The 57671-nt window shown below is 59.4% G+C and carries 49 protein-coding genes (1 of these 49 running past the window's edge); 28 read left to right on the top strand and 21 right to left on the bottom strand.

The window, feature by feature from the left end:
• Nucleotides 1-441, bottom strand: the 5' portion of a protein-coding gene (locus HNQ99_RS06170) for a DUF3617 domain-containing protein (RefSeq protein ID WP_184474774.1). The gene continues 126 nt to the left of window position 1, outside the view; the window shows 441 of its 567 coding nt (coding positions 1-441); it begins with the start codon at nt 439-441; its stop codon lies beyond the left edge, outside the window.
• A 68-nt stretch (nt 442-509) separates the two neighbouring features.
• Between HNQ99_RS06170 and uvrB the strand changes: the two genes are divergently transcribed.
• The 3 genes from uvrB (at nt 510) to HNQ99_RS06155 (ending at nt 4232) form a co-directional block, all read left to right on the top strand.
• Nucleotides 510-2693 (top strand): excinuclease ABC subunit UvrB, encoded by a 2184-nt coding sequence (gene uvrB, locus HNQ99_RS06165; protein ID WP_184474773.1) that lies wholly within the window; start codon nt 510-512, stop codon nt 2691-2693.
• 120 nt (nt 2694-2813) lie between these two features.
• The gene (locus HNQ99_RS06160) at nt 2814-3617 is read left to right on the top strand and encodes a hypothetical protein (protein WP_221232601.1); all 804 of its coding nucleotides are present in this window, start codon (nt 2814-2816) and stop codon (nt 3615-3617) included.
• A gap of 192 nt (nt 3618-3809) precedes the next feature.
• Nucleotides 3810-4232, top strand: coding sequence for a hypothetical protein (locus HNQ99_RS06155; RefSeq protein WP_184474772.1), 423 nt, complete (start codon nt 3810-3812; stop codon nt 4230-4232).
• Between the two features lie 456 nt (nt 4233-4688).
• On the opposite strand, the gene HNQ99_RS06150 is transcribed toward HNQ99_RS06155, so the two are convergent.
• Both HNQ99_RS06150 and HNQ99_RS06145 read right to left on the bottom strand, forming a co-directional pair.
• The gene (locus HNQ99_RS06150) at nt 4689-5519 is read right to left on the bottom strand and encodes a tetratricopeptide repeat protein (protein ID WP_184474771.1); all 831 of its coding nucleotides are present in this window, start codon (nt 5517-5519) and stop codon (nt 4689-4691) included.
• On the bottom strand, nt 5516-6268 hold the full coding sequence (locus HNQ99_RS06145; protein WP_184474770.1) for an alpha/beta fold hydrolase: 753 nt from the start codon (nt 6266-6268) through the stop codon (nt 5516-5518). Before HNQ99_RS06145 ends, HNQ99_RS06150 begins: the two co-directional genes overlap by 4 nt.
• 214 nt (nt 6269-6482) lie before the next feature.
• Between HNQ99_RS06145 and thrS the strand changes: the two genes are divergently transcribed.
• Together thrS and infC are read left to right on the top strand one after the other, a co-directional pair.
• Nucleotides 6483-8489: a threonine--tRNA ligase gene (gene thrS, locus HNQ99_RS06140; protein WP_184474769.1), complete on the top strand. Its 2007-nt coding sequence runs from the start codon at nt 6483-6485 to the stop codon at nt 8487-8489.
• A 138-nt stretch (nt 8490-8627) separates the two neighbouring features.
• Nucleotides 8628-9164, top strand: coding sequence for a translation initiation factor IF-3 (infC, locus tag HNQ99_RS06135; protein WP_184474768.1), 537 nt, complete (start codon nt 8628-8630; stop codon nt 9162-9164).
• A gap of 87 nt (nt 9165-9251) precedes the next feature.
• Here the strand turns inward: infC and msrA are convergent, their stop codons facing one another.
• The 4 genes from msrA to HNQ99_RS06115 all read right to left on the bottom strand — a co-directional run bounded on the left by msrA (nt 9252) and on the right by HNQ99_RS06115 (nt 12682).
• Nucleotides 9252-9860 carry a peptide-methionine (S)-S-oxide reductase MsrA gene (gene msrA, locus HNQ99_RS06130; RefSeq protein WP_184474957.1) on the bottom strand — a complete coding sequence of 203 codons (609 nt, stop codon included), beginning with the start codon at nt 9858-9860 and terminating at the stop codon, nt 9252-9254.
• A 77-nt stretch (nt 9861-9937) separates the two neighbouring features.
• Complete coding sequence (locus tag HNQ99_RS06125; protein ID WP_184474984.1) at nt 9938-10084, bottom strand: hypothetical protein; 147 nt, start codon at nt 10082-10084, stop codon at nt 9938-9940.
• 111 nt (nt 10085-10195) lie between these two features.
• Nucleotides 10196-12250 (bottom strand): TonB-dependent receptor, encoded by a 2055-nt coding sequence (locus tag HNQ99_RS06120; RefSeq protein ID WP_184474767.1) that lies wholly within the window; start codon nt 12248-12250, stop codon nt 10196-10198.
• A gap of 129 nt (nt 12251-12379) precedes the next feature.
• Nucleotides 12380-12682, bottom strand: coding sequence for a hypothetical protein (locus HNQ99_RS06115; RefSeq protein WP_246414643.1), 303 nt, complete (start codon nt 12680-12682; stop codon nt 12380-12382).
• Nucleotides 12683-13014: 332 nt separating this feature from the next.
• Here HNQ99_RS06115 and HNQ99_RS06110 point away from each other — a divergent pair, with 332 nt between their 5' ends.
• Nucleotides 13015-13482, top strand: coding sequence for an RcnB family protein (locus HNQ99_RS06110; RefSeq protein ID WP_184474765.1), 468 nt, complete (start codon nt 13015-13017; stop codon nt 13480-13482).
• A 131-nt stretch (nt 13483-13613) separates the two neighbouring features.
• Nucleotides 13614-15431 carry a DUF885 domain-containing protein gene (locus HNQ99_RS06105; protein WP_184474764.1) on the top strand — a complete coding sequence of 606 codons (1818 nt, stop codon included), beginning with the start codon at nt 13614-13616 and terminating at the stop codon, nt 15429-15431.
• Nucleotides 15432-15589: 158 nt separating this feature from the next.
• Here the strand turns inward: HNQ99_RS06105 and HNQ99_RS06100 are convergent, their stop codons facing one another.
• Complete coding sequence (locus tag HNQ99_RS06100) at nt 15590-17164, bottom strand: lysine--tRNA ligase (RefSeq protein ID WP_184474763.1); 1575 nt, start codon at nt 17162-17164, stop codon at nt 15590-15592.
• 158 nt (nt 17165-17322) lie between these two features.
• Between HNQ99_RS06100 and HNQ99_RS06095 the strand changes: the two genes are divergently transcribed.
• Together HNQ99_RS06095 and HNQ99_RS06090 are read left to right on the top strand one after the other, a co-directional pair.
• Nucleotides 17323-20076: an ATP-dependent DNA helicase gene (locus HNQ99_RS06095; RefSeq protein WP_184474762.1), complete on the top strand. Its 2754-nt coding sequence runs from the start codon at nt 17323-17325 to the stop codon at nt 20074-20076.
• A complete protein-coding gene (locus HNQ99_RS06090; protein ID WP_184474761.1) occupies nt 20076-20618 on the top strand; it encodes a SixA phosphatase family protein in 543 nt (180 codons plus the stop codon). The genes HNQ99_RS06095 and HNQ99_RS06090 overlap by 1 nt, the downstream gene beginning before the upstream one ends.
• Nucleotides 20619-20667: 49 nt before the next feature.
• Here the strand turns inward: HNQ99_RS06090 and HNQ99_RS06085 are convergent, their stop codons facing one another.
• From HNQ99_RS06085 to rpmF, 5 genes are all read right to left on the bottom strand, one after another.
• Nucleotides 20668-21051 (bottom strand): MerR family transcriptional regulator, encoded by a 384-nt coding sequence (locus HNQ99_RS06085; protein WP_184474956.1) that lies wholly within the window; start codon nt 21049-21051, stop codon nt 20668-20670.
• A 55-nt stretch (nt 21052-21106) separates the two neighbouring features.
• The gene (locus tag HNQ99_RS06080; protein ID WP_322790326.1) at nt 21107-21418 is read right to left on the bottom strand and encodes an integration host factor subunit alpha; all 312 of its coding nucleotides are present in this window, start codon (nt 21416-21418) and stop codon (nt 21107-21109) included.
• Nucleotides 21419-21560: 142 nt separating this feature from the next.
• Nucleotides 21561-22520, bottom strand: coding sequence for a beta-ketoacyl-ACP synthase III (locus tag HNQ99_RS06075; RefSeq protein WP_184474759.1), 960 nt, complete (start codon nt 22518-22520; stop codon nt 21561-21563).
• The gene (gene plsX, locus HNQ99_RS06070; protein ID WP_221232607.1) at nt 22517-23533 is read right to left on the bottom strand and encodes a phosphate acyltransferase PlsX; all 1017 of its coding nucleotides are present in this window, start codon (nt 23531-23533) and stop codon (nt 22517-22519) included. The genes HNQ99_RS06075 and plsX overlap by 4 nt, the downstream gene beginning before the upstream one ends.
• Nucleotides 23534-23599: 66 nt before the next feature.
• Entirely contained in the window at nt 23600-23779 is a 180-nt protein-coding gene (gene rpmF, locus HNQ99_RS06065; protein WP_184474757.1) for a 50S ribosomal protein L32, read from the bottom strand.
• Between the two features lie 222 nt (nt 23780-24001).
• Here rpmF and HNQ99_RS06060 point away from each other — a divergent pair, with 222 nt between their 5' ends.
• Nucleotides 24002-24430: an MAPEG family protein gene (locus HNQ99_RS06060; protein WP_184474756.1), complete on the top strand. Its 429-nt coding sequence runs from the start codon at nt 24002-24004 to the stop codon at nt 24428-24430.
• Nucleotides 24431-24443: 13 nt separating this feature from the next.
• Here the strand turns inward: HNQ99_RS06060 and HNQ99_RS06055 are convergent, their stop codons facing one another.
• The gene (locus HNQ99_RS06055) at nt 24444-25106 is read right to left on the bottom strand and encodes an MBL fold metallo-hydrolase (protein ID WP_184474755.1); all 663 of its coding nucleotides are present in this window, start codon (nt 25104-25106) and stop codon (nt 24444-24446) included.
• A 36-nt stretch (nt 25107-25142) separates the two neighbouring features.
• On the bottom strand, nt 25143-25817 hold the full coding sequence (locus tag HNQ99_RS06050; RefSeq protein ID WP_246414640.1) for a S24 family peptidase: 675 nt from the start codon (nt 25815-25817) through the stop codon (nt 25143-25145).
• A gap of 82 nt (nt 25818-25899) precedes the next feature.
• Here HNQ99_RS06050 and HNQ99_RS06045 point away from each other — a divergent pair, with 82 nt between their 5' ends.
• Both HNQ99_RS06045 and HNQ99_RS06040 read left to right on the top strand, forming a co-directional pair.
• Nucleotides 25900-26085 carry a hypothetical protein gene (locus tag HNQ99_RS06045; RefSeq protein ID WP_184474753.1) on the top strand — a complete coding sequence of 62 codons (186 nt, stop codon included), beginning with the start codon at nt 25900-25902 and terminating at the stop codon, nt 26083-26085.
• Nucleotides 26085-26408 carry a hypothetical protein gene (locus HNQ99_RS06040; protein ID WP_184474752.1) on the top strand — a complete coding sequence of 108 codons (324 nt, stop codon included), beginning with the start codon at nt 26085-26087 and terminating at the stop codon, nt 26406-26408. Before HNQ99_RS06045 ends, HNQ99_RS06040 begins: the two co-directional genes overlap by 1 nt.
• A gap of 6 nt (nt 26409-26414) precedes the next feature.
• On the opposite strand, the gene HNQ99_RS06035 is transcribed toward HNQ99_RS06040, so the two are convergent.
• Together HNQ99_RS06035 and HNQ99_RS06030 are read right to left on the bottom strand one after the other, a co-directional pair.
• Nucleotides 26415-27293: a hypothetical protein gene (locus HNQ99_RS06035; protein ID WP_184474751.1), complete on the bottom strand. Its 879-nt coding sequence runs from the start codon at nt 27291-27293 to the stop codon at nt 26415-26417.
• Between the two features lie 16 nt (nt 27294-27309).
• A complete protein-coding gene (locus HNQ99_RS06030) occupies nt 27310-28530 on the bottom strand; it encodes a TIGR04063 family PEP-CTERM/XrtA system glycosyltransferase (RefSeq protein ID WP_184474750.1) in 1221 nt (406 codons plus the stop codon).
• A 93-nt stretch (nt 28531-28623) separates the two neighbouring features.
• Between HNQ99_RS06030 and HNQ99_RS16770 the strand changes: the two genes are divergently transcribed.
• Together HNQ99_RS16770 and HNQ99_RS06025 are read left to right on the top strand one after the other, a co-directional pair.
• A complete protein-coding gene (locus HNQ99_RS16770) occupies nt 28624-28749 on the top strand; it encodes a hypothetical protein (RefSeq protein ID WP_281376773.1) in 126 nt (41 codons plus the stop codon).
• Complete coding sequence (locus HNQ99_RS06025) at nt 28742-30106, top strand: putative O-glycosylation ligase, exosortase A system-associated (protein WP_184474749.1); 1365 nt, start codon at nt 28742-28744, stop codon at nt 30104-30106. Before HNQ99_RS16770 ends, HNQ99_RS06025 begins: the two co-directional genes overlap by 8 nt.
• A gap of 30 nt (nt 30107-30136) precedes the next feature.
• Here the strand turns inward: HNQ99_RS06025 and HNQ99_RS06020 are convergent, their stop codons facing one another.
• Nucleotides 30137-31939 carry an ABC transporter transmembrane domain-containing protein gene (locus HNQ99_RS06020; protein WP_184474748.1) on the bottom strand — a complete coding sequence of 601 codons (1803 nt, stop codon included), beginning with the start codon at nt 31937-31939 and terminating at the stop codon, nt 30137-30139.
• 142 nt (nt 31940-32081) lie between these two features.
• On the opposite strand from HNQ99_RS06020, the gene HNQ99_RS06015 reads away from it, so the two are divergent.
• Nucleotides 32082-33299, top strand: a complete 1218-nt coding sequence (locus HNQ99_RS06015) for a polyhydroxyalkanoate depolymerase (RefSeq protein WP_184474747.1) — start codon at nt 32082-32084, stop codon at nt 33297-33299.
• Nucleotides 33300-33365: 66 nt separating this feature from the next.
• Here the strand turns inward: HNQ99_RS06015 and sppA are convergent, their stop codons facing one another.
• A complete protein-coding gene (sppA, locus tag HNQ99_RS06010) occupies nt 33366-35246 on the bottom strand; it encodes a signal peptide peptidase SppA (RefSeq protein ID WP_184474746.1) in 1881 nt (626 codons plus the stop codon).
• Between the two features lie 281 nt (nt 35247-35527).
• Here sppA and groES point away from each other — a divergent pair, with 281 nt between their 5' ends.
• The 12 genes from groES (at nt 35528) to recF (ending at nt 49663) form a co-directional block, all read left to right on the top strand.
• Nucleotides 35528-35815 (top strand): co-chaperone GroES, encoded by a 288-nt coding sequence (gene groES / locus HNQ99_RS06005; protein ID WP_184474745.1) that lies wholly within the window; start codon nt 35528-35530, stop codon nt 35813-35815.
• 80 nt (nt 35816-35895) lie between these two features.
• Nucleotides 35896-37542, top strand: coding sequence for a chaperonin GroEL (gene groL, locus HNQ99_RS06000; RefSeq protein WP_184474744.1), 1647 nt, complete (start codon nt 35896-35898; stop codon nt 37540-37542).
• Nucleotides 37543-37783: 241 nt separating this feature from the next.
• Nucleotides 37784-38365 carry an ANTAR domain-containing response regulator gene (locus tag HNQ99_RS05995; protein ID WP_184474743.1) on the top strand — a complete coding sequence of 194 codons (582 nt, stop codon included), beginning with the start codon at nt 37784-37786 and terminating at the stop codon, nt 38363-38365.
• Nucleotides 38362-39582, top strand: coding sequence for an ABC transporter substrate-binding protein (locus HNQ99_RS05990; RefSeq protein ID WP_184474742.1), 1221 nt, complete (start codon nt 38362-38364; stop codon nt 39580-39582). The genes HNQ99_RS05995 and HNQ99_RS05990 overlap by 4 nt, the downstream gene beginning before the upstream one ends.
• A 235-nt stretch (nt 39583-39817) precedes the next feature.
• Nucleotides 39818-41107: a CmpA/NrtA family ABC transporter substrate-binding protein gene (locus HNQ99_RS05985; protein ID WP_184474741.1), complete on the top strand. Its 1290-nt coding sequence runs from the start codon at nt 39818-39820 to the stop codon at nt 41105-41107.
• A gap of 89 nt (nt 41108-41196) precedes the next feature.
• Nucleotides 41197-42156, top strand: coding sequence for a nitrate ABC transporter permease (gene ntrB / locus HNQ99_RS05980; protein ID WP_221232600.1), 960 nt, complete (start codon nt 41197-41199; stop codon nt 42154-42156).
• Between the two features lie 27 nt (nt 42157-42183).
• Nucleotides 42184-42987, top strand: coding sequence for an ABC transporter ATP-binding protein (locus HNQ99_RS05975; RefSeq protein ID WP_184474740.1), 804 nt, complete (start codon nt 42184-42186; stop codon nt 42985-42987).
• Between the two features lie 155 nt (nt 42988-43142).
• A complete protein-coding gene (locus HNQ99_RS05970) occupies nt 43143-44411 on the top strand; it encodes an alginate export family protein (RefSeq protein WP_184474739.1) in 1269 nt (422 codons plus the stop codon).
• Nucleotides 44412-44767: 356 nt separating this feature from the next.
• Nucleotides 44768-45106, top strand: a complete 339-nt coding sequence (gene nirD, locus HNQ99_RS05965) for a nitrite reductase small subunit NirD (protein ID WP_184474738.1) — start codon at nt 44768-44770, stop codon at nt 45104-45106.
• A 10-nt stretch (nt 45107-45116) separates the two neighbouring features.
• Complete coding sequence (locus HNQ99_RS05960) at nt 45117-47729, top strand: nitrate reductase (RefSeq protein WP_184474737.1); 2613 nt, start codon at nt 45117-45119, stop codon at nt 47727-47729.
• The gene (gene cobA, locus HNQ99_RS05955; RefSeq protein ID WP_184474736.1) at nt 47722-48507 is read left to right on the top strand and encodes a uroporphyrinogen-III C-methyltransferase; all 786 of its coding nucleotides are present in this window, start codon (nt 47722-47724) and stop codon (nt 48505-48507) included. The genes HNQ99_RS05960 and cobA overlap by 8 nt, the downstream gene beginning before the upstream one ends.
• 88 nt (nt 48508-48595) lie before the next feature.
• Nucleotides 48596-49663 carry a DNA replication/repair protein RecF gene (gene recF, locus HNQ99_RS05950; RefSeq protein WP_184474735.1) on the top strand — a complete coding sequence of 356 codons (1068 nt, stop codon included), beginning with the start codon at nt 48596-48598 and terminating at the stop codon, nt 49661-49663.
• Nucleotides 49664-49670: 7 nt separating this feature from the next.
• Here the strand turns inward: recF and HNQ99_RS05945 are convergent, their stop codons facing one another.
• Nucleotides 49671-52436 carry a [protein-PII] uridylyltransferase gene (locus tag HNQ99_RS05945; protein WP_184474734.1) on the bottom strand — a complete coding sequence of 922 codons (2766 nt, stop codon included), beginning with the start codon at nt 52434-52436 and terminating at the stop codon, nt 49671-49673.
• Between the two features lie 40 nt (nt 52437-52476).
• On the bottom strand, nt 52477-55116 hold the full coding sequence (gene mutS / locus HNQ99_RS05940) for a DNA mismatch repair protein MutS (protein WP_246414615.1): 2640 nt from the start codon (nt 55114-55116) through the stop codon (nt 52477-52479).
• 136 nt (nt 55117-55252) lie between these two features.
• Between mutS and HNQ99_RS05935 the strand changes: the two genes are divergently transcribed.
• The gene (locus HNQ99_RS05935; RefSeq protein ID WP_184474733.1) at nt 55253-57517 is read left to right on the top strand and encodes an NADP-dependent malic enzyme; all 2265 of its coding nucleotides are present in this window, start codon (nt 55253-55255) and stop codon (nt 57515-57517) included.
• The last annotated feature ends 154 nt before the right edge of the window (nt 57518-57671 follow it).

The following is a 57671-nucleotide window of genomic DNA, read 5'->3' as shown; positions in this document are numbered from 1 at the left end:
CATCTCATAGCTGTCCGCGCCATATTTGCCTGTCATGTTCATCTTTAGCTCACCGGGCTGGTTTTTGCCCTTGCATGTCATCGCCGCCTTGATGAGGCCTCCCGTCATATCGAAGCTGGAATAAGAGCAGTTGGCGTTTTTCTGCGCCGCCAGGAAGTCTGCGTTCGGCTTTTCGGCCTGTTCGCGTGAGATGCAGCTTTTTACCGTCGTCTTGGTGCCGATCATGTTGTTCATCATGCCTGTCGGAGCGCCCTCAGGCAGGCCTTCCATCTTCACGTCAAGGATTTGGACCGTCGTTTCCCACTGGCCGGGCGTCAACTTCACTGCCTGCACCTTCTTGGCGACATCATCCGCCGACATGGGCGTGCCATTATCCTGGCCCTTTCCGCAGGCGGACAGAAGTAGAACCCCGCTTGCGGCGGTCACGATCAAGGCTTTCATGGATAGGATCCTCCCGGAGATGGTGGCTGTTATTGCGCCCTTGTTCCGGACTACCATATCAACTGCCTATGACGATTCAAATCAGAACCACGCTGGACGAACCGGAAACCGGAAGCGCCTTCGTTCCGCATCGCCCGCTCCGCCCCGAAAAGAGCGAAGGGGGCAGGCGGTTCAAGCTGGTGTCCGAATACGAGCCGTCGGGCGATCAGCCGACCGCCATTGCCGAGTTGGTGGAAACCGCCAATGCCGGGGAAAAGGACCAGGTGCTGTTGGGCGTTACCGGATCGGGTAAGACCTTCACCATGGCAAAGGTCATCGAAGCGACGCAGCGGCCCGCGCTGGTGCTCGCACCCAACAAGATATTGGCGGCACAGCTTTATGGGGAGTTCAAAAGCTTCTTCCCCGAAAATGCGGTCGAATATTTCGTCAGCTACTATGATTATTATCAACCCGAAGCCTATGTGCCGCGATCCGACACCTATATTGAAAAGGAGTCGAGCGTGAACGAGGCCATCGACCGGATGCGCCATTCGGCCACCAGGTCGCTGCTGGAGCGGGACGATGTGCTGATCGTCGCCTCGGTCAGCTGCATCTATGGCATCGGTTCGGTCGAAACCTATTCGGCCATGACCTTTTCCATGAAAAAGGGCGAGGTGTCCGACCAGCGGGAGATTATCCGCAAGCTCGTCGCGCTTCAGTATAAACGCAATGAGGCGTCGTTCGTGCGCGGTGCATTCCGGGTACGCGGCGACAGTTTGGAAATCTTTCCCTCGCACTATGAGGATACCGCCTGGCGTATCGCGTTTTTCGGGGACGAGATCGAAGAGATTGTCGAGTTCGATCCGCTGACGGGCAAGAAGGTCGCGAGCCTCGATTATGTGAAGGTTTTCCCCAACAGCCACCATGTCACACCGGGACCAACGCTAAAGCAGGCGATGGAGGCGATCCGGCACGAACTGGCGGAGCGCTTGAAGGAATTGACCGCTGAGGCGAAGCTGCTGGAGGCGCAGCGGTTGGAGCAGCGTACCAACTTCGACCTGGAGATGATCGCTGCCACCGGTAGCTGCGCGGGCATCGAAAATTACAGCCGGTTCCTGACTGGACGTCTTCCCGGCGAGCCGCCGCCAACGCTCTTCGAATATCTGCCGGAAAACGCCCTTTTGTTCGTCGATGAAAGCCATCAGACGGTGCCGCAGATTGGGGCAATGGCGCGGGGCGATCATCGCCGCAAGGTGACGTTGGCCGAATATGGTTTCCGCTTGCCCAGTTGCATCGACAACCGGCCGCTGCGTTTCAACGAATGGGACGCGATGCGGCCCCAAACGATCAGCGTGTCTGCGACGCCCGGTTCCTGGGAGATGAACCAGACCGGCGGCGTGTTCAGTGAGCAGGTGATCCGGCCTACCGGACTTATCGATCCGCCCGTCGAGATCAAGCCAATCGAGGATCAGGTGGATGACCTCATCTACGAGGCGAAGGAAACCGCCAAAAAGGGCTATCGCACGCTGGTCACTACGCTCACCAAGCGCATGGCTGAGGATTTGACTGAGTTCATGCACGAAGCGGGGATCAAGGTCCGCTACATGCATAGCGATGTCGAAACTCTGGAGCGCATCGAGTTGATCCGCGACTTGCGGCTCGGCGTCTATGACGTGCTGGTCGGCATCAACTTGTTGCGCGAAGGTCTGGATATTCCCGAATGCGGACTGGTGGCGATATTGGACGCGGACAAGGAAGGCTTCCTTCGCTCCGAAACCTCGCTCATTCAGACCATCGGCCGCGCGGCGCGCAATATTGACGGACGCGTCATCCTTTATGCGGATCGCATGACCGGCAGTATGGAACGCGCCCTGAACGAGACCAGCCGCCGCCGCGAAAAGCAACTCGCCTATAATGCGGAGCACGGCATCACACCGGCGACGATCCGCAAGCATATCGGCGACATCATCGCCCATGTGGCCAGTAAGGATCAGGTCACTGTCGACACCGGCGTCGACGACCGCCCGCACCTCGTCGGCCATAACCTGCGCGCCTATATCGAGGACCTGGAAAAACAGATGCGCGCCGCCGCCGCTGACCTGGAATTCGAGGAGGCTGGGCGTTTGCGTGACGAAATCCGAAAGCTGGAGGCGGAGGAACTGGGGCTACCTGTGGAGGATCGGGTGGCTTCGCCCAAGGGGCGGGCGAGCGAGGGCAAGCCGGGCACGCGCAAATTGCGCTACGGGAAGGTGCAACGGAAATTTGGGCGATGATGTTGGGCTGATGGGGACAGTTGGGGGGCTGGGCAAGCTGGGTCTCCGCTTTCGCAGGGATGAGGGTGGACGGAAGCGCGGTTAGGAACGTCTTGCCTTGGGCCGTTGCCAGCGCGATAAATGGCAAATGAGCCATCACCCATTCTTCCCATGATGACCGCCGCACAAATGGAGGCGCTGCTCATCGCTGAGGCGGGGGAGGGGGAGCACGGGCAGGCGGGCTTGCGGCGGATGATCCTGCCTGCGCCGGTGGCCCTTGCGGGTACTGGACTGGACAATGTGGAGGCCGGCCTGCTCGCCAAGATGGACGAGCGCACGGTGTTCATGATGGGCGACAATCCCGCTCTGCCTAAAATGCCGGGCCAGCCGAAACTGCTCGATTTCTTCAAATATCGCTTTGGCGGGCTCACCGGCCGGCATTTGACGACGTCGGCCAAGCGGGCGCTTGATGACGGGCTGGACGAACCCGTGGTCATGGCCTGCCTGCTGCATGACATCTCCAATGGCTGCCTCATTCGTGCCGATCATGGCTATTGGAGTGCGCAGATGATCGCGCCTTATGTGAGTGAAGACATCGCGTGGGCGGTGCAATATCACCAATGCCTGCGCTATTTTGCCGATGAAAGCGTCGGTTATGACTATCCGGAAAGTTATTTCCGTTTCTTTGGCCGTGACTATGTCCCGCCGGATTATCTGCGCCGCGACGCCGAATATGCCCGGGCGCACCGCTGGTACATGAAGGCCCGGCAAGTGACGCTCTACGACATATATTTCTTCGAAGAAGAAGGAGAGGAGATCGATCCGGAACTGTTCAAGGACATCATCGGGCGGCACTTTCGCGAGCCGGAGGAGGGCCTGGGCTTTGACGGATCGCCCGTGGCGCATATGTGGCGGACAATGATCTGGCCCAATAACTTCCTTTGACCAAGGGCAGCTCAGCCGCCGCCTTTGCGGCCTCGCCCGATTTGCGGTTGAGCGCCAGTAACTTGCCGGGCATAAGCATGCGCTATGCACCTTTCTTTTCCCACGTTGATCCTTCTGTTGGCCCTCGCGGGCTGTGTTCCGGCGTCCGCTCCTCCGTCACCATCGCCGGTTCCCGTGCGCTCGGCAACTTCAGTGCCGCAAACGCCGCTGCCCGCAAGCGCCGATTGGCGCGATTGGCCGATGACGCCCGGCAATTGGAGCTATACGCAGGGCGCGCAGGGCCCCGTCGCTGCCTTCGGTCAGCCCGGCGTCGCGCCTGATTTTGCCATTCGCTGCAACCGGGCCAATCGACGCATCACGCTTTCACGCGCGGGCGATGCTGGCGCGGCGAGCCAGATGAAGGTGAGGACGAGTTTTGGAGAGGCTATTTGGCCGGCCTACACTTCGGCCGGCGCTCCACCTTATGCGTCGGCGGAGATCGACGCCATGGATCCTGCGCTCGATCGCATGTCGTTCAGCCGGGGGCGATTCATTGTCGAAGTTAGCGGGCGCCCCTATCTCGCCATGCCACCTTGGGCCGAATTCGCCCGCGTGGTAGAGGATTGCCGAGGCTGAGCCGCATTCCGGCGTTTCTTCAAACGGCTGTTTCTGTGGGAAACCCGCGTCGGGATTACGGCGCGAGCGCATAATTATGATTCGAAAATAAATTTTTTCAAGCCTTGATCGGCGACTCGGATTGATTCACAAATATGCTTGTCACCAGATCGAAAGAGCCGGTGACACCAGGTTCAACAACGCGAAAGGAGGTGATCCGATGTCTCATGGTTCAGCAAGGGGGTCGGTCAAGTCCATTCGGGGAACTCGCTGCTAAGCAAGGTTCTGCCTCGCTATCAAGCGCGGTAACATAGTTCTCCGGTGCGGCACTTCCGGCCGCTGACCATGTTGAAGGGCCGCTGGCGTAAAACGCTGGCGGCCCCTCTCATTTTTGCGCCGCTCATCATTTCTGTCGGCGACCCCTATGGCTTTGCCAGGCTGGTGCTGGCTCCCAATCGCTTCAAACTCCCAATCGCTTCAAACTCCCAATCGCTTCAAACTCTCTGCCGCCGCCTTTCCAGCCGGGCTGTTGGGAGCCAGCCTGACGGCTCGTTCCCAAGCAAGCCTGGATACGTCCTCAGCTCCCGAAAGCATTGCGATATTGCCTTCTTCAAGGGCTACCGATGCATCATCCTTGGCAAGCGCCACCGCACGCGCAATATGGGCCTGCGCCAAAGAAAGATTGTCCACCCGCCGGGCCAGCGTGGCGGACAGCAGCCAGGCAAGCGGGTCCTTTGGCACTTGGTCAAGCGCCTTGTCCATGTCCGGACGCGCCTCTGAAAGCTGATCTAGCGCCACATGGGCGCGGGCGCGGTCAAGATAGACCTCCCCCTTTTCGAACCCATCGGGCAACCCACGCGCAAGAGCGGCGTCGAAAAGATTTAGTGCCTTGGCAGGGTCTCCTCCCGCCAACGCTGCATTACCCGCCTGCGCCCAGAGCTGCGCGCTCGCCGGATCGCCCGCGATATCCGCTTCGTCGGCGGCCTGTTGGAACGCCACCAGGGCCGGAGCCCACCGTTCCTGCTGCGCATAAGCAAAGCCCAGGCACTGTCGCGCCAGATAGCCTCCGCTGGCCATGCGCCAGGCTTCCGCCTGTTTCACCCCGGCCTCGGGATTGTCCAGCGCGGCGTCCATGCAGAGTTCAAATTTCTGCTGCATACCGCTTGGCCGCACAAAGTCAGAGCGCATGACCTTTTCGTCCACTCCAAGCTTTGGAGCGGCTTTCCTGGTTTCCAGTCGCTTTCGATCCATAACGATTTCAGCTTCTGGACTGGCCTGAAGGAGTATCAACAAGAAGGGAAGGATCATATCGGCTCCGGCAGGGTCGCAACGGCATCAATAAGGCGCGCCAAGTCTTGATCGCGCGACAGCCGATGGTCGCCATCTTTTATCAGCAAAATCTGCACATCGGCTGAACGTATCTGCTGCGCCAGCGTCAACGCATTGCGCCAGGGCACAGCATCGTCGCGCTGCCCATGAAGCAACCGCACCGGGCAATCGATGGCAATCGAGCCATGAAGAAGGCGGCTTGCCTCCCCCGATTGCCAGAAAGCCTTTGTCGTCACATAGGGCTGATCGGCATATTCGGAGGGTTCCTCGATCTTGCCATCGCGCAAGATGGAGAGCTTTTGCTCCTGAGTGAAACCCCAATCGGTGAAGTCGGGCGCGGCAGCGATGCCAATGAGTGCCGTCAGCCGCTCCGGCCGGGCCAAAGCCACGAGCAGAGCGAGCCAGCCGCCCATGGACGAACCCACAATGACAAACGGACCTTCCACCAGCTTGTCGAGCAGGATCAGGACATCATCGCGCCAAATGGGAAGGGTTCCATCGATAAAATGGCCCTCGCTGGACCCGCAGCCCGAATAATCGAGCCGCAGCATAGCCCTGCCGTTCGCTTCGGCCCAGGCATCAAGCGCAAGCGCCTTGCCGCCCTCCATGTCGGACATATAGCCGGGCAGGAAAACGATTGTCGGCCCCGTTCCCTTCCGATGCCTATAGGCAAGGCGAACCCCCTCGGAGCGGGCAAGATAGGATGGCGCGGCAGGCATATCGGGCATGCCCGCCTACATAATGGGTTCAGATGAGAAAGCCATCGTCCTTCACCACATCGGGGTCTTGTCGGCACAATGTCTTAAGCACTTTCCCTTGGGAGCCCCATCCACGCATAGGGGTTTAAGAAGGCCAATTCTCAACCATGCCTTGACTTGGAGGGCACAGGCGGACAAGGCATCCTCGGTTCAATTCCAAGCGCGAAAGTTCCAGTTCAAAGCCATGACGCAGATGCTGAAGATCCGCCTTCCCGATGGTAGTGTGCGCGAAGTTGCGCCCGGCACTACCCCGGCGGATATTGCCGCGTCCATCGGTCCGGGACTGGCTAAGGCGGCGCTCGCCGCCAAGATCGATGGCGAGCTGCGCGACATAAACAGGCCTTTGGATTCGGATGCCGACCTTGCGCTAGTGACGGTCAAGGATGAGACGGACGCGCTGGAACTGGTGAGGCACGATTTCGCGCATGTGCTTGCGGAGGCGGTGCAGAAGCTGTTTCCGGGTACGCAAATCACCTTTGGGCCTGCGACCGATGACGGCTTCTACTATGACTTTGCACCCAGGGACCGTCCCTTCACCGAAGAGGACTTGCCCGCCATTGAGGAGGAGATGCGGCGCATCATCGCCGCTGATAAGGCCCTGCGTCGTGAGGTGTGGACGCGCGAGGATCTGATCGCCCGCTGGAAGGCGGAAGGCGAAAGTTTCAAGGCGGAATGGGCCGCGGAGCTTCCTGAGGGCGAGGAGATCACGGTTTACTGGTCCGGCGGCGATTGGCTGGACATGTGCAGGGGCCCGCATCTGGCCTCGACTGGCAAGCTCGATCCGCAAGCATTCAAGCTCACGCGGGTTTCGGGCGCTTATTGGCGCGGCGACCAGAAGAATGCGATGTTGTCACGCATCTACGGCACCGGGTGGCTCAACAAGAAGCAGCTCGAAGCGCATTTGATGCGCCTTGAGGAAGCCGCCAAGCGAGACCATCGCAAGCTAGGGCAGGAGATGGACTTGTTCCACCTCCAACAGGAAGCGCATGGGTCCGTCTTTTGGCATCCCAAAGGCTATATGATCTGGCGCGAACTGGAAGCCTATATGCGCCGGGCGATTGACGGCGCGGGCTATCGCGAGGTCAAGACGCCCCAGATCATGGACGCGCGCCAGTGGGAACAGTCCGGCCATTGGGGCAAGTATCGCGAAAATATGTTCGTCATTCCGGATGAGGTGCCAAACACCGAAGACGAAGGGCCGGTGATTACAGGCGAAGCGGACTGGATGGCGCTGAAGCCGATGAATTGCCCGGCGCACGTCCTGATCTTCAAACAGGGCATCAAGAGCTATCGCGACTTGCCGCTGCGTATATACGAAAATGGCTGTTGCCACCGGAATGAGCCGCATGGGGCGCTGCACGGCCTGATGCGCGTGCGCCAGTTCACCCAGGATGATGCGCACATCTTTTGCCGTGAAGACCAGATCGTGGACGAGGTCCGCAAGTTCTGCGCCTTGGCCGACCGGATTTACAAGCAGTTGGGTTTCGAAAGCTATGCCATCAAGCTCGCGTTGCGTCCCGACAAGCGCTTCGGCTCCGACGGGATGTGGGACCAGGCGGAGGCCGAACTGCGCGACGCCGTGGCTGCGGCAGGGCTTGCAAATCAGGCCTATGGCTGGGAGGAACTGCCCGGAGAGGGGGCCTTTTATGCGCCAAAGCTGGAATGGCATTTGACCGATGCCATCGGGCGGACGTGGCAGGTCGGAACGATTCAGTCCGACCGCGTGCTGCCGGAAAGGCTGGATGCCAGCTATGTGGGCGAGGATGGGGGGAAGCACCGACCCGTGATGCTCCATCGCGCGATCTTTGGTTCCTATGAACGCTTCATCGGAATTCTGATCGAACATTTTGCCGGCCGCTTACCTCTTTGGCTGGCCCCAGTCCAGGCGGTCGTTGCGACGATTGTGTCCGATGCCGACGCTTACGCGCTGGAGGTTGTGGAAAAACTTAAGGCTGCCGGCATTCGCGTCGAAGCCGACCTGCGCAATGAGAAAATCAACTATAAGGTCCGCGAACATTCCCTGGCGAAGGTTCCTAACCTGCTTGTCGTGGGCAAACGTGAGGCCGAAGAAGGCAAAGTGGCGCTTCGCACATTGGGGGCAGAAGGCGGTCAGTCGGTCCTGACCTTGGAAGAAGCAATCGCGCGACTTGCACAAGAGGCATTGCCACCCGATATGAAGGCCGCCGGCTGATGTAAAGAGTTGCAGAGAGGCAACGGACCGGGCATTTCCGCCATCGCGGTGACGCCTCCCCCTTTCGCCTTGGTCGCAAACACTGTAAATTTCGCTGAATCGCAATTTTCGATAGGAGATACTGCTATACGTCCCCCGATGATCCGCCGCCCTTTAGCGGCCCAGCCTCCCAAAAACGGCCCGCGTTACAATGAGTTCATCGCCTCACCCAAGGTGCGGGTGATCGACGAGAATGGCGAAAATCTGGGCGTAATGTTTACGCAGGAAGCGATGGAGCAGGCTGCCGGGGTAGGGCTGGATCTCGTCGAGGTTTCTCCTAACGCTGATCCGCCCGTCGCTAAGTTCCTCGACGTCGGCAAATTCAAGTACGAGGCCCAGAAAAAGGCCAACCTCGCTCGCAAGAGCCAGAGGACGCAGGAGATCAAGGAGATCAAGATGCGTCCGAACATCGATGATCACGACTATGACACCAAGATGAAGAAGGTCCACAGCTTCATCGGCGAAGGCGATAAGGTCAAGATCACCCTGCGTTTTCGTGGCCGCGAACTGTCACACCAACAGCTTGGTATGGCGTTGCTCCAGCGGGTGGCGGAAGATACGGCAGAGGATGCCAAGGTAGAGGCCTATCCTCGCATGGAAGGCCGGCAGATGCTGATGGTGCTGTCGCCGAAATAGCGTGCCGGTTTGGCCGGTGTTGTTGCCCTTGCTGGCAGTCGAGGTGCTCGGGACGAACGGAAGCGATTCCGGTTTGCGCAAGCTGCTTTAACCGGCAGCCTTTTCCCTATAGTGCTGCGGGAACAGCTTCTTGAACGCGGCCAGCTTCGGCTGGTCCCACCTCAAGATATAAGGATGGCGCGGGTTCTTCTGCATGAAATCCTGGTGGTACTTCTCCGCAGCCACGAAACCGCGATAAGGTTCGATGGCGGTGACGATGTCACCCTTCCAAAGGCCTGACTGTGCCAATTGTCCAAGATAAGCTCGCGCAGCCTTTGCCTGTTCGGGCGTTAGTGGAAACAGGGCGCTGCGATATTGGGTACCGTGGTCGGGGCCTTGATAGTTCAGTGTCGTCGGATCGGCCACAACCGAAAAGAATATTCTTAGCAGGTCGCCATAGCGGACGATCCGTGGATCATAGGTCACGCGGACTGCTTCGGCAAAGCCCGTGCGTCCGGTGCTGACGGCATCATAGTTGGCTGACTGTCCTTTGCCGCCGCTATAGCCAGAAACGGCGCTTGTGACGCCCTTTACATGGGAGAAGACGCCCTCCACGCCCCAGAAGCATCCGCCCGCGAAAATGACTGTTTCCTGCTTGCGCGAAGACGCTGGGTTCATTTGCGGTGGCGGCGCCAATACGGCCTTTTCAGCCGCCATCGCCAAATCACGTCCCGCCCAGACGCCGCCGGTCAGCAGTGCGCCTGATGCCACCGCCAGACCAAGCGCTGCCAGTTTCACGAGTCCAGCCTTGCCGCCGCCTCCGGCCCATTACGGAACTGCTGCGCCGGTTCATCGCCGCCGAAGGTGAACACCAGCACCGCACCGAGAGCAAACCCACCCAGAAAATTGCGGAACAGTTCGGATTTCAAAAAAGCGGCCATGGCGCACATCCAGTCGTCGTCGGTCTTGAGTGGAAGCCCATATGGGCGATCTCCTTCAATAGACAATAGCGCATGAAGCGCTGCTGAATGGTGATGGGCATCACAGGAATGTCAAAAAGTGAACCTTGTGCTCAGCCGTAAATCGCGTCCGGCTAGCGGAGCATAGTCTTTAAGGAAGCTGGCATGCCGCCTCGCCTCGACATCGAAAATATTGTTTGCGGAAAGGACGATAGTGGTTCCATTGCCCGCCATCGGCTTGAACGACAACGAGGCATTGACCAACGTGTAGTCGTCGGTTGGCGTCTCATTAACCGCAATGCGTTTCTGGTCAAAGACGTGCTCAACTTCCAGGCGGCCCTGCAAGCGTTCGCCTTGCGCTTCGAGGCCCGCCAGCATCCGCAGCGGCGGAATGCGGGGAGCAGGGCCCGCATTTTCAACATGGGCGCGCACATAATCGGCAAGGCCGTCCAAATTCACCGCATAACCGCCGAGTTGCGCCAGCTTCACCGATCCCTCCGCTTCAAAGCCATAATAACGCGCCTTGCCCTGGCGATATTGATAGACAGGCAAACCGTCTTCGATCGCGCCGGTGCGCTCGTCATAGATATAATTATCGAACCAGCTATGATAGGCTGAGGCGCTGAAGCTGTATCCATCGCCTGAGCCGTGCAGCGTGGCCTCCAGCCCCCAGCTCTTTTCTTCCTTCAGGTCCGTGTTCCCAATTTCGAAGGATTGGGTCCCGGCATGCGGGCCGTTGGCAAAAAGCTCCTCTGCCGACGGAGCGCGCTGACTGTGTGAGCCGTTAACGCCCAACCGCCAACCTTCAGCGACGGCATAGCTTGCGCCAATTGAACCGGAGATGGAGTCGAAGGTCCGCCGCAGGGCCGAATTGCCGATGTCGGCGTCGGCCGCTGCGCTGACATCGCTATGCTCATAACGAGCGCCAGCCTCTGCCCGCAGCTTGCCGAGGTCCAGCGATTGCAGAGTGAAAAAGCCGAATTGGCGGGTTTCGTTCTTGGGCAGGAACTTTTCCTCCCCATCCACATCGAAATTGCGCATCAACATCTGGCCGCCAAAAGCGCCTTCCCAGCCGCCGCGCTTCGCCTGGAGCAGTTCCAGCCGCGCCTCCAATCCCTGACTGAAGAAGGTGGTCCCGACCTCGCCCGTTTCTTCGATCTCCTCGTGCTGATAGTCCGCAAATCCCGCCCTAAAACGAATTTTGTCGAGAAAACCGCCTTCGGCATTCACCTCGGCGCGAACATCGGCGCGTGTCTGCTTCATGTTCAAACGCACCTTTTCGGCTTCCGTGGAGGGATCAAGGGCATATCGGACCGGAACGCCATAAAGGCTGTCGAAATGACTGACGGAGAAGCCCAGATTGCCACCGTCGGTGATAAGCGCCAGTCCGCCCGCCACATTCCAGGTCTCGCTGGCGCTGTTGGGCAGCTTGCCTTTGAGGTCCGCAAGCGCTGCGATCGCCGGGTCATCGCTGGAGGCGGCTTCTGCGCGCAGTGCGCCTGAAAGGATATGGGATCCCGTGTCTAGATCGTCAGTTTTGCTATAGCTCCCGTCCATGTGGAACACGATCTTGTCCGATAGAGGAGCGTCGGCCGCCGCGGAGATGGAGCGTTCGTTCGCTGCCGTGCCATAGGTCGCCAGACCTTCAATATGCACGGGTTCGTCAGGCACCTGGCGGGGAATGCGGCGGTCGACGACGTTGACGACGCCCCCAATGGCGGCCGACCCGAAGAGCAAGGCCGAAGGGCCGCGTAAAACCTCTATCCTTTCAGCAGTAAGCGGGTTGATGACGACGGCATGATCGACCGAGGTGTTGGACACATCGAAGCTGCCTATGCCATCGGTCAGCGCCCGAACTCGCTCGCCCTGCAGGCCGCGAAGGATGGGGCGCGAGGCATTGGGACCGAAGGATGTGGCTGAAACGCCGGGCTGCTTGGCCAGCGTGTCACCAATGGTGGGCTTTAGATCGCGGACCAGCGCGGTGCCGGTCAGAACAGACGTTCCCGATAGAATGTCCTGCTGACTTCTCTGGAAAACCCCCGTGACGACAATGTCCTGTGACTTTACCTTATGATAGGTGTCTTGCGCGATAACGGGGGTCGAAATCAAGAAGAGGGAAGTTCCGGCTAAAAGCGAGTGGTGCAGCATTGGCGATGAACCTCAAGTTCGATGAGTGCATCGCTCCTTAGTAGGTATGTTACAACATATCAACAATGATGCAGCCATGATCGTTGAGTTTCTGCTTTTACCAATGACCTGCTTCAAAACGGCAGCGGATCAGGCGGCAAATCCTGGCAGCGCTCCGATGGGTATCCACAGGAGCGGTAGGAATAGCGCCACACCCCACAGCTTCAATTGATCGCGGCGAAACCTGTCGGCTCGCCCGTCGCCGGAAAGCCCCTCGGGCAATATTTCCCAGCGACGCTCCATGTTGCGCGCCGCAGGCACGATCGCGGCGATCAGCAGCGCAATGCCCAAATGATAAAGAAGAGAGGTTGCACCATTCGCAACGACTGCAGAAATGACGAGAATTTGAAGGCCTGCGAACAGCACCAAGGCCGCAGCCAGGTTGTTGCTCATCTTGCGGTGCCAATGCACGGACAAGTTCCCCGGCGACGCCGGTTCTGAAAAATATGCTGCCATTTGCGACCCCATCCTGTTTTGGGGAAGATTTCCATGAGTCCGGCAGCCGATCAAGTGCAAAATGTCGTCAAAAGGCTTTGTGACATCATTTTATGTCGCGGCTTATGCGGCGGGCCAGCGTTCGCGGGGGCCTGATACAATTTGTTACACAGCCTTTCTGAATTCTGACGAAGCCATTCCCCGGCTGTTCAGGATGAAAAGCCGATAACCGCCTTGTCAGCGGGTCGCCTTATCCCTCCAGGCCCCTGAACGGAATGAGGAGTAAGATAATGCGTAAAGTCATATTCGTTGCACTGATGGCCGCGACGGTCCTGCCCGGTATGGCGGCGGCGCAAACTCGCGAACTGAGCCGTGATCGTCAGGACATCAGGGAAGAACAGCGTGAACTGCGTCACGCACAGCGCTATGGCGACCGCCACGACGTGCGCGAAGAGCGCCGTGATGTGCGCGAAGCCAAGCGCGAATATCGGCAAGATTGGCGTGAATATCGTCGTGATCACCGCGATACATATGCTCGGGGCAACTGGCGTTCACCCAACCGCTATCGGAGCTTCAACCCAGGCGTTCGCATCGAGCAGCGCTATTACGGGTCCCGCTATGTGATCGCCGATCCTTGGCGTTATCGCCTGCCCCCGGCTCGCGGTAATATGCGCTACGTGCGGCATTATGACGATGTACTGCTGGTCAACATGCGGACCGGCAGGGTCGTGGACGTGTATCGCAACTTCTTCTGGTAAGAAGCATTATTACAGTTTGAAAACAACCCGGAGGCGCTTGCCTCCGGGTTGTCGTTGCGTTGTATATTACTGATTTACTAGGGGCTATCAGGCGTGTTAGTTGAGCAATACACAATGATCTGGAGCATGCCATGAATTCGAAAAGTCTTTCTCTGCTCGCTCTGTCAACGGCCCTCGCTTCTACTTTCCCGATAACCGCTCCTGCTCAGCAACCTGCCGCGCAAAAGGCCTTGAACGAGGATGGGCGTCTTGTCGCTCTTTTCCATGAAAGCGACGAAGCGAACCTGAAGCGCAATCCCATCAATGGGATATTCCGCGGCGACCTGCGCTACGCCGAGCATCTGGGCGATTATGTTTCGAAGGAATATTTCGATGCAGAGCGCGCTGCGGCGGAACAGGAGCTGGCCGCGCTCCACGCGATCGACAGATCCAAACTCAATGAAACGAACAAGATCGCTTATGACGTCTTTGAACGTGACAAGAAGCAGGCCCTGAAAGGCCTCAGCCCCGAGATTCTTTCGCTGACGGCGGTCCGCCCGATCAATCATTTTACCGGCATGCACACCTTCTATCCGACCTTCGCGTCGGGGCAGGGCGCGGCACCATTCAAGACGCTTCAGGACTATGAGAATAATCTGAAGCGCCATCGCGAATTCCTGACCATGATCGATCGGTCTATAGACCGGTTTCGCGAAGGCATGGCTTCCGGCGTGGTCGAAACGAAGATGACGACCGCAAATGTGATTCAGCAGCTTGATGCTCAGTTGGCGCAGACGCCGGAGCAGTCGTCCTATTATGCTCCCGTCACCAAATTTCCTGAGGGTATTTCAACGGCCGACCAGACCCGGCTGAAGGCGGAATATCGGGACGTCATCGCCAATGGAATCTACCCGCAATATCGCAAGCTCCGTGACTTCCTGAAAACCGATTATCTTCCGGTAGCACGCGAAGGCGTCGGGCTTTCATATATGAAGGGCGGAGACAGGCTTTACGCTTTCCTGATCGAGGACACGACGACCCTGCCGTTAACCGCCGATTATGTGCACCAGCTTGGCTTGTCCGAAGTCGCTCGCATCAAGGGCGAAATGGAACAGGTGAAGCGGGAAGTAGGCTTCAAGGGTACGCTCCCGCAATTCTTCGAATTTGTTCGTACCGATACGCAGTTTCATCCGAAGTCGCGGGAATGGATGACGCAGAGGTTCTATGAGATCGGGCGGCAGGTCGATGTGTTGGTCCCGCAGCAGTTCTCGACCATTCCCAAGACGAAGCTGGACATTCGGCCCTATGAACCGTTCCGGGAAAAATTTGAAGCGGGCGGCTCCTATCAAAGTGGAACGCCCGATGGATCGCGGCCCGGAGTCTTTTATTTCAACGCCTATGATCTGCCGTCGCGCAGCGTTCCTGGAATGACGACGCTATATCTGCACGAAGGCGCGCCGGGTCATCATTTCCAGATCAGCCTTGCTCAGGAAAATGGCGCGCTGCCGGCTTTCATGCGCTTTGGCGGGAATACCGCCTATGTCGAAGGCTGGGCCCTTTATGCGGAAAAGCTCGGCTATGATTTCGGACTTTACAAGGACCCTTATCAGCGTTTCGGTCACCTTGATGACGAGATGCTGCGCGCCATGCGGCTGGTGGTCGACAGCGGCCTTCATGCCAAGGGATGGACGCGCGAACAGGCCATCAAATATATGCTGGACAATAGCAGCATGGGCCAAACCGATGCTACGGCCGAGGTCGAACGCTACATCGCCATTCCCAGTCAGGCGCTGGCTTACAAAGTCGGAGCCTTAACGATTCAGCGTCTGAAAAAGAAATCTATGGACGCTCTTGGCGCCAAATTCGATCCGCGCGAATTCCACGCGCAAATCCTGATGACTGGCGCATTACCGATGACAGTCCTGGAAAAGAAGATCGATGATTGGATTGCATCGAAAAAGAAGGTGTGAACCCGTCGTCCCCCAGTGGCCGCGCCGTCCTCCCTCGCAAGCCGGACGACGCGGCCGATGACGCACTTTAGGCGTGTCATCAGTCCGAAAGGGGGTGGACCAGCTTAGTTAACGCGCAAGGGATGAAAAAGTTCTACGCATCTGTGGGATTTCGATGTTCAACTCCGCGCCAAAGCTTCAGCGATGAGCTTTCGGCTGTTTTCAATACCGTAAAGCGCGATGAAGCTCCCCATGCGAGGGCCTTGTTCGGCACCGAGCAGCGTTTCGTACAGCGCCTTGAACCAGTCGCGCAGATTTTCGAACGAATAGGCCTCATCCTTGCCAATGGCATAGACGATGTTCTGAATGTCCTCCGCGCTGGTATCGGCAGGAAGAACGGCCAGTTCCGCATCCAGCTTGCGCAGCGCGGCCGCTTCGTTTTCGGCAGGAGCGCGGCGTTTCAGCGTCGGTGCGACAAAATCCCTATGATAGGCAAGCGCGTGGCCGATAAGGCGATCGAGATCGGGATATTTCTTTGCGTCCGCCTCCGGCACATAATTGGCCAGATAGCCCCAGACCTGTTCTTTTCCGGCGTCGCCCATGACGCCCACCAGGTTGAGCAACAGACCGAATGTCACCGGCATGATGCCTTCGGGAAGCTGTCCGCCGTGGATATGGTGGACCGGATTGCCAAGCTTCTTGTCCAACTCTTGGGTAGGATAGGAGGCGCGAAACTGCCAATATTCGTCTACCGCGCGCGGAATGACGCCCAGGTGCAGCTGCTTCGCCTTTTTGGGCTCGCGATAGGCGTAGAAGGCGAGGCTTTCCTCGGGGCCGTAGGTTAGCCATTGCTCAAGAGTGAGGCCGTTGCCTCTCGACTTTGAAATCTTCTCGCCATTTTCGTCGAGGAACATCTCATAGGTGAACCCTTCAGGAGGCCTGCCGCCCAAGGCTCGCGCAATCTTGGAACTCTGTGTCACCGAATCGATCAGGTCCTTGCCTGACATTTCATAATCGACGCCAAGTGCCACCCAACGCATCGCCCAATCCACTTTCCATTGCAGCTTGGCCTTGCCCGACAGGACCGATTGCTCGATCATTTCTCCATCGTCCTCAAAACGGACAAGACCGGCCTCGGCGTCGATAACGCTCATCGGCACCTGAAGCACGCGACCGCTTTTCGGGCTGATCGGCAGGACAGGCGAATAGGTGGCTTGCCGTTCCTTGCCCAAGGTCGGCAGCATGATGTCCAATATGTCCTGATAGTGACGCAGAACCTGCTTCAACGTTTCGTCGAACCGGCCCGAACGATAGCATTGAGTGGCGGAGAGGAATTCATATTCAAAGCCGAAACGGTCCAGGAACTCCCGCAGCATGGCGTTATTGTGATGCGCGAAACTTTCGAACTTGCCGAATGGATCAGGGACGGCGGTCAGCGACTTCCCCAAATGATCACGGAGCATATCCTGATTGGGGACATTGTCCGGCACCTTGCGCAGGCCGTCCATGTCATCGGAGAAGGCGATGAGGCGGGTGGGGATATCCGACAATTCCTCAAAAGCGCGACGGACCATTGTCGTGCGCAGCACTTCGTTGAAGGTGCCGATATGCGGAAGGCCCGACGGACCATAGCCCGTTTCGAAAAGCACATGGCCTTTTTCAGGCGCGCCCTGAGCGTAGCGTTTCAGCAGCCGGCGTGCTTCCTCATAAGGCCAGGCCTTTGATTGCATTGCTACGTCGCGCAATTCGCTCACTGATGTTGCCCTTTCGTTCTGGCTTCCCTAAGCTTAAGCCAAAGCCCTTTATCCATTCGCCCCGAGCTTGTCGAAGGGGTATCTCTTTTCATCGAAAGAGCTAGGCGAAGGCTTCGACAGGCTCAGCCCGAACGGGTAAAAGGACCAACGCCAAGCCGATGACCATCCCCCTAGCCTTTCCTGCGCTGCATGCAAGCCATGGCGGCATCTGGCTGCGTGAGCCGGACGGCGAGACGCGAGCAATATCGAAAGGTGAAGCGGTCGGCCGCGCGGCGGAAACGCCCGTCATTTTCCTGAACGCGCCCTTGATGGGCCAACGGCTGGGTTATCCTGACCTGTCGGGGCTGGATCTGCTGGAGCTTTGGGCCTTTGTGCATCCGGCGCGCTTTGTGGTGCCGACGCCCAAGGGTTTGGGCAAAGCCCTGGGTCTCATTGGTCATTCCCCCCTTGGTGGAAATGACGAGCTGGCGGAATCAGAAATCCCAACTCTCTACCACGCAGCCGCCGAAGCCTTGCTCGCCATGCTAGGATCGTCTGGCTGGCTGGAACGTGAAGGGGCGTGGACCGCAGCACAAACACTTTATCATTTGCGATGGCCGTGGGCTCAGCTGGTGGCGCCGCGCCTTAAAAAGCCGGAAAGGGCGGAACGATGGCTGTTCTCCAAGCTGCCGGAATGGGAGGATAAGGCGCCCCGCCCCCAGCCCAGAACCGTGTCCCTGAATGAACAGGAAGTGGCTGAACGCCTTGCGCAACTCACTGGTGAAGGAGCCGAGCAGCGCCCCGGCCAACGCGCCTATGCCGAAGCGGCGGCGGCATGCTTTGCACCGCGAGCGCAGCGGGATCAGCCTAATATGCTGCTCGCCGAAGCGGGGACGGGCATTGGCAAAACCCTTGGCTATCTAACCCCCGCATCGCTTTGGGCAGAAAGAGCCGATGGCGCGGTCTGGATTTCCACCTATACCAAGGCGCTGCAGCGTCAACTCGACCGGGAGACGGAACGCATCTACCGCGACGCAGAGACGTTGCGGCGCAAGGTCGTCATACGCAAGGGGCGGGAAAACTATCTCTGCTTGCTCAATCTGGAAGACGCGCTGCAGGGAGGTTTTGCCGGCAGGGCAGCAGTGCTGGCGCATCTGGTGGCGCGGTGGGCGGCGTTCAGCAAGGATGGCGACATGGTGGGCGGAGACTTGCCCGGATGGTTGCCGACCTTGTTCCGCCGCAACGGCGCAACCGCTCTTACGGACCGGCGTGGGGAGTGCGTCTATGCCGGCTGTCCTCATTATAGAAAATGTTTCATTGAACGGGCGGCGCGCGCCAGCGCCGACGCCGACCTTGTGATCGCCAATCACGCGCTGGTCATGGTCAATGCAGCGCGGGGGCGAGAAGTGACCAATCGCCCGTCCCGGATTATTTTCGATGAGGGACATCATCTGTTCGACGCCGCCGATTCGACCTTTGCGGTCGCCTTGACGGGTCAGGAGACGATCGAGCTTCGCCGCTGGGTCATAGGTCCGGAAGGTACATCGCGCGGCCGCCGACGCGGTCTTGCGGCGCGCCTTTCCGATGTCGCCAGCTATGACGAGGAGGGGGGGCGTGCAATAGAGGCGGCACGCACAGCGGCCATGGCGCTGCCATCCGACGAATGGTTGAAACGGATCACTACGGGCGAGCCCTTCGGCCCCGTCGAAGGACTGTTGGCGGCGGTGCGCGGCACCGTTTATGCCCGCGATGCGCAGCACGGCGGAGACGCGGGCTATGGGCTCGAAACCGAGATGGCGGAGCCGGACGGCGCGCTGGTAGAAGCCGCGCAGGCGGCCGCCGAGGCGCTCGACAATCTCCTGCGGCCCCTGACGCGGCTCGGAAAGCGGCTGGAAGCTGTCATCGAGGACGCGCCGGACTGGCTCGATGGAGCGGCACGCGCGCGAATCGAGGGCGCATTAGGCTCTTTGGGCTGGCGATGCGACACGGTGGCAGGATGGTTGGCGTTGCTGTCCCGCGTGGGAGGACCTGCCGACCCCGACTTTGTCGACTGGCTGGCGGTGGATCGATTTGAAGGGCGCGAATATGACATCGGCCTGCACCGGCATTGGCTGGATCCTACACGACCGGTGACGGAGATCGTCACAAAGCCGGCGCACGGCGTCATCATCACTTCGGCAACGCTCAAGGGCGGGGGGGACTGGGACACAGCGGAAGCGCGGAGCGGGGCGCATTATCTGCTGCGGCCGCCCGCCAGGTTTGAGGCCTCCAGCCCTTTCGATTATGCAGCTCAGGCTGAGGTGCTGATCGTCACCGACATCAAGAAGGGCGATATTGCCGCTATGTCAGGGGCCTATGCGCGGCTGATCGAAGCCGCGCAGGGAGGCACATTGGGGCTGTTCACCGCAATCCGTCGGCTGCGGGCGGTTCATGCCCGGATTGCTGACCGTCTGGCCGAAGCGCGACTGCCGCTTTATGCGCAGCATGTCGATCCGATGGATACAGGCACGCTGGTCGATATTTTCCGGGACGATCCCCGTGCTTCCTTGCTGGGCACTGATGCCTTGAGGGATGGCGTGGACGTTCCCGGTCATTCCCTGCGGCTGGTGGTGATGGAAGGAGTCCCTTGGCCTAAGCCGACGGTGCTGCATGCGGCGCGGCGGCTGGCGGGGGGAGGCAGTGCTTATGACGATCGCCTGATTAGATCGCGCCTCGCCCAGGCTTTCGGCCGCCTTATCCGGCGCGCCGACGATCGGGGTACTTTCGTGATCCTGTCGGCTGCCCTGCCATCGCGCCTGCTGTCCGCTTTTCCCGTAGGCGCTCCCATCCGGCGCGTCACGCTGGATGAAGCGATTATTTCTGTCAGTTCCCGTCTTTCATCCGCTTCCTCTTTCGTGCATCAGGCCCCCGATGCATCATTGATGGAGAGGTGATGAAAAGGCTGACCCTGTTGCGTCACGCGAAATCGAGCTGGGACGATCCAGTGTCGCGCGACTTCGACCGCCCGCTGAACAAGCGCGGCGCGCGGGCGGCGCTCACCATTGGCCACTATGCGCGTAATCAGGAAATGCAGTTCGATCACCTGATCGCTTCCCCCGCGGTTCGGGTGACGGAAACGCTCGATCATTTTTTTGAAGGCTATGGGAAGGTGCTGGAGGTCAACTGGGACCGTCGCATCTATCTGGCCTCTTCCGCCACTTTGATGGATGTGCTGCGCGACGCGCCGGAAAAGGTCGAAAGCCTGCTCATGGTGGGCCATAATCCCGGCATGGAGGATTTGATCCTCTCGCTCGTGCCAGACGATGGCAATTCGGCTCTGCGGGACGATGTGGAAGTGAAATTCCCGACAGCCAGCCTTGCCGTGGTGGAGTTCCATCTGGACCGATGGGAGGACGTTGGGGCAAATACTGCCCGTTTGGTCAGTTTCACTCGGCCTAGAGATCTTGATCCGAGCCTGGGGCCCGATCAATACTGAGCATTCGAACTCATATAGAAACTTTGCAATGGCAGAAGGAAGGTCAGGATCAGGAAGCCAGCGCAGCATTCAAGCGGGCGCGAAGTTTTTCCAATTGGGGTAGGATATTGGAGGTTGCGCTTACAGGCTGCATCGGTGCTTCGGCGATTTCCACCGGATCGCCGGCGGTTCCGTTGAGAGGGAAAGGATCTGCCGCACCATTGGCAAGGACCTTGCGCGCGCCCCTCACCGTAAAACCCTCGACGTTCAGCAAGTGGTGAATGCGCCGCGCGACAGCGACATCGGTGGGGCGATAATAGCGCCGGTTCCCGGAACGCTGCAGCGGCTTCAATTGCGGAAAGCGACTTTCCCAGTAGCGTAAAATATGCTGCGGCAAATTCAATTCATTTGCCAGCTCACTGATGGTGAGGAATGCTCCGTCCGCCTTTTCCATAAGGTTACGCTGCACCATAGGGGTACAGCGCGTCAACCTTTGCGTCGGTGAAGCGTCAGTTGGCGTCGGCGATCCGGTCCCGCATGGACTGCGAAGCGCGGAAGGTCAGGACGCGGCGCGGCTCGATCGGAACTTCCACGCCCGTCTTGGGGTTCCTGCCGATGCGTTGTGTTTTATCCCTCAGCACGAAAGTGCCGAAGCCTGAGATTTTTACATTCTCTCCGGCATTCAGGGCATCGCTGATGTGGCTCAATATGGATTCTACCATCTGCGCGGATTCCGCACGGGAAAGCCCAATCTGCCGGTTCAGCGTCTCCGCCAAATCGGCACGCGTCAATGTTGCTGGCGACGACATCCTATCCCCCACACGTTGAGGCGGCCGTTGCGGCCGCGTTTCCCCAATTTACCCCAACAGAATGGTGTCATATTTCAGTAGTTTTTGCAAAGGCGCATTGCAGCTAATACAGTCGGTTAGCTGGAGGGTCCCCATTTGGGACGGGATTACGACCTCAAAAGCGCAGAACCGAAGCTCCCCAGGTGAACCCGCCGCCCATAGCTTCAAGCACCACAATGTCGCCTGTTTTGATGCGCCCGTCGCGCACTGCGGCGTCCAAAGCCAGCGGAACGGATGCCGCTGAGGTGTTGGCATGCTGGTCCACCGTGACGATGACCTTTTCAGGCGCGAGGCCGAGCTTTCGGGCCGTGGCGTCGAGAATTCGGGCGTTCGCCTGATGAGGGACCACCCAATCGATATCATCGGTGGTCAGGCCCGCCAATTCGAGGGATTCGCTAAGTACAGAAGCAAGCTTGCCGACGGCGTGGCGAAACACCTCTTGTCCGCGCATGCGGAGCTTGCCCACGGTGCCGGTGGTGGAGGGGCCACCATCGACATAAAGCAGGTCATTGAACCGCCCGTCGGCGTGCAACTTTGTCGCCAATATTCCGCGTCCGTCCTCTGCAGCAGAGAGTATGGTCGCGCCTGCGCCGTCGCCGAAGAGGACGCAGGTCGTGCGATCTTCCCAATCCAATATGCGACTGAACGTTTCGGAACCTATGACCAGCGCGTGGTTGGCCGATCCAGCGCGGATCATGCTTTCGGCCACGGAAAGGGCATAGAGGAAGCCGGAACAGACGGCGGCAACGTCAAAAGCGACGCAATCGATAATCCCCAATGCGGCCTGCACCTTTGTGGCGCTGGAAGGAAATGTCTGATCGGGCGTTGCGGTGGCAAGCACGATAAGGTCGATGTCCTGGCACGAGATGCCCGCCGCCTCGATAGCTTTGATGCTGGCTTCTGTGGCGAGCGTTGCCGTCGTTTCGTCCGGCCCAGCGATATATCGGGTGCGTATGCCCGTCCGCTCGACAATCCATTCGTCACTCGTGTCGACGCGCTGCGCCAACTCGGCATTGGTGACACAGGTCTTGGGTAGGGCTGACCCAGTACCCAGAATGGCGGCGCGGCGCGTCATGATGCAAGCGACTCCGATGGAAAATGGGCCCGGAAGTTCGCAAGGTCTTCCGTAATTCGTTCTGTGATGTTCTGTCGCAATAGCTTAGCCGCGACATTCACCGCATTGGCTACGCCCTTGGCGTCGGCGCTGCCGTGGCTCTTTACGATTACGCCGTTAAGACCAAGGAAGACAGCACCATTATGGTTGTTAGGATCGAGGTGCACTTTCAACATATGTAGTGCAGGCTTGGACAATAGGAAGCCCGCCTTTGATCGTATCGAACTGGTGAACGCACGTTTGAGAAGATCGGTCACGAACCGTGCTGTCCCTTCGGCAGTCTTCAATGCGATGTTTCCGGCGAAGCCCTCCGTCACGATCACGTCGGTTTCGCCCGAACCGATCTTGTCGCCTTCGGTAAAGCCGTCAAATTGCATAGGAAGGGTGGTGGCCGCACGCAGGATGGCCGCCGCCTCCCGAATTTCGTCGGTGCCCTTCAGCTCCTCCGTGCCAATGTTGAGCAGTCGGACACGCGGACGGTCCAGGTCGAGCGCGGAGCGCGCGTAAGCGGCGCCCATGACGGCAAACTGGATGAGATTTTGCGCATCGCATTCGGTATTAGCGCCAAGATCCAGCATGACGACATCATTGTCGCCGAGCGTGGGCAGCAATGCGGCAAGGGCAGGGCGGTCGATCCCGGGCATGGTGCGCAATGCCAGTTTCGACATGGCCATAAGGGCCCCCGTGTTTCCTGCCGACACGGCAGCGCCTGCCTCACCGCTTTTTACAGCAGCAATTGCGAGACCCATCGAGGATTTTTTGGATTTCCGGAGCGCCTGGCTCGGCTTGTCCGTGGCCGCGACGACCTCTTCGGTGTGAAACACTTCTGACGCCGCGCGAAGGTTGGGGTGGCTATCGAGCGCGGCCTTGATTCGCGTCTCGTCGCCATACAGGTTGAAGTGCAGACCATCGTGACGGTGCCGGGCAAGCGCCACCCCGGCTATCATGACGCGAACGCCATCATCGCCGCCCATCGCGTCGATTGCGATTCGCGGCCTAGCCCCCACCCTGTTCAACTCCCTTGGAAGCGCGTCGTCGGCTTAAGCCCCGACCGCAATGATTTCCCGGCCATTATAATGGCCGCACGCGCCGCACATATTGTGGGGGCGCTTCAGTTCGCCGCAATTGGAGCATTCCTGATAAGCTTCGACGCGAAGCGAATCATGGGAGCGGCGCATGCCGCGCTTGGACGGCGAAGTTTTCCTCTTTGGGACGGCCATGTCGGTACCTGTTCCGGTTTCTCAAGCTTCAAAATTCATGTGCGACAGGCCGAATATGCGCTTGTGCCAAACGGCCCCTGGAGGCCGCAGGCCAATGCGGCCGGTCAATCGCGAGCGAAAGGCGCGTATAGCGTTTTCTTCGAGGCTTGCAAGCTAATCCTTGCTGCGTCCCGCGGCCGCTGCCAAGGTCCGCTCAACGGATAACATGCCCGAGGAAGACGGATGTATTTGCCCATTACGCTGACCTTTGCCGCCGCGGCGGCGTTGCTTAATCTCTGGCTCGGCATGCGCGTGTCGCGCCTGCGCAAGGTTTTCCAGATACTGCACGGCGACGGCGGCAATGATGGACTGATGAGGCGTATCAGGGCTCAGGCCAATTATGTCGAATATACGCCGTTTGTATTGATTCTTGCCGGCCTGGTGGAATTGGCTTTGGGCAGCGGTACTTGGCTGTGGTTGGTTGCTCTCATTTATATGATCGGACGCGTGCTTCACGCCTTTGGCATGGACAAGGACTTCCCCTCCAAATTGAGGCTGTCCGGGGCCCTCATCACCTTCCTGACTCTGATCGGGCTTTCCGTCATGGCCCTTTATGTCGCTTATGACAGTCCCCGGCGGGAATTGCCGCCGGCATTGGGAATGCAGGTCTAAGTCAGTGGCAGGTTTATCGGAGGCCCGTAACTCGATCGCCGACAAATGGATTCGTCAAACGTTCATGGGCAAAGTTGCTCATGGGCCCATGACCGGGCACAAATGCTGTTTCTCCGCCCAATGGCCAGAGCTTTTTGGTTATCGCGTTGATCAGTTCCTGATGGTTCCCAAGCGGAAAATCGGTTCGCCCAATCGAGCCCTGGAACAGCACATCACCGACAATCGCCAATTGTGAAGGCGAATGATGGAAAATGACATGTCCCGGCGTGTGGCCGGGGCAGTGGATGACATCCAGTTCCAGCTTGCCGACAGTCACCTTGTCGCCGTCATTCAGCCAGCGGTCAGGCTCAAACACCGCGCCGTTGACGCCATAGCTGCGACCGTCCTCTTCCAGACGTGAAATCCAAAATCGATCCGCCTCGTGCGGGCCCTCAATGGGCACCCCCAGCTCCTTCGCGAGGCTGCCTGCCTCGCCGCAATGGTCGATATGGCCGTGTGTGATGAGGATCTTTTCTACCTCAACCCCTTGCTGCTGTGCCGCCGCCTTCAGGCGCTGAAGATCGCCTCCCGGGTCGACAAAGGCAGCCTTGTTGGTGGCGGTGCACCAGAGCAGCGTGCAATTCTGCTGCAACGGCGTGACGGGGATAATGGCGGCTTTCAAGGGGGGTGTTGTCATGGCGCTTATGTGGCGGACGCTCCCCTGGATGGCAAGCTATCCTACCTTGCGTCCGGTCCAGAGCACTCGTCCGATGACATTGACCAATGCAGGATCGATATCTTCCCAATCAGGATAATGGGGATTGTCGCTGAGGACCGAAAAGCGTCCCTTTACCGGGCCAATTGCCACGCGCTTGACCATCAGCGCATCGTCCAGCCGCAGCACATAGATGCCGTCACGAAGCTGGGGGAAGCCATCCAGCCGATCCACCAAAATATCGTCGCCATGGGAAAGCGTGGGGGCCATCGAATCGCCGTCCACGCGAATCATTGAAAGACCCGTGGGACTGGCTCCTAACTCCCTGATCCATTTTTCATCAAAGGCCATGCGCCCTGCCGGCCGTTCGCTCTGGTCGAGAGACCCAGCCCCGGCCGACGCGCCAAGATCATATTGCGGAACGAGCACAAGGTTCTTGGCTCCGCGATTGCTGATTCGAGCGGGCGCTTCTTCCGGTCCACCAAGCAAATGTTCGTCCACCCCGAAATAGCGAGCGAGTATCTTGCGATCCGACTCGTCCAGCTTCTTTGGACTGCCGCGCTTGATATATTGCTGAATATAGGCGGCATTGCGTCCAATCAGCTTGGACAGCGCGCCATAATTTTCCCGGCGCTCATGAATAAGCCGGTCCAAAAACTCCCGAGCGTGCAAATTGTCCATGGCGGTGATCATATCGGTAGGAATTTTCCTAGACAAGTAGGAAATTGCATTGAACATAGGAAAAAGCCTATCGAATCAGAAGAGGAGCACTCTCATGCATTTGCTGCGATCCATCGAACATTTTCTCCGCAAGACCGACATGGCGCCTACGCGCTTTGGCCGTGCCGCAGTGCGTGATCCGCGCTTGGTATTCGATTTGCGCAATGGCCGGGAACCGGGGGAACGGATGAAAAAAAGAGTGGAACATTTCATGAACATCTACGTGCAGGGGAAGTGCTGATGATGATGTCGCCAGTAAAGACCGACCCGCACGCCAAGCTTGTACGCTTGTTGCTGAAGATGGCGGGGGAGGGAAGCGAGATCGAGGCTTCCTCTAGCCGGCGCTGGTCGAGCGCGACCTTCAATGGCGCTCGGCATCGGTTGTGCATCAAGCTGTCGGGCCCCGATGCACGCCATAAAGCAGCCGAACTTGCGCTCCGCCTGGCCGATGCGGAATTTCGGCTTTCGGGCCATGTTGTGGCCGATGCATGTGTGGAAAAGGAAAAGTCTGAAGAAGGTATGGCTCGGCTGGACGTTGCTGTTCTTACAGTGGAAGACTGGTAAGGCCGATCAAGCCGCCCGCGCCGTCATTCGATGCAACGTGCCCAGCGTCGCGCGAAGCGCCTCGTCCACTTCGGCATCGATGCTCTTCGGCTCGGGCGCCGCTTGTGGTTGAGGGGCATCCTTCGCCGCTTCCGGCCATGAGGTGTGCTCGACCGCAATCTCTTCGAGGGCCCGTTTCGATGCCACGGCTTCTGCGATCAACTGCTTGCGATGGGAAAGGCCTCGCTCAAATCGCGCCACCAGTTCCGTAATGCTGAGCGCCGAATAGTCGGAAGGCTGGATCCGTGCCGCCATCAGAACGCCGGAGGGATCCTCCACAATCGCCACGGGCTGCAATGTCGCGCTTTGCTTGAAGGCTACCGGCACCGACTTTGGCGACGCCACCATGGCTTGTTCAAGTTCAAGTTCGCCGTCGTCGAGCGCGGCTGGCGCGAGCGGCATGCGAATGCCTTCGGTCGGGGGTGCCGGCGCGGGTTTTGAAACCAGGGGTGCGATGCCGTCAAGGTCGCTGCTGGCGAACAAGGGCCGTCGTGGTTGCCCCACATGGCTGCTGCCAAAATGGCGTTCGCCCTCGTCTTCATAGCCGATCTCATAACCGATTCGGATGAACGAGGAGCCTTTTTTCAATCGGCCTATGACGCTGCGAATCCCGACAACAAGAGTCATGGTGCTCAGTCCCGATGCAAATGCAAATAAAAGGCGTGCTTTTTCGCCAAGCGGAGGAGCGGCGGCAGGCAAGATGGCCGGAAGACGGAGCGATTCCGCGGCCAATTCGACCGGGCCTATCGGGGCCAGCATGACGGTCGCCGCCACAGCGCCGCCGCCCAGGATCGCCATGATGGCGCCCACTGGTGACGTGCCCTTTCTGCCAATCCGAATCGTCATTATCGTCCTCCAGCCTTTAGGCCGCCTGCTCCGTGCAGAAATATTCAAGCAGTTTTTGGTAAACAGATTCGTAACGAGAAATATTTGACAGCCAGTTGCGGTCGCGCTCGACGAACATCCGGGCCGTGTTCCGCCGCTCATCCCAAAGGTGGCGGTCGTCCAAAAGCGCGCCCAAGGCCTCCGCCATGGCGTCGGGATCATCGGGCGGGAAAAGGGTTCCGGTGACCCTGTCCTGAATCAGCTCCTTATGTCCACCCACGCTGGAAGCGGCGACCAGCCGCCCCTGCGCCATGGCTTCAAGCGGCTTTAGCGGGGTCACCAATTCGGTAAGACGCATAGCCTTGCGCGGATAGGCGAGCACATCTGTAAGGCTATAATAGCGCTCGACCTCATCATGCGGGACCCGGCCCACAAAAATGATGTGGTTGGCGACCGGCGAAAGCCGCGCCTGCTGACGCAACGCCTTCTCCATCGGACCGCCGCCCACCAGAAGCAGCTTGGCACTGGTCCGGCGGGCGATCAGGCGGGGCATGGCCGCGATCAGGTCATCCAGTCCTTCATAATCGTAGAAACTGCCGATAAAGCCGATAACCTCCGCGCCATCGAGCCCCAATTGCGCCCGAAGCGCCGGATCAGGGGGAATGGGTTCGCCGAACATGTCCATGTCAACGCCGTTGGGCGATACCATGATCTTGTCCTCTGCCACGCCCCGGGCGAGCAGGTCCCGCTTTAGTCCATCGCAGATGACCGCTACAGCATCGGCCCTCCGCACCGCATGGCTTTCGAGCTGCCGCGTCAGCCAATAGCGAGGCGACCCTTGACGGGAAGTGCCATTGCCGACGGCCGCATCTTCCCAAAAAGCGCGAATTTCATAGAGGAGCGGCAAATTATGCCGCTTTGAGACGCGCTGCGCCGCAAGCGCGTTCAACACGGGCGAATGAGCGTGAAGAAGGTCAGGCCGCCATGCCTTCACGAGCGCGTCTATCTTTGTGGCGAGCGAGTCCACTTCCTGCCATTCCCGGAGCAGTGGCACTCCGGCCGCCTTTCCGTTGGTTCTGTGAAAAGTGAGGCCGTCCACCACCTCGACATCGGGACCGCCCCCCTTGTGGCGTAGGCCAGTGACGCAAGCCACGTCCCAGCCTTTTGCTATCTGCGCCTTCAATATGGCGCGTGTGCGAAAGGTGTAACCGCTGTGCAGGGGAAGGCTGTGGTCAAGGATGTGCAGAATGCGAGTCATGACCGCCAAGCTTTTGCGCGTAAAGGATTAACGCGACGTCAACCCAGTACGGCTAACGGTACGTGACGGTTTATCGATGGGATTGGCACAGGCTTGATCGACAATTTCTCCCTGCTGCTTAGTCACGGCCTCATCCTGCTCGCCGCCTGGAGGCTATTGTTCCGGCCGGATCTGGACAAGGAAGCTTCCCCAGGGTCGCGGGACGTTCGCGATGCGTGACCTGATCTTCATCGCGTTCCTCGCGGTTTTTATGGGAATGGGGTTCAAGCGGCCGTTCCTCTTTGTCCTCGCCTATGCCTATATCGACATCGTTTCCCCGCAGCGGCTGTCCTATTTCCTGCTGAACAGCATTCCCATTTCGCTGATCGCCTTCGCTCTGGCGGTGGTCGCGTGGCTGGCGGTTGACGATAAGCGCGACAGCCGCTTCACGTGGCGACAAGGGCTGATGCTCTTCCTGCTCGCCTATGCGGGCTACACTACCTTGCACGCGGATTTTCCGCTGGAGGCGAAGGAGAAGTGGGACTGGGTGTGGAAAGCACTGGTCTTCGCGATATTTCTGCCGCTTACCCTGCGGACCAAGCTCCGGATAGAGGCGCTTAGCCTGGTCATGGTGTTGTGCGCCAGTTCGATCATCATTACCGGCGGCATCAAGACGCTCCTGTCAGGCGGCGGCTATGGTGTGCTCAACCTGATGGTGGAAAATAATAGCGGGCTGTACGAAGGCTCGATCATTTCCACCGTGGCAATCGCGATCATTCCTTTGATCCTGTATCTGTCCAAGTGGAGCACGATCTTTCCCACGGATTGGAGGGTGAAGCTGTTCGCTGTCGGACTTTGCTTCGCCTGCCTGCTTATCCCAATCGGAACCGAAGCGCGCACTGGCCTTGTCTGCGCGGCGTTCCTTGTCCTTCTGTTCCTGCGTCACTCAAGGCATCGGCTGCTTTACGGGGCGCTGCTGGGGATCGCCGGCCTAATGGCCATCCCCTTCCTGCCCTCCAGTTTTACCAATCGCATGGACACGATACAAAATTATCAAGCCGATCAATCGGCCTCGACCCGGATCGCGGTATGGAAATGGACCTGGGATTATGTGAAGGATAACCCGCTGGGCGGGGGTTTTGAAGCCTATCGTCAGAACACCTTACGCTATGACGCAAAGAAGGTGGAGGGCGCCGGGCCTGTTCAGGAAGTTGAGCGGCAGGTGATTACCGACGAGGGCCGGGCCTACCACAGCAGCTATTTTGAAATGTTGGGGGAGCAGGGTTTTCCTGGGCTGATTGTCTGGTTGATGCTCAATTTCGGGACCGTTCTGCGCATGGAAATCATCCGCCGTCGCTATGAAAAGCGGTCGGAGGAAGATCTGCGGTGGGTCGCCCCCTATGCGTTGGCGATGCAGCAGGGACATTTGGTCTATCTGGTGGGATCGCTATTTGTAGGTATCGCCTTCCAACCCTTCATCTTCATGCTTATCGCCCTGCAGATCGCGCTCGACAGCTATTTACGGCGGCGGGAAAAAGAAGCCGCGTGGCAGCCCTTAAAAGCTGCCACGCCACAACGCCTGGGTAATCCAGCTTAGAGAAGAGTCACGGACGAAAGGGGAAGGAGGTCAGGCGGCGATCCCGTCGAACTGAAGGCGGGCAAGGCGGGCATAGAGTCCACCTTTCAGGATCAGTTCGTCATGACTGCCTTCCTCCACGATACGCCCGGCATCCATTACCACGATGCGGTCGGCCGCACGGACGGTGGCGAGGCGGTGAGCGATCACGATTGTGGTGCGGTCGCGCATCAGCCGGTCCAGCGCCTCCTGCACCAGCCGCTCCGACTCGGCGTCCAGCGCTGATGTAGCTTCATCAAGCAGCAGCATCGGCACGTTGCGCAGGAGGGCGCGGGCGATGGCGACCCTTTGGCGCTGACCGCCTGAAAGCCGTGCGCCGCCTTCACCCAGGAAAGTCTCCAGCCCATCGGGTAGCGCACGGAGAAAATCCTCCGCATTCGCTGCCCGCGCAGCCGCCCAGATTTGCTCGTCGCTGGCGTCCCATTTGCCGTAGCGCAAATTGTCCCGCGCCGACGCTGCGAAGATCACCATTTCCTGCGGGACCATGGCCATATGCGCCCGGATGTCCGCAGGGTCGGCGGAGCGAAGGTCAACGCCGTTGAGCCGGACCGCCCCGCTGGCAGGATCATAGAAACGCTGCGCCAGTTGCAGCAGAGTGGACTTGCCCGCGCCGGACGGGCCGACCACCGCAACCGTTTCGCCGGGCCGGATGTCCAGCGAGAAATTGTCCAGCGCTTTGACTTCCGGCCGAGTGGGGTAGCGGAAGGTGACATGATCGAAGCTCAACTGTCCGCGCGCCTTATCCGGGATCGCTACTGGGTCGGAAGGAGGGGCGATGCCAGGCTGTTCGGCCAGCAATTCGCCCAGACGTCCGGCCGCGCCAGCTCCGCGCAACAGATCGCCATAGGTTTCGGTGAGTGCCCCGAATGCCCCGGCAACAAGCCCTCCGGTCAGAACAAAGGCAGCGATGGCCCCGCCCGACAGCTCGCCGCTGGCCACGTCCAAAGCACCCTGCCACATGATCATGGTGATGGAGCCGAAGATGATGCTGATGACGATGGCGGTCATTACCGATCGCATCCATATCCGCTTGCGTGCAATGGAGAAGGCCGACTCCACCGCAGTGCGAAAGCGGCCTGCCTCCCGATCTTCCTGCCCAAACGCCTGGACGATCTTCATTGCACCCAGCACTTCAGCAACGGTTGCGCCTACTTCAGCGATTCTGTCCTGGCTGGCCCTGGAAAGGGCGCGCAGCCGGCGGCCGATGAACATGATGGGCAGGATGACCACGGGTATGCCAAGAAGCAGCATTGCGGTCAGCTTGGGAGCCAGGGTGAAGAGATAAATGATGCCCCCCACCCCGGTAACCACATTGCGCAGGGCAACTGATACGGTCGTGCCGACCACCTGTTCGATGATAGCCGTATCGGCCGTCAGGCGCGACGCGATTTCAGAGGGCCGATTCTCTTCAAAGAATGCAGGGGCGAGTCGCAGCAGGTTTTGCTGCACCGCCGTCCGCATGTCGGCAACGACTCGCTCTCCGAGCCACGAAACGAAATAGAACCGCGCTGCGGTTGCGAGGGCCAATATGCCCACGATCATCAATAAGTAATGGAAATAAGGAGTTATGTCTCCACCGCTGCTCGCAAAGCCCTTGTCGATGACCCGTTGAAAGCCACTTGGAATGGCGAGGGTTGACGCCGACGCCAGCAACAAGGACAGGGCCGCGCCGACGATTCGTCCTGGATATCGGGCGGCGTACCCCCAAATAAGGCGCAAATTTCCGATGCGGCGCGTTGTAGCCGTTGTAGCCGCAGAACCGGTGCCTTGTGGCGGATCAGAATTTTTTTCCATGTGCGCGCGCCTAGCAGCGGCTATAACAGGCCTCAATGCAGTTTGTATTTTTATGGTGCGTTACACATACATACTGACTAGACAGATTAGTACGTGTCGCATGTCCGCATCAAAGGCGGCGGGGGAATAGAAGGGTCTTTGAATGCTTTATGACGCTTATGAAGTCCAGCGCGGTTTGCTGGCGGGGGCGAGCGCGCTGGCAAATGCGAGCGTCGAATTGCTGAATCATCCTGCCAATCCGTTCGCCTATTTCGGCGGCGGACCGATTCTGGCTTCCGCCCTCAATGTTTTCGCGCATGCTGCGGCGCCGCGTGGAAAGCCTTCCTTCAATCTCCCTTTTACCGAAATCGATGGTGAACAGGTAGCGGTCACTGAACAGATCGAATGCCGCAAGACTTTCGGGCAGCTCAGGCATTTTGTCCGCGAGGGGCATGAAACAGATCCAAAGCTGCTGATCGTGGCCCCGATGTCGGGGCACTTTGCCACGCTGCTGCGCGGAACTGTGGAGCGGATGCTGCCTGGGCATGACGTGTACATCACTGATTGGCGCGATGCGCGAAACGTACCGCTTAACCAGGGCGGCTTCGACTTGGACGACTATATCGATTATGTAATCGAGTTTCTGGAACATATTGGTCCTGGCGCGCATATGCTTGCCGTCTGCCAGCCCTCGGTCCCCTGCTATGCCGCAGCGGCCGTAATGTCGGCCGACAAGAACCCGGCGCGGCCAAAGACCCTGACGATGATGGGCGGACCAATCGACACGCGGGAAGCTCCCACGGTCGTCAACACGCTGGCGACGCAGCGGCCATTGTCCTGGTTTGAACAGAATGTCGTCGCCACGGTGCCTTTCCCTTATCCAGGAGCCGGAAGGAAGGTCTACCCTGGCTTCATGCAGCTGGCGGGCTTCATGTCGATGAACCTCGGCAATCACCTGATGAGCCATTGGGAAATGTTCAAGCATCTGGTCGAAGGGGACGGCGAAAGCGCGGATGCCACCAAGGATTTCTATGACGAATATCGCTCGGTGTGTGACATGACCGCTGAGTTTTACCTGCAGACCGTTCGAGAAGTGTTCCAGCGGCACAGCTTGCCTCGAGGCCTGTTTGAACACCGTGGCAAGCGGATCGATCCTGGTGCGATCGCAGATATTGCCGTTCTGGCAATCGAGGGTGAGCGCGACGATATTTCGGGGTTAGGCCAGACCAAGGCCGCCCTCACTATTTCAACCGGCCTGCCGGAAAGCCACAAGAAATATTATATGGCCAAATCCGTGGGCCATTATGGCATCTTCAACGGCACCAAATGGCGCACACGTATCGCACCGATAGTCGAGGAGTGGATCGCTACACATAGTTGAAGACTTGCAGAACCGTGAGCATGCCCATGACAAACGTCAATTAACATGCGCCCAAAAGCCTGCGCCTTAAAATAGTCCCAGCAGATGGTCGAGCACCCGTCGCGCCGCACCCCTATCCGCTATTGGGGGCAGGACTCCCCTGCATTCCAGGCAGTCGGCGCGGATGGCGCTGCCTGTCAGCATCGATTGCACATCACTGACGGCTTGAAGGGCGAAACTCCTTCTTAGCCATGCCTGCTTGCCAAGCCAGTCCTTTGGCAAGGCGGCGGTGCGGTCTTCCTCGTCTTGTTTGAAATATTGCTCAAGCAGTTGGGAAAAATAATCGGGCTCCTGCTCGATGAAGACGGGTCGCGCCTTGACCGGGTCGAGCTTTGCCAGCTTCGCGGCTTCGGCAATGGCATCGTCGAGCGAACCAAAACCGTCCACCAGTCCCAATTGTCGAGCGGTCCCACCGTCCCAGACCCGGCCCTGCGCGATCTGGTCCACGCGCTGAGGCGGCAGTTTGCGGGCACCCGCTACTAATGCCACAAAGCGCCGATATACATCCTCCACGCCCGCCTGCGCCAGAGCATCGAACTCCGGGCTGAAGCCGCCGGCAAGATCCGGCTCGCCCGACAACGGCGTCGTTTTTATGCCGTCGGTCGTAATGCCGATCTTCGCGAGCGAGCTTTCAAAGCTTGGGAGGATGCCGAACACGCCGATCGAGCCGGTGATGGTCGACGGTTCCGCCAGAATACGGTCCGCGGCAGTCGACACCCAATAGCCGCCACTCGCCGCCACATTGCCCATGGACGCCACAATCGGCAGTCCCTTTGCCTTGGCGTCCATCAACGCGCTCCTAATCTGCTCGGACGCCAATACCGAACCGCCGGGAGAATCAACGCGCAGGACAATGGCCTTCAGATCCTTTTCCGAAAGTGCATCGTGAATGAGCTTGGCGATGGTTTTACCGCCCGCCGAGCCTGGATCAGCTTCGCCGTCCACAATTTCGCCCGCGACAGTGATGACGCCGATCTTGCCGTCATCCTTGATCGGGTAGGCGGCGGCATAGGCATCATAGTCGATTTCCTTGAAACTGCCGGGAAGATCGTCCTCATCAACGCCAGCCAGTTTGGCAACCCGAGTACCAAAAGCGGTACGGTCACCCAGCTTGTCCACCAGACCGGCGTTCAAGGCCGCTTTCGCAAGGTTGCCGCCGGCAGCGCGGGATGTTGCAACCGGATCGGTGACATAAGCGGCGAGCTTCGCTTTCGGTCGCGCCTTGGCCGTTTCATCCCGCCAATTCTGCCATATGGCGCCATAGATAGCCTGCATGGCGCTTTCCGCCTCGGGCGACTGGTCGGTCCGGATGAACGGTTCCACAAAGCTCTTATAAGTGCCGACGCGATAGACATGCGCGTTGACGCCAAGCTTGTCGATCAAACCCTTATAGTAAAGCTGGGAACCGCCGGGGCCGCTGATCATCACCCCGCCAATGGGATTGAGCCACACCTCTGAGGCGTGGGAGGCGAGCAGATAGCCATCGTCGGTATAGGCGGTTGCAAAAGTCAGTACCGGTTTTTTCGCGGCGCGAAGGCCGTCAAGCGCCTCCCCGACGCGGGATAGCGCCACCTGTCCGCCGCCCATGAAACCGTCGAGATCGAGCACGACGGCCTTGACCTTATGGTCGTTCGCCGCCGTCTCAAGTGCGTGAACAATGTCGCGCAAACCATATTCGCCGACTGGCGAATCGTTGCCGGTGACAAGGTCGAGAGGGCTTTCCCGGCGCGGCTGTTCGACGATCGTGCCATCAAGTTTCAGCACCAGCGCGCCACTGCCGATCATTGCGGGTTGGGGAGAGAAAGAAAGGGCGGCATAGAGCAGGCCGAAGAACAGCAGCATTAGCAGCAGGACGAGACCGTCCTTGATCACCATCAACAAGCGCCAGATACTTTTCACAAAGGCCAAGCAAGCCTCCTTCGACATTGCATATGTTGCCGACGAGGTATCGCATGCGGGAACTGGCCGCAATGGACATGCTGATGGAGAGAAGGCGTGCCTGGGCTATAAGGATTTTTTCTTTCGCCTTCCCCTTGACCGGCTTTCGTCAGCGACCATATGAGCGCGGTTGGCACTCGCCCTTGGTGAGTGCTAACGAGGATTCGTAGGCGGATGGTATGGGAGGGGCGCCTGACAAGGGAACCCTGCAAACCTCCGGCCGAATGATAGCCAAAGAGAAAGGTAAGCATATGGGTTTTCGTCCGTTGCATGATCGCGTTCTCGTCCGCCGTGTGGAAGCGGAAGAGAAGACGGCTGGTGGGATCATCATCCCCGACAGCGCCAAGGAAAAGCCTTCGGAAGGCGAAGTCGTCGCCGCTGGCGCTGGCGCCAAGAGCGAAGACGGCAAGGTAACGCCGCTGGACGTCAAGGCTGGCGACCGCGTTCTGTTCGGCAAATGGTCGGGCACCGAAGTCAAGATCGACGGTGAAGACCTGCTGATCATGAAGGAAAGCGACATTTTGGGCATTGTTGGCTGATGCCGACGGGCTTGGGTCTTGCCCAAGCCACATCCTGATCTTTTCCAACGCATAATCCGAAGAAAGCAGAGGTAGATATTATGGCAGCGAAAGACGTCAAATTTTCGCGCGACGCCCGTGAGCGCATCATGCGCGGCGTCGACATCCTGGCTGACGCCGTAAAGGTGACGCTGGGTCCCAAGGGCCGCAACGTCGTCATCGACAAGAGCTTTGGCGCTCCCCGTATCACCAAGGACGGCGTTACCGTCGCCAAGGAAATCGAACTGAAGGACAAGTTCGAGAACATGGGCGCCCAGATGGTCCGCGAAGTTGCTTCGAAGACCAATGACGTTGCCGGCGACGGCACCACCACCGCGACCGTTCTGGCTCAGGCCATCGTGCGCGAAGGCATGAAGTCGGTTGCCGCCGGCATGAACCCGATGGATCTGAAGCGCGGCATCGATATCGCCGTCAGCAAGGTCGTCGAAGACCTCAAGGGCCGTTCCAAGCCCGTCGCTGGTTCCAGCGAAATCGCTCAGGTCGGCATCATTTCGGCCAATGGGGACGTGGAAGTCGGCGAGAAGATCGCTGAAGCCATGGAAAAGGTGGGCAAGGAAGGCGTCATCACCGTCGAGGAAGCCAAGGGCCTCGATTTCGAACTCGATGTCGTAGAAGGCATGCAGTTCGATCGCGGCTACCTGTCGCCTTACTTCATCACCAATCCGGAAAAGATGCAGGTCGAACTGACTGACCCGTTCATCCTGATCCATGAGAAGAAGCTGTCGAATCTGCAGGCGATGCTCCCCATTCTGGAAGCCGTCGTTCAGTCGGGCCGTCCGCTCCTGATCATTGCCGAAGACATTGAAGGCGAAGCGCTCGCCACCCTGGTGGTCAACAAGCTGCGCGGCGGCCTGAAGGTTGCGGCAGTGAAGGCTCCGGGCTTCGGCGACCGCCGCAAGGCAATGCTGGAAGACATCGCGATCCTGACCAAGGGCGAGATGATCTCCGAAGATCTCGGCATCAAGCTGGAGAACGTCACCGTAGGCATGCTTGGCCAGGCCAAGCGCGTCACGATCGACAAGGACAACACCACCATCGTCGATGGCGCCGGTGAAGCCGATGCGATCAAGGGCCGCGTCGAGGCCATCCGTCAGCAGATCGAAATCACCACCAGCGATTATGATCGTGAGAAGCTCCAGGAACGACTCGCCAAGCTTGCTGGCGGCGTTGCGGTCATCAAGGTCGGTGGCGCTACGGAAGTCGAAGTCAAGGAACGCAAGGACCGCGTAGACGACGCGCTGCACGCCACCCGCGCTGCCGTTGAAGAAGGCATCGTTCCTGGCGGCGGCACTGCGCTGCTTTACGCCACCAAGGCTCTTGAAGGCCTGAAGGGCGTCAACGACGACCAGACACGTGGCATCGACATCATCCGCAAGGCGCTGTCTGCACCTGTTCGCCAGATCGCCCAGAATGCGGGCCATGACGGCGCTGTCGTTTCCGGCAACCTGCTGCGTGAAGATGACGAAACCAAGGGCTTCAATGCGTCGACCGACGTGTATGAAAACCTGGTTTCCGCTGGTGTCATCGACCCGACCAAGGTTGTTCGCACCGCGCTTCAGGACGCTGCCTCGGTTGCTGGTCTGCTGATCACCACCGAAGCGACGATTGCCGAAACGCCGGAAGACAAGCCTGCAATGCCCGCGATGCCGGGCGGCGGCATGGGCGGTATGGGCGGCATGGACTTCTAAGTCCTCGTCATCTGCGACAACAAGGAAAGGCCGGGGCGCAAGCTCCGGCCTTTTTTGGTATCTAGGCCTTCTCATCTTTGAGGCAGCCGTCGCTAATTCCCTGCTGCTGCCGTTATCGTTATCCGCCTTTCTGGGGATTACGTTTCCAAGGCATTCCGCGAGGCCCCAAGGGAAGAGGCAGCGCCCCTATATTGCATTCAACTTGGAAATACTGCAATGCAGCACAAGCAGGAGGTTTAGGTTGCGGATCGCGATTGTCGATGAAAGCTCCGCGCGAGCGGCGGTGATCGAGGAGGGGTTGCGCGAAGCCGGCCTTGACGACATTGCCACGCTTACCGACCGCAATGGACTGGTCGCCAGGTTGACGACTCTTGCACCTGACGTCGTGCTCATGAACCTGGAAAATCCCAGCCGTGACACGTTGGAGGAAAGTTTTCTCGTTTCGCGGTCACTTGGCAAGCCGATTGCCATGTTCGTCGATCAAAGCGACGAAGAATCGACCTTCGCGGCGGTCGATGCGGGGGTGTCCGCTTATATCGTCGATGGCTTTAAAAAGGAGCGGATCAAACCGATCCTCCAACTCGCCGTTCGTCGTTTCCAGGCATTTTCCAAGCTACAGGAAGAATTGGTCGAGGCGAAGAACATGCTCGCCGAGCGCAAGACGATCGATCGCGCCAAGGCCATATTGATGAAGCGCAGGGGCATTGACGAACCAGCCGCCTATGCCCTTTTGCGTAGCCATGCCATGCAAAGCAACCGCCGGATCGTCGAGGTCGCGGAGGCATTGGTGACGGCCGAAAATCTGATGGGAGGCGACCTGTGACGCTTGATCCGTTTCGTATCGGTTTCCTGCCGCTGGTCGATTCCGCCCTTCCCATATTGGCCCGCGAGCTTGGCTTTGCCGAAGAGCAAGGCGTCGATCTGCAACTGGTGCGGGATGTTAGTTGGGCCACTGTGAGAGACCGCCTTCTCTACGGTCAAAGCGATGCTGCGCATCTGATCGCGCCGCTGGCGATCGCGACCAGCCTGGGGCTGGACCGCCCGCCCGTGCCGCTGTCCGTACCATTTGTCCTGGGCCTCAATGGCAATGCGATCACGCTGACGCCGCCCCTGGCCAAAGCGATTACGAAGGGGAAGGCAGGACTGTCCAACCCCGTTGAAGCGGGGAAGCGCCTCGCCGCCATCATTGCCGAACGGGCGCGCTCCGGGAACAAGATTCGCCTTGGCGTGGTGCATCGTTTTTCCAGTCATAATTACATGCTTCGCTACTGGCTGGCCGGAAGCGGCGTGGACGTTGACGAGCAGGTCGACATCATCACCATTGCGCCACCCTTTGCCGCCGATGCGCTGGCCGCTGGCGAAGTGGATGGCATTTGCGTCGGTGAGCCGTGGAACAGCGTTGCGGTGGAACGGGGCGTAGGAGCGATTGTGACCGTAACCGCCCATATCTGGCAACGCGGCGTGGAAAAGGTGCTGGCGCTGCAAACCGCCCGGATGGACGCCAATCGCGAGCTGGTTCATCGCGTTATCCGCGCGCTTTACAATGCAGGGAAGGCGTTCATTGTTCCCGGCCGGTTGGAGGAAAATGCCGCAATATTGGCCCGTGCCGAATATCTGGATGGGCCAGCGCCGCTTATTGAACGCGCTATTTCGGATCGCATCAAGCTCGCCGCGGGGACTGAACCGCTGCACATTCCCGACTTCATGTTCCAGCATCGGGAAGCCGCCAATTTCCCCTGGGTCAGCCAGGCGGCCTGGCTTTATGCGCAAATGGTTCGTGCTGGACATGCGAAGAAAAATGCCGCCGATTATGCTGCGGCGCAGAAGGTGTTTCGTCCCGACGTCTATCGTGCCGCATTTGCCGGAACGAACGTGCCCCTGCCCGGCGCCAGTGCCAAACTGGAAGGTGGCATTGCTGAAACCATGGGAGTCGGCACCGTTCAGGGCCGTTTGATGCTTGGGCCGGATCAGTTTTTCGATGGTCGCTCTTTCGATCCGGACCAACTCGACCGTTATCTGGCGGAAATCGCAGCACAATAATTTTTTTCGCAACTGCGAATATTGCACTTGCTCAATGATGCGACTCGTGCCAGCTTGAGTGCATCAGGCAAGGATGCCTGAATGACATTTTCCGGCTCGTCCATTGAGGGGCGATCACCGGAAAGGCAGTCCCACAGGGAAACGCCAATAGGCAATGATGCCGCCCGACCAGCCAGCTTGGCTGAATGTCGAGGCGGCTTTTTTCATGTCCAAATTTCAGGGAAGGGGTCGATCAATGGGTGACAATGGACAAAGCGGGGAAATGAAACGCCGGGGGTTTTTGAAACTCGGCGGAACGGCGGCGGTTCTGTCCGCAGCGCAAGCAGCCTTTCCAATCGGTGCATTCGCGCAGGGCGCGGGGCCAGAGGTTAAAGGCGCAAAGCTTGGATTTATCGCTTTGACCGATGCAGCGCCGCTCATTGTGGCGAAGGAGCTTGGCCTGTTCGCCAAATATGGCATGCCCGAAGTCGAAGTGATGAAGCAGGCGAGCTGGGCCGCGACTCGCGACAATCTGGTGCTGGGCTCTGGCGGCGGAGGCATTGATGGCGCGCATATTCTGACCCCGATGCCTTATTTTCTGACGATGGGCACCATTGGCAAAGCTACGCCAATGAGCATTCTGGCCCGCCTCAACGTCAATGGTCAGGGCATTTCGGTCGAGAAGGAATATCTGACGGCGAAGGCCGACATACATTCGGAAAAGATGAAGGGTATCATCGCCAAGCGGAAAGCCGCCGGCAACAAGATTACCATGGCCCAAACTTTTCCGGGCGGCACACATGACATGTGGCTGCGCTACTGGCTGGCCGCGGGCGGCATCGATCCTGACAAAGATGTCGATCTGATTACTGTACCGCCGCCCCAGATGGTCGCCAATATGAAGGCGAATACCATGGAGGCGTTTTGCGTCGGCGAGCCATGGCACGATCAGCTGATCTCGCAAAAACTGGGCTACACGGCGGTTTCGACCGGGCAGATGTGGATGAACCATCCCGAAAAGAGCTTCGCCATGCGGTCCGATTGGGTCGCCGCCAATCCCAGGGCGGCCATAGCGATTACCGCCGCGGTCATCGAGGCCCAGCGTTGGGCCGACATCCCCGGCAATAACGCAAAGCTGGCCGCGATGATCGGTGGGCGGGACTGGTTGAAGGTCGCGCCTGCCGACATCCAGGATCGCCTTGCCGGCAACTTCAACATGGGCGATGGCCGTGTAATCAAGAACGCGCCCTTCAAGATGAAGTTCTGGGCGGCAAACGCGTCTTTCCCTTACAAGAGCCACGACCTGTGGTTCCTCACGGAAAACCAGCGCTGGGGCAAGCTGCCCAAGGGTCTGAACACCAACTCTGTCATCGCCAAGGTCAACCGTGCCGACATCTGGCGCAAGGCGGCCGCGCTCGCCAAGGTTCCGGCGGGGCAGATCCCTAAGGGCGACAGCCGCGGTGTGGAGAAATTCTTCGACGGCAAGGTCTTCAATCCCGGCAATCCCGCTGCCTATCTCGCCAGCCTGGGTATCAAGCGGGTCTGAGCCGTGATCGGGCCGCCCCTGTGCAGGCAGGGGTCCGGCTTCCTTCTACGTGAAGTCTATGACCTCATAAATTCAGGGAGAATAGCATAATGACTATCAAGTCCGTTTCTCTCGTTCCGACAGCCGCCGGCATGGTTCCAAGCCATGTCGCGGCCTCGGCCGAAATCATTCCTTATCCCAACAGCGGACTGCCGAAAGTCGCACCGGCCGAGCAGCCAGCCTGGTTGACCCATCCGCTAACCGAGCGCCTGCGTGGGATTTCGGCTTCGGTCATGCCGACCGTGCTGATGCTGATAGTGCTTCTTGCCGTCTGGGAGATCGCTTGCGGATCACTGGAGTCGAGCCTGCCAAGCCCTTCCCGAGTGTGGTCCGAGAGTCACGAGGTGATCGTCCACCCGCTGAAGGGGGTCTCCTTTGACCTTTCGGGCCTGCATGTCCAGGATGGCGGCGATGTCGGCATTGCAGGGCATATCCTGACCAGTCTTGAACGGGTGGCGGTCGGCTATGGGTTGTCCGCGATCTTCGGAATCGCGCTGGGGATATTGATCGGCCAAAGCCTGTTCGCTTATCGGGCGCTCGATCCGCTCTTTCAGGTGCTCCGCACTGTTCCGCCTTTGGCATGGCTGCCCATCAGCCTCGCAATTTTCCAGCAGGCGGGGCCTTCAGCGATATTCCTGATCTTCATCACGGCGATCTGGCCGGTCATTTTGAACACGGCGGCTGGCGTGCAGAATATTCCACCGACCTATCGCAATGTCGGCAAGGTATTGGCGCTCAATCCGGCTGAATATTTCCTGAAGATCATGTTGCCCGCAACCGTGCCGCACATGTTCACCGGTCTTCGCATCGGTGTCGGCATGAGCTGGCTCGCCATAGTTGCGGCTGAAATGGTTCAGGGCGGCACCGGCATCGGCTTCTTCATCTGGGATAGCTATAACAGCTCGCTCCTCACCGACACTATCGTTGCGCTCATCTGGATCGGCATGGTTGGCTTCTCGCTCGACCGGATCGTCGCCTGGATCGGCCGCCGCGTGGCGCGGCAGAACTAAGGGTTCAAGGTAGCAAAGGAAGCCAAAATGAAAAAACGTAGCTATCTCGCGCTGGAAGGAATCAGCGTCACATTCCCCACTAAAAACGGGCCGTTCACGGCGTTGCAGGACGTCGATCTTTCCATCGACAAGGGGCAGTTCGTCGCGCTGATCGGCCATTCCGGGTGCGGCAAATCGACACTGATGAATATTATCGCCGGTCTGGTAAAACCGTCACGCGGCGTCGTCTTCCTGGACGGCGATGTGGTCGACAAGCCAGGCCCCGACCGGGCGGTGATCTTTCAGGATCACTCGTTATTGCCCTGGTTGACCGTGGAGGAGAATGTACGCCTGGCGGTCGACAAGGTGATGCCCGATAAAGGCCGTGCGGAACGTAAAGACTGGGTGATGCACAATCTGGATCTGGTCCAGATGGGTCATGCCGCCGCCAAGCGTCCAGGCGAGTTGTCCGGCGGCATGAAGCAGCGCGTCGGCATAGCTAGAGCCATAGCAATGAGCCCGCGGGTGCTGCTGATGGACGAACCTTTCGGTGCGCTCGATGCTTTGACTCGGGCTAGTCTGCAGGACGCGGTCATGAACATCCAGGCCCAGCTCAACAACACCGTGGTCATGATCACCCATGACGTTGATGAGGCGGTGCTGTTGGCGGATCGGGTCATCATGATGACCAATGGGCCGGCCGCGACGATCGGGGAGGACTTGGCCATCAACCTGCCGCGTCCGCGCAACCGGATCGAGGCTACCGAAATGGCTGAATACAACCACGCGCGGCATGAGGTGCTTCATTTCCTGCACCAACGCTATTCCAATCCGCTGGATCACGCGGCGTAGACGAGAAAATGCTCTTTCCCCTCCAGGGGAGCGTGGTGAAGTTCGCTGTTACTTCGTTTCTCGAAGGAACTTCGCAACCGCCACTGAAGGGCAAAGAACTAGGGGGATGTCCCTGAAAAGGTGAGGGAAACAAACCATTCAGTGGAGGAAGTTAAATGAAAAAATATCTATTGGGGACCGCACTTCTCGCCGTTGTCAGCACGCCTGCTATGGCCGACACTTTCAAGCTAAAGCCGCTTATCGACATGCGCCTGCGTTATGAAAATGTCGACCAGGACGGCTTTACCGAAGACGCCGACGCAGTGACCGTCCGCACGCGGGCCGGCGCTGAGCTGGCCAATAAGAGCTGGTCCTTCCTGGTCGAGGCCGAAGGCACTCTTGCGATTAACGAGGACTATAATAGCGGCGTGAATGGAAAGGCATCTTTCCCGGTCGTGGCTGACCCGGAGAATATCGAGCTTAACCGGGCGCAGGTGCAGTTCAAGGGTCTGCCAAAGACTGTGGTCACCGTAGGACGTCAGCGCATCAATCTGGACGACCAGCGTTTCGTGGGTTCAGTCGGCTGGCGTGACAATGAGCAGACCTTCGACGCGGTGCGGGTTGAATGGACCGGCATCAAAAACCTGAAGCTGGACGCCACCTATGCCTGGTCCGACCGCACCATTTGGGGCATCGACGGGACCCTTGCGACAACGCCCCCCCGTCCGCAGGCGGTCGAGGGCGACAATGTCTTTGCCAACCTGACCTATACCACGAAGCTCGGCGCGTTGACGGGCTTCTATTATCGGGTGGACGAGGATGAGGCGGCGGTCGCACTTCTGCGTAACAGCAGCCAGACCTATGGCGCACGCTTTGCCGGCGCCTTGCCATTTAGCAAGGCGGTGAAGCTCACCTATGCCGCAAGCTATGCTCATCAAACCGACATCGACACCAATCCGATCAACTATTCGACCGATTATTATATGGGTGAAGCGGGCATCGAAGCTGGACCAATCAAGCTTTTGGGCGGCGTCGAGGTCCTCGGGTCGGACGGCAGCGTCGCCACCAAGGCGACCGGTGCGGCATTTGCCGGGGGCTTTGCCTTCCAAACGCCTTTCGCCACCCTGCACAAATTTCAGGGCTGGGCCGACAAGTTCCTGGTGACGCCGGCGCAGGGGATCACGGACTATTATGGCACCATTGGCTATAGCGTGAAAAAGAAAGGGCCGTTCGACGTCATTGGACTGACCGCGACCTATCATCGTTTCGACAGCGACCGGCTCGACATCAATTATGGCGACGAGATCGACGTGCAACTGTTGGCCAAGGTCAAGAAATATACGTTCACGCTTAAATATGCCGATTATCAGCGAGAGGGTATTTCCAGCTTCACCGGCGATGCCGACACCAAGAAGTTCTGGGCCTCCGTGGAATGGGCCTTCTGATTGGGGGAGCGCCTGCCATTTGGCGGGCGCTCAAACCAGCTTCGGCGGTTGTTCCGCAGCTGGTGAAGGTTGACAGAATCACTTCCATTCGCTTATTCTTGCCGCATTGCAGCAATGGCGCTGCACTATCCTTCTGGATTTCCCCGCGCATAGCCGGGGTTCTGCTCAAATCGACAGCAATGGCGCTGTTTGGGGTCGATCGACCCTTTTCAGTCAATCGCTTTGTGTCGGGAGTGGACGTGGATGCACAACTATCAGGAAATCGGAACAGCAGCATTTTCACGCGATGAATCACGCTTCTGCGGAAGCAGGAGCACGGGTTTTCGTCCCCTTCTCACCTGGTCCGGAGAACAGCAATGACGCCTGAATGGCTCGATATCGGCCCTGTCGATCAGATTCCCCTGCGAGGAGCGCGGACCGTACCGGTCTGGGGAGGCGAGGAAGTTGCCGTTTTCCGCACGGGCGAAGGCGCGATTTATGCCCTCATCAACAAATGCCCGCATAAGCAGGGACCGCTTTCGCAGGGCATCGTCCATGGCGACAAGGTCACGTGCCCCCTCCACAATTGGAATATCAGCCTCGTCACCGGCGAAGCGCTTGGTCCGGATGAAGGCTGCGTTCCCACCATTCCGGTGAAGGTGAGCGGCGGCAGGATCCTCATCGCGCGCTCCGAAACATTGGGAATGGCGGCGTGAGGGGGCTGTTATGACCACTACTCGGACCACTTGTCCTTATTGCGGCGTGGGTTGCGGCGTATCCGCCACCGTCACCGGCCCGCGCACAGTAGAGATCAAGGGCGACGCCAATCATCCCGCCAATGGCGGACGGCTCTGTTCCAAGGGAACGCATCTGGGCGAGACGGTTGGGCTCGGCGGCCGCCTGCTTCATCCCGTCATAAATGGTCAGCAGGCGAGTTGGGACACGGCGCTGGACGCTGTCGCAAAGGGATTTTCCGACACCATAGCTGAACATGGTCCCGACAGTGTCGCATTCTATGTTTCCGGTCAGTTGCTGACCGAAGACTATTATGTCGCCAATAAGCTGATGAAGGGGTTCATCGGCTCCTCCAATATCGACACCAACAGCCGCCTTTGCATGGCGAGCGCCGTCGCGGCCTATAATCGCGCCTTTGGTGAGGATGTCGTCCCGTGCACCTATGAGGACCTGGAACAGGCGGACCTCATCGTCCTTGTCGGTTCAAACACAGCCTGGTGCCACCCGATCATATGGCAACGGATCGAGGCTGCTCGTGCCGCGCGGGGGACAAAGCTGGTCGTTATCGACCCTCGTCGCACCGAAACGGCGGAAGGCGCGGATCTGCATCTCCCCATTCGGCCGGATGGTGACATCGCGCTTTTCAACGGCTTGCTTGCCGCCATGCGAGAGGATGGCCGGCTGGATCAAGACTATCTCGCCGCCCATGTCGATGTCCCTGAGAATTTCTGGAACTCGCTTCCGACTTCGTCCGCCGGACGAGGGATTGAAGAATGGGCGGAAGATTGCGGCGTCGCGCCGGAGGCCCTCGCCCAATTCTATGATCTGTTCGCCAGGCACCCACGCACGGTCACGCTTTTCAGCCAGGGAGCGAACCAGTCCATTTGCGGCACGGACAAGGGCAATGCGATCATCAACCTGCACCTTGCCACGGGCCGGATTGGCAAGCCGGGCATGGGGCCATTCTCTATCACCGGCCAACCCAACGCCATGGGCGGTCGAGAGGTCGGCGGGCTGGCTTCAACGCTGGCGGCGCATATGGGTTTTACGCCGGAGGAACTGAGCCGCGTTCAGCGTTTTTGGAACAGTCCTACTATGGTCAAGGGTCCGGGTCTGAAGGCCGTGGACATGTTCCGCGCGGTCCATGACGGCCGGATCAAGGCAATCTGGATCATGGCTACCAATCCTGCCGTGTCGATGCCCGACGCCGATTTTGTGCGGGAGGCGCTGGCGAAATGTCCGCTAGTGGTCGTTTCGGACGTGATGGCGAATACCGACACCGGCGCCTTTGCCCATATCAAGCTTCCGGCGCTCGCTTGGGCCGAAAAGGACGGAACGGTCACCAACAGCGAGCGCATGATCAGCCGTCAGCGCGGCTTTTTCGCGGCTCCGGGCGAAGCGCGCGCCGATTGGGACATCATTGCCGAGGTCGGCCGGCGAATGGGCCATGACGACGCCTTTGCCTTCGATAGCGCGGCAAGCGTTTTTCGGGAATATTGCGCACAAACGGCTTTTGAAAATGATGGCCGCCGCAAGTTGGACCTGTCGAGCTGGGCAGACCTGAGCGATGCGGATTATGATGCGCTAAAGCCAATGCGCTGGGCAGGTCTGTCGCCTTTTGCGGACGGCCGGTTCACTACGCCCAACCGCCGCGCGCGCATGATCGGCGTGCAGCGACCCGCAGCGCCGGTCATCGATCCAGCATTTCCTTTCCGGCTCAACACGGGTCGCTATCGTGATCAATGGCATACGATGACGCGCACGGCCTTGAGCCCCCGCCTGTCACAGCACCGCCGGGAGCCGCTGGTTGAAGTGCACCCCGCCGACGCGGCCACGCTCCACATCCATGATGGCGGCCTCGCCCGGGTCCGCACCGTGCAGGGCGAAGCCATGTTCCGGGTGATCGTGACGGCAAGTCAGCGGCAGGGCGAACTGTTCGTGCCGATGCACTGGACCGACCAGGTAAGTTCGGGCGGCCGGGCCAATCGTCTGCCCAACCAGAATGTCGATCCCTTCTCGGGTCAACCTGCGTTCAAAAACAGCGCCGCGGCCATTGAGCCGGTAACGCCTGCCTGGACTGGTTTCCTTGTGAGCCGCGATCGTCCACAGCTCGACGGCGTGCCCTATTGGACCCTGGTACGCCAAAGGGGCGGCTGGCTCGTGGAACTGGCAGGCTTTGACGATATGGATCTCGAACATCTGCTGCCGAAAGGTGAGCGTGTCGAAGCCCTGGATCGCGCGCGCGGAGTGCATCGGGCGGCGGTGCTGAACGAGGACGGCAAGCTCGCGGCCGCCTTGTTTCTCAGCCGGTCGGGCCGCCTTCCGGAGCGCGACTGGATCGTGGGACAGCTCGACAGTGAAGAACAGCATGCCGGGCTTGCGCTGCTTGCTGGCCGCCCGGCGCAACCGCCGCCGGATCGTGGACCGATCATATGCGTTTGCTTCGATGTGGGGATGAAGACCATCCTGAGCGCCATCGCCGGTCAGCAACTGACCAGCGTGGAAGCCGTCGGCGCGGCGCTCAGCGCGGGTACGAACTGCGGCAGCTGCCGGCCCGCGATCAAATCTCTGCTCGAAGAGCGGAAGGAGGCGGTCAATGCCTGAACAACCCCACGAACTTCATCCTGTCTGGTTGGTCGGTGGCGGACCTGGCGATCCGGAACTGCTGACACGCAAGGCGGAACGGCTGATCTACACGGCGGACATCGTCTTTTATGATGCCCTGATCGGTCCGGATATCCTGTCGCTGATCGCGCCGACAGCTGAACGAGTCTCCGTTGGCAAGCGTTCCGGCCGCCATAGCAAGGACCAGGAAAGCATCAACGATCTGCTGCTTGCCTCTGCCAAATCAGGGAGGCGCGTAGTCCGGCTGAAGGGTGGGGATCCGTCCATATTTGGCCGGTCGATGGAAGAAATTGCCCATCTGCGCACCGCGGGAATAGACGTTCGCATCTGCCCTGGCATCACTGCGGCCAGCGCCGCTGCGGCAAGCCTCGGGCTGTCGCTAACGCTGCGAGGCATGGCGAGGCGCCTGCAATTCGTCACAGCCCATGCCCGCAAGGGCGAGGTGCTGGACCTCGACTGGCAGGCATTGGCCGATCCGGAATCCACATTGGCGGTCTATATGGGCAAGGCGGCTGCCGAGGATGTCTCACGGCAGCTAATGGCCGCCGGACTCTCCGGAGAGACGCCCGCCATCGTCATCGAAAACGCCAGCCTGCCGGAGGAACGGCATCTTGCCACCCGGCTCGATCTGTTGCCGCTAGCGGTAAGGACCGGCATAGGCGACGGCCCGGCACTGCTGCTGATAGGCAAGGCAATGGATATTCGTGCCGCGACCGCAGCTGCGGTGCAGGCGCATGTTGACGTGCGGGGCGATTAAAAGAAACTCTGCTGCATTCCCCGAAGCACATCGACGCCTGCCACTGCTTTTGCTTCAACCTGGCGGCAACAGCGGGTAGAGCGGTTGCATGTCGCTTCGCCGCTTGTCCGTTACAGATTTCCGCAATCACGCGGATGCACTGATTGTGCCGGACCAGCAATTCGTGGTCCTTACGGGCGAAAATGGTGCAGGAAAAACCAACATTTTAGAGGCTGTTTCGGTGCTGGCGCCGGGCAGGGGACTGCGTGGCGCGCCTTTGCGTGAGATGGCGCGGCAGGGTGGGCCAGGCAATTTCAGCATCGCAGCGCAGCTCAATGATGTCACAATCGGCACCGGCACCACGGCCGATGCGCCCGACCGGCGGCTCGTCCGCATTAACGGAGCGCAGGCGGCGGCGACCGCCCTGTCGGAATGGTTGAGCATCATTTGGCTAACCCCTGCCATGGATAGGCTTTTCATTGAGTCCCCTGGAGGGCGGCGGAGATTTCTTGACCGGCTGGTGCTGGCGCTTCACCCCGGCCATGCCGTCCACAGCGCGCGCTATGACGCGGCAATGCGGAGCCGCACGAAGCTTTTGACGGGGGACAGTCCGGCTGATGCAACCTGGTTGGCCGCTTTGGAAGCGCAGATGGCGGAGCATGGCGCTCTCCTTGCGCGGGCGCGAAGGGATACGGTCGCCGCCCTGAGTGAGGCGCTCGCAGGGCAGGCGGACGATCCCTTCGCTCGCCCCTTGCTGGGCCTGGACGGCTGGGATGATCCGGATGGCGATATGGTGCAGGTCCTGGCTGATGGCCGACGTCGCGATACGGCGGCCGGACGGGCACTTAGCGGACCCCATCGTACCGAGCTTTCGGTCGTTCATGCCGCCAAGGCACAGCCAGCGGCGCTCTGTTCCACCGGCGAGCAGAAAGCCCTGCTCTTGTCGATCATCCTTGCGCATTCTGAATTGGTCACCCGCCGAACGGGACGCCGGCCCATATTGTTGCTTGACGAAGTTGCGGCGCATCTTGATCCGCAGCGGCGGCTCGCTTTGTTCGAGCGGCTGGCCCAGGGGGGAGGTCAGGTCTGGATGACCGGCACGGAGCCTGCCTTGTTCGAAGGGCTGGCCGCGGCGTTCAGATTGCATGTGTCGGCGGGACATGTGGTGCACCGCTGACACCGGTTTACGCCACCTCCAGCACGCGTTCCTCAAGCACCGTGCCCGCGGCATCCAGCAACCGTTTTTCCAAGGTCGCGATCCGTTGTTTGCTTTCCAACTTACCGCCCAGAAGATCAGTGATGTAGAAGGTGTCGACCGCCCGCTCGCCATAGGTGGCTACGTGCGCGGAATGGATCGTCACCTTCGACTGGAACAGGGCATAGGCCAGGCTGTAGAGCAAGGCCGGTCTATCCCGCGCGTTGACCTCTACCACGGTGAAGCGGTTCGAGGCCTTGTTGTCGATCAGCACATTGGGGACGATATGAAATGCCTCCGCGCGCGTGCGGCTGAGCGGCTTTGCCTCCAGCTTGGTCGTAAGCTTATGACGATTGGCGAGCGCGTCCTCGATCGCAGTGCGGATACGGGCAAGCTGTTCAGTCCGTTCGAAGGTTCCACCGAAAGGGTCCTGCACAAGAAAATTGTCGATCGCCATGCCATCTCGCATCGTATGGATACGCGCATCGATGATGTTGCCGCCGGCTAGATGGATGGCCCCGGCAATCCTGTAGAAAAGCCCCGGATGATCGGATGCATAGACGGTCACCAGCGTCGCGCCCCGGTCTGGATAGACCTCGGCGGCGATCGATAGCGGGTTCGTGCCCGCCCCCAATATGTGCTGAGCATTCTGCACCAGAATGTCGTGAGGTTCGGCGATCCAGTAGGATTCAGGGAAGCGCTTGCGCAGGGCAGTGAACTCCTTGGCCGACAGGCCAAGCGCGTCCTGCAAGCGGTGCTGTTTCGCCTCGATCCGTTCCTTGCGCCCTTTCTGCTTGTGGCCCAGACGAAGAACTTCCTCCGCCAATTCGTAAAGATCGGACAAAAGCTGTCTTTTCCAGCTGTTCCACACGCCCGGCCCGACGGCGCGGATGTCCACGACCGTCAGTACCAGCAGCAGGCGAAGGCGCTCCGGGCTTTGCACGATGTCGGTAAAGTCGAGTATGGTCTTGAAGTCCGAAAGATCGCGTTTGAATGACGTGGCGGACATCAGCAGGTGGTAGCGGACCAGCCAGGCGACAGTGTCGGTTTCCGCCTCGGTCAGTCCAAGCCTGGGGCATAGATCGAGCGCGATTTCCGCGCCGATGACGCTGTGGTCGCCGCCACGCCCTTTGGCGATGTCGTGCAGTAGCACGGCAACGTAAAGCACCCGGCGGGACAGTATCTTCTGCATGATAGCGGTGGAGAGCGGATGGTCTTCCTGATAAACGCCGCTCTCAATCCGGGCAAGCAGGCCGACGGCACGGATCGTGTGTTCATCGACGGTGTAGTGATGATACATGTCGAACTGCATCTGGGCTACGACCCGGCCGAATTCGGGAATGAAGCGGCCGAAAATAGTTGCCTCGTTCATCCAGCGAAGCACCTTTTCCGCGTTTCGCGGAGATGTCAGCACTTCCATGAAGAGCGCGTTGGCACGGGGATCCTTGCGAATGGCATTGTCGATAAGGTTTGCGTCGCGGCTGGCCCCCCGCATGGCGAGGGGATGGATTTCCAGTTCATGCCGGTCGGCCAGCGCGAACATTTCGATCATCCGCACCGGGTCTTCGGCAAAAAATGCGTCATAGGGCAGCGCCAGCCGGCCTCGATCCAGTTTGAAGCCATTTAGCTTCTTGGGTCGTCGGGCAATGCTGGGCAGAAAGCGCCGTCCCCGGGCTGCGAAGGCGTCATCGAGATGGGCAAGGAAGACGCCGGTCAGGTCGCCCACCATTTTGGCGTTCAGGAAATAATATTGCATGAAACGCTCGACGGCGGACTTCCCCTGCCGTTCGGCAAAGCGCATGCGCGTCGCGATTTCCTTTTGCAGATCGAATGTCAGCCGATCCTCGGCGCGGCCTGTTATGCTGTGCAGATGGCATCGCACGGCCCATAGGAAATTCTCGGCTCGCTGAAACTGCCGCAACTCTTTCGGCGTCAGCAGCCCTGCTTCCACCAGATCCGATACCGACCGCACGCGGTGCACATATTTGCCGATCCAGAACAGCGTGTGCAAGTCGCGAAGCCCGCCCTTGCCTTCCTTGACATTGGGTTCGACCACATAGCGACTATCGCCCATCCGCTTGTGCCGATCATCGCGTTCGGCCAGCTTTTCGGCGATGAAGCTGCGAGCGGTGTCCTTCACCACTTCCTTGTCGAAACGCCGGGAGGCTTCCTCATAAACCTGCTGGTCACCCCAGATGTAGCGCCCTTCCAAAAGGGCGGTGCGAATGGTGAGGTCCTCCTTTGCCATACGCATGGTCTCATCCACCGAGCGGCTGGAATGCCCGACCTTCAGCCGCAAGTCCCAAAGCGAATAGAGCATGGATTCGATGACCTGTTCGGTCCATCCGGTGGGCTTGTAGGGCGTGATGAAGGCAATATCGACGTCGCTGTGCGGGGCCATTTCGCCTCGCCCATAGCCGCCCACCGCCATGATGGCGATCCGCTCAGCGACCGTGGGGTTGCTGTTGGGGTAAAGAAACTGGACGGTCGAATCATAGAGCAGGCGGATAATCTGATCGATCAAAAAGGCCTGTCCGCCCGCGGCTTCCCGGCCGCGTGATGGATGAACGAGCAGGCGCCGCGCTATCTCGCTCCGCCCATGGGCCAATGCATCCTTCAGCCGCACTACAATGGCCTGGCGCAGCTTCATACTGTCGCCCTGATGCTGAGTGGCGATGTCGGCCAGGCCGTCAGCGATCTCCCGGCGATCAATGATGGCGCGCCGGCTTGCCAGACTGTCGAAAAGGGTGGCCATGCTGCTTTGGTGTCCTAGTCCCGGGATGGTGGGACCATATCTAGTCGCTCCTGTCGACCTCCGCTAGCTGCTTCAGTCGGTATAGCACGTCCAGCGCCTCCCTGGGGCTAAGCGCGTCTGCGTCTATCTTCCCAAGGGCGTCTCTCAGCACATCTCTCTTCTCTTCTTTTCTCTCTGCCATTGCGGCGAACAGGGGCAGGTCGTCCAGCCCGGCCGCTATCCCGCCTGTCTTTGCCTTGCCTTCCTCCAGCCGCGAAAGGACATCTTTCGCCCGCGCCAGCACCGTAGGGGGAAGCCCTGCCAGGCGGGCAACCGCCAGGCCGTAACTCCGGTCCGCTGGTCCCTCCGAAACCTCATGCAGAAGGACAAGGTCGCCCTTCCATTCGCGCGCACGGACGTGATGAAGCGATAGTGCGTCCAACTTCTCGGAAAGCCTTGTCAGCTCATGATAATGCGTAGCGAACAGGCACCGGCAGCGATTGACCTCATGCACCGCCTCGACCACCGCCCAGGCGAGCGCCAGCCCGTCATAGGTGGACGTGCCGCGTCCTACCTCATCCAGAATGACGAAGCTGCGTTCTGTCGCCTGGGCAAGGATCGCTGCCGTCTCCACCATCTCGACCATGAAGGTCGAGCGCCCGCGCGCCAGATTGTCGGACGCGCCCACCCGGCTGAACAAGCGATCGACCATGCTCAACCTGGCCGAAGTCGCGGGAACAAAGCTCCCTGCCTGAGCCAAAATGACGATAAGGGCGTTTTGCCTGAGAAAAGTCGACTTGCCGCCCATATTAGGCCCGGTCACCAGCCACAGGCGGCTCTTTTCCTCCAGGCAGCAGTCATTGGCGACAAAGGGCGCGCCAAGCTTCGCGAGGGCGGCCTCCACCACCGGGTGCCGTCCACCCTGAATGTCGAGGCACAGGCCGTCGTCGAAATGGGGACGGCACCAGCCTCCCTCCGCCGCCCGCTCGGCCAGACCAGCGCTCACATCGATTCGAGCCAGGGCATCCGCGGCGCGGGAAATCGCGGTCTTGCGGGTCAGAACCTCAGCAATAAGGTCCTCCAGATGCGCCGCCTCGGCGGCCAAAGCATGGCCGCCCGCCTGCGCCACACGCACCGCTTCCTCATGCAAGTCCGGCGAATTGAACCGCACAACCCCCGCCAAGGTCTGTCGATGCGTAAAGCCGCTGCCTTCAGCCATCAGCGCGTCGCCATGCCGGGCGGGCACCTCGACATGATAGCCAAGCACCGCATTATGCCTGATCTTGAGGGAAGCAAGGCCGGTCTGCGCTCGATATTTCGATTCCAGAGCAGCGATGGCTCGCCGCCCGTCTCCGGCCATGCGCCGCAGATCATCGAGCGCGGCGTCATAGCCATCGGCGATATAGCCGCCCTGCGCCGTTTCGGTAGGCGGGCTGGGCACCAGGGCGCGGGTCAACAGATCCACCAGTGCGCCATGCCCATCCAATTGCGGCAGCAATTCGGCAAGCAGCACAGGCAATTCCGGCAATCTTCCGAGCCGTTCCCGCAGCAATCGCGCTTCATTCAGGCCGTCGCGAAGCTGACCCAGGTCGCGGGGGCTCCCCCGACCGATGGCAATGCGCCCCAGGGCCCGGCCGATATCGGGTAGCGCCTTCAACGCCGACCGCACATGATCGCGTGCGTTGCTGTCGTCATGGAACCATTGCACCAGGGCCAGCCGTTGCTCAATGACGTGCCGGTCGAGAAGGGGAGCGGAGATATCCGCACCAAGCAGGCGAGCGCCGGCTCCGGTAACAGTTCGGTCAATGGTGCCCAGCAGGCTGCCTGCCCGCATTCCCGCCATGGTCTGAGTGATTTCCAGGCTTTCGCGCGTTGCGGCGTCGATCATCAGGTGCATGCCTTGATGGCGCTGCACCGGCGGTTGCAGGAAGGGAAGCCTCCCTTTGCCGGCATGATCGAGATAGGCGATGAGCCCGCCCATCGCCGCTAATTCCGAGCGAGAAAATTGGCCGAAACCGTCAAGTGTCGCCACGCCGAACAGCTTCTTCATTTGCTCCTCGGCCCGGACGCTGTCGAATGCGGTGCGGCTGAAAGGATGTGCGTCCGGCACATCGACCGAAAGATCGTCGGCAAATAGAATTTCTGAGGCTCTGAGCCGCGCCAGCTCCGCATGCAGCGCCTGTTCCTCAATGCCCAGCGTTTCAAAGCGTCCCGTCGAAATGTCCGCGGCCGCCAACGCCAGACTTCCGCCCGCGCTGCCAATCGCCACCAGCATATTATCCTTACGCGCGTCGAGCAGGCTGTCCTCGGTCAGCGTGCCCGCAGTTACGAAGCGGACGATGGACCGCCCGACCAGCGCCTTGCTGCCCCGAGCCCTTGCCTGTGCCGGAGTCTCGGTTTGCTCCGCGATGGCAACGCGATGGCCCGCCCGGATCAGGCGCGCGAGGTAATTTTCCGCCGCATGCACCGGCACGCCGCACATCGGCACCGGCTGTCCGCCATGCTCGCCGCGGGACGTCAATGCTATGTCCAATGTTGCAGCCGCTGCCTTGGCGTCGTCAAAAAAAAGCTCGAAAAAGTCGCCCATGCGGTAAAAGAGCAGGCAGTCGCCCGCCTCAGCCTTCAATTCGAAATATTGCGCCATCATAGGCGTCATGCTGCTGGGCAGTCCGTCGGCGATGGAGGAGGCGGCCTTGTTCATCGCGCATGCGATAGCCGAGCTGCCATTGACAAGAAAGAGGCTAGAAATGCGCCGAGCCGACTTGTCCTATCGTCGTTTCGATCCTACGGCAAAATCAACAAATCGTCGGCCGATGTCCGAAAGTGAGGAATCCTTAATGAGCGATAAGGCGAACATCGAATTTTCAGAGCGCGAGGCACTCCTGTTCCATTCGCACGGGCGGCCGGGGAAGATTGAGATCATCGCCTCAAAGCCGATGGCCACTCAACGGGATTTGAGCCTCGCCTATTCGCCGGGCGTAGCGGTTCCGGTCCGGGCCATCGCCGATGATCCCGCCACCGCTTATGATTATACCGCCAAGGGCAATCTGGTCGCCGTTATTTCCAATGGAACTGCCATCCTCGGGCTCGGCAATCTGGGCGCGCTGGCGTCGAAGCCGGTCATGGAAGGCAAGGCAGTCCTCTTCAAGCGTTTCGCCGATGTCGATTCCATAGACATCGAACTGAAGACCGAAGACGTCGATGCGTTCATCAGCGCGGTCGAACTCATGGAGCCAAGCTTCGGCGGGATCAATCTGGAGGATATCAAGGCGCCCGAATGTTTCGTCATTGAACAGACTTTGCGTGAACGGATGAACATCCCGGTCTTTCATGATGACCAGCATGGCACGGCGATCATTACCGCGGCCGGGGTCATCAATGCCTGCTATCTCACCGGACGCGATCTGAAAAATGTGAAGGTCGTGGTGAATGGCGCTGGCGCGGCCGCGATCGCCTGCACGGAACTCATCAAGGCCATGGGTGTCCGCGCTGATAATGTGATCATGTGTGATCGCCAGGGCGTTATTTATCAGGGGCGTGCTTCGGGCATCGATCAGTGGAAATCCGCTCATGCAGTTCCGACCGAGGCCCGGACACTTGAAGAAGCGCTTTCCGGTGCTGACATTTTTCTCGGCCTTTCCGCTGCTGGCGCCCTAAAGCCTGAAATGGTCAGGGACATGGCTCCGCGTCCGATCATCTTTGCGATGGCCAATCCCGACCCCGAAATCTCCCCGCCAGATGCCAAGGCGGCGCGCCCCGACGCGATCATCGCCACCGGTCGCTCCGACTTTCCGAACCAGGTAAATAACGTCCTGGGGTTCCCCTTCATCTTCCGGGGCGCGCTCGACGTGCGGGCCACCACGATCAACGAAGAAATGAAGATCGCCGCGGCAAATGCCATTGCCGATCTTGCGCGTCAGCAGGTGCCCGAGGAAGTGGCGAGCGCCTATGGAGGGCTGTTGCACAGCTTTGGCCCCGAATATATCATTCCAGCGCCTTTCGACCCGCGCCTGATGGAGGTGGTTCCAGCAGCCGTGGCGCAAGCCGCGATGGACAGCGGCGTCGCGCAGAAGCGCATCGAGGACATGGCCGCTTATCGTCAGAGCCTTAAGGGCCGCCTCAATCCCACGACTTCGGCATTAACCCTGGCCTATGATGGGGCCAGGGCGGAGCCCAAGCGGGTCGTGTTTGCAGAAGGCGAGGAAGAGGTCGTCCTTCGCGCCGCTATCCAGTTCCGCGACGGCGGTTATGGCATCCCGGTTCTCGTGGGGCGCAACGACGTTTACGACCGGCTTGCGGCGCTGGGTGTTGCTGATCCGCAGAGCTTTGAGGTGCACAACAGCGTCAATTCCCCGCTGGTGCCCAAGATGGTCGAAATGCTCTACGAGCGGCTGCAGCGCCGTGGCTATCTCCGCCGCGATTGCGAGCGAATGGTCAACCGCGACCGCAATATCTTCGCGGCCCTGATGCTGAAACTTGCCGAAGCCGATGCGATGATCACCGGCGTCACACGGACCTATGCCCAATCCATGCGCGAAATCCGCAAGGTTCTCGATCCGTTGGAAGGCGAAACCCATTTCGGCATTCACGTTCTGGTGGGGCAATCACACACTGTTTTCATGGCGGATACGACCGTCCATGAGCGGCCCAGCGCCGAAGAATTGGCCGATATTGCCGAAGGTACTGCGGACGTGGCGCGCCGCATGGGCCACGAACCGCGCGTCGCTTTCCTGTCCTACTCGACTTTCGGCAACCCTGCTGGTCAGTGGCTCAATAATATTCGTGATGCCGTGGCGCTGCTGGACGCACGTGCGGTCAATTTCGAATATGAAGGCGAAATGGCTCCAGACGCAGCGCTCAATCCCAATGTCATGAAGAAATATCCCTTCAGCCGTCTTTCCGCGCCAGCCAATGTACTGATCATGCCGGGCCTGCAATCGGCCAACCTGTCCGCGAAGCTGCTTCGTGAACTGGGCGGCGACGCAATCATCGGTCCGATGCTCGTCGGCATGGAAAAGCCGGTTCAGATCGCAACCATGGGTTCTACTGCATCGGAACTGGTAACGCTGGCGGTCCTCGCCGCCGGAGGTATCGCGCGCTAGAGCGTTTTCCAAGCAGATGGGATCACCTGCTGATTTGGAAAACGAGGAAAGACAGAAGTCTAGGCTGTATCGACATTCAGAGGATTCCCAAGCGGGATGATGTCTGATTCATGGGTTTTCGCAGCGGCGGAGGCATCATGGGCATCAAGCGATA

The organism is Rhizorhapis suberifaciens, assembly GCF_014200045.1.
GTDB classification, from domain to species: Bacteria; Pseudomonadota; Alphaproteobacteria; order Sphingomonadales; family Sphingomonadaceae; genus Rhizorhapis; species Rhizorhapis suberifaciens.
This window is presented reverse-complemented; position numbering and strand designations above follow the sequence as displayed.

Bases quoted from the DNA above. Each gene is read 5' to 3' on its own strand.
- rpmF (WP_184474757.1), bottom strand. From the start codon at position 23,779: ATGGCCGTCCCAAAGAGGAAAACTTCGCCGTCCAAGCGCGGCATGCGC.
- HNQ99_RS06050 (WP_246414640.1), bottom strand. From the start codon at position 25,817: ATGATCACCGCCATGGACAATTTGCACGCTCGGGAGTTTTTGGACCGG.
- mutS (WP_246414615.1), bottom strand. From the start codon at position 55,116: ATGAACAAGGCCGCCTCCTCCATCGCCGACGGACTGCCCAGCAGCATG.
- cobA (WP_184474736.1), top strand. From the start codon at position 47,722: ATGCCTGAACAACCCCACGAACTTCATCCTGTCTGGTTGGTCGGTGGC.
- infC (WP_184474768.1), top strand. From the start codon at position 8,628: ATGATCCGCCGCCCTTTAGCGGCCCAGCCTCCCAAAAACGGCCCGCGT.
- HNQ99_RS06145 (WP_184474770.1), bottom strand. From the start codon at position 6,268: ATGCCCGATATGCCTGCCGCGCCATCCTATCTTGCCCGCTCCGAGGGG.
- msrA (WP_184474957.1), bottom strand. From the start codon at position 9,860: ATGGCGGCTGAAAAGGCCGTATTGGCGCCGCCACCGCAAATGAACCCA.
- HNQ99_RS06035 (WP_184474751.1), bottom strand. From the start codon at position 27,293: ATGACGATTCGGATTGGCAGAAAGGGCACGTCACCAGTGGGCGCCATC.
- HNQ99_RS06045 (WP_184474753.1), top strand. From the start codon at position 25,900: ATGCATTTGCTGCGATCCATCGAACATTTTCTCCGCAAGACCGACATG.
- HNQ99_RS06075 (WP_184474759.1), bottom strand. From the start codon at position 22,520: ATGACGCGCCGCGCCGCCATTCTGGGTACTGGGTCAGCCCTACCCAAG.
- recF (WP_184474735.1), top strand. From the start codon at position 48,596: ATGTCGCTTCGCCGCTTGTCCGTTACAGATTTCCGCAATCACGCGGAT.
- HNQ99_RS06160 (WP_221232601.1), top strand. From the start codon at position 2,814: ATGGCAAATGAGCCATCACCCATTCTTCCCATGATGACCGCCGCACAA.
- HNQ99_RS06120 (WP_184474767.1), bottom strand. From the start codon at position 12,250: ATGCTGCACCACTCGCTTTTAGCCGGAACTTCCCTCTTCTTGATTTCG.
- HNQ99_RS06110 (WP_184474765.1), top strand. From the start codon at position 13,015: ATGCGTAAAGTCATATTCGTTGCACTGATGGCCGCGACGGTCCTGCCC.
- HNQ99_RS06115 (WP_246414643.1), bottom strand. From the start codon at position 12,682: ATGAGCAACAACCTGGCTGCGGCCTTGGTGCTGTTCGCAGGCCTTCAA.
- HNQ99_RS06015 (WP_184474747.1), top strand. From the start codon at position 32,082: ATGCTTTATGACGCTTATGAAGTCCAGCGCGGTTTGCTGGCGGGGGCG.
- HNQ99_RS06030 (WP_184474750.1), bottom strand. From the start codon at position 28,530: ATGACTCGCATTCTGCACATCCTTGACCACAGCCTTCCCCTGCACAGC.
- thrS (WP_184474769.1), top strand. From the start codon at position 6,483: ATGACGCAGATGCTGAAGATCCGCCTTCCCGATGGTAGTGTGCGCGAA.
- HNQ99_RS06095 (WP_184474762.1), top strand. From the start codon at position 17,323: ATGACCATCCCCCTAGCCTTTCCTGCGCTGCATGCAAGCCATGGCGGC.
- HNQ99_RS05985 (WP_184474741.1), top strand. From the start codon at position 39,818: ATGGGTGACAATGGACAAAGCGGGGAAATGAAACGCCGGGGGTTTTTG.
- HNQ99_RS06125 (WP_184474984.1), bottom strand. From the start codon at position 10,084: ATGGCCGCTTTTTTGAAATCCGAACTGTTCCGCAATTTTCTGGGTGGG.
- uvrB (WP_184474773.1), top strand. From the start codon at position 510: ATGACGATTCAAATCAGAACCACGCTGGACGAACCGGAAACCGGAAGC.
- HNQ99_RS06085 (WP_184474956.1), bottom strand. From the start codon at position 21,051: ATGGAAAAGGCGGACGGAGCATTCCTCACCATCAGTGAGCTGGCAAAT.
- HNQ99_RS05935 (WP_184474733.1), top strand. From the start codon at position 55,253: ATGAGCGATAAGGCGAACATCGAATTTTCAGAGCGCGAGGCACTCCTG.
- HNQ99_RS06105 (WP_184474764.1), top strand. From the start codon at position 13,614: ATGAATTCGAAAAGTCTTTCTCTGCTCGCTCTGTCAACGGCCCTCGCT.
- HNQ99_RS06055 (WP_184474755.1), bottom strand. From the start codon at position 25,106: ATGACAACACCCCCCTTGAAAGCCGCCATTATCCCCGTCACGCCGTTG.
- nirD (WP_184474738.1), top strand. From the start codon at position 44,768: ATGACGCCTGAATGGCTCGATATCGGCCCTGTCGATCAGATTCCCCTG.
- HNQ99_RS05960 (WP_184474737.1), top strand. From the start codon at position 45,117: ATGACCACTACTCGGACCACTTGTCCTTATTGCGGCGTGGGTTGCGGC.
- HNQ99_RS05975 (WP_184474740.1), top strand. From the start codon at position 42,184: ATGAAAAAACGTAGCTATCTCGCGCTGGAAGGAATCAGCGTCACATTC.
- HNQ99_RS06040 (WP_184474752.1), top strand. From the start codon at position 26,085: ATGATGATGTCGCCAGTAAAGACCGACCCGCACGCCAAGCTTGTACGC.
- HNQ99_RS06090 (WP_184474761.1), top strand. From the start codon at position 20,076: ATGAAAAGGCTGACCCTGTTGCGTCACGCGAAATCGAGCTGGGACGAT.
- HNQ99_RS06025 (WP_184474749.1), top strand. From the start codon at position 28,742: ATGCGTGACCTGATCTTCATCGCGTTCCTCGCGGTTTTTATGGGAATG.
- ntrB (WP_221232600.1), top strand. From the start codon at position 41,197: ATGACTATCAAGTCCGTTTCTCTCGTTCCGACAGCCGCCGGCATGGTT.
- groL (WP_184474744.1), top strand. From the start codon at position 35,896: ATGGCAGCGAAAGACGTCAAATTTTCGCGCGACGCCCGTGAGCGCATC.
- HNQ99_RS06020 (WP_184474748.1), bottom strand. From the start codon at position 31,939: ATGGAAAAAAATTCTGATCCGCCACAAGGCACCGGTTCTGCGGCTACA.
- HNQ99_RS05945 (WP_184474734.1), bottom strand. From the start codon at position 52,436: ATGGCCACCCTTTTCGACAGTCTGGCAAGCCGGCGCGCCATCATTGAT.
- HNQ99_RS06150 (WP_184474771.1), bottom strand. From the start codon at position 5,519: ATGATCCTTCCCTTCTTGTTGATACTCCTTCAGGCCAGTCCAGAAGCT.
- plsX (WP_221232607.1), bottom strand. From the start codon at position 23,533: ATGGGCGGCGATGATGGCGTTCGCGTCATGATAGCCGGGGTGGCGCTT.
- HNQ99_RS06060 (WP_184474756.1), top strand. From the start codon at position 24,002: ATGTATTTGCCCATTACGCTGACCTTTGCCGCCGCGGCGGCGTTGCTT.
- groES (WP_184474745.1), top strand. From the start codon at position 35,528: ATGGGTTTTCGTCCGTTGCATGATCGCGTTCTCGTCCGCCGTGTGGAA.
- HNQ99_RS05970 (WP_184474739.1), top strand. From the start codon at position 43,143: ATGAAAAAATATCTATTGGGGACCGCACTTCTCGCCGTTGTCAGCACG.